General features: G+C 52.2%; 48 protein-coding genes and 1 tRNA gene (2 of these 49 cut by a window edge). 13 read left to right on the forward strand and 36 right to left on the reverse strand.

Going from position 1 to position 57,671, the window contains the following annotated elements:
• Both yghU and B6S08_RS06640 read left to right on the forward strand, forming a co-directional pair.
• On the forward strand, positions 1 to 550 hold the 3' portion of the coding sequence (yghU, locus tag B6S08_RS06635) for a glutathione-dependent disulfide-bond oxidoreductase (protein WP_211284165.1). The gene continues 293 nt to the left of window position 1, outside the view; the window shows 550 of its 843 coding nt (coding positions 294-843); its start codon lies off the left edge, out of view; its stop codon occupies positions 548 to 550.
• Between the two features lie 62 nt (positions 551 to 612).
• Positions 613 to 1,539: a LysR family transcriptional regulator gene (locus tag B6S08_RS06640; RefSeq protein ID WP_094199944.1), complete on the forward strand. Its 927-nt coding sequence runs from the start codon at positions 613 to 615 to the stop codon at positions 1,537 to 1,539.
• A gap of 6 nt (positions 1,540 to 1,545) precedes the next feature.
• On the opposite strand, the gene B6S08_RS06645 is transcribed toward B6S08_RS06640, so the two are convergent.
• From B6S08_RS06645 to B6S08_RS06655, 3 genes are all read right to left on the reverse strand, one after another.
• Positions 1,546 to 2,478 (reverse strand): DMT family transporter, encoded by a 933-nt coding sequence (locus tag B6S08_RS06645; RefSeq protein ID WP_094199945.1) that lies wholly within the window; start codon positions 2,476 to 2,478, stop codon positions 1,546 to 1,548.
• A gap of 101 nt (positions 2,479 to 2,579) precedes the next feature.
• Positions 2,580 to 3,287, reverse strand: a complete 708-nt coding sequence (locus B6S08_RS06650; RefSeq protein WP_094199946.1) for a helix-turn-helix domain-containing protein — start codon at positions 3,285 to 3,287, stop codon at positions 2,580 to 2,582.
• Between the two features lie 9 nt (positions 3,288 to 3,296).
• Positions 3,297 to 4,214 carry a LysR family transcriptional regulator gene (locus tag B6S08_RS06655; RefSeq protein WP_094199947.1) on the reverse strand — a complete coding sequence of 306 codons (918 nt, stop codon included), beginning with the start codon at positions 4,212 to 4,214 and terminating at the stop codon, positions 3,297 to 3,299.
• 120 nt (positions 4,215 to 4,334) lie between these two features.
• On the opposite strand from B6S08_RS06655, the gene B6S08_RS06660 reads away from it, so the two are divergent.
• A complete protein-coding gene (locus B6S08_RS06660) occupies positions 4,335 to 5,378 on the forward strand; it encodes a zinc-binding alcohol dehydrogenase family protein (RefSeq protein WP_094199948.1) in 1,044 nt (347 codons plus the stop codon).
• A 96-nt stretch (positions 5,379 to 5,474) separates the two neighbouring features.
• Here the strand turns inward: B6S08_RS06660 and B6S08_RS06665 are convergent, their stop codons facing one another.
• A complete protein-coding gene (locus tag B6S08_RS06665; RefSeq protein ID WP_094199949.1) occupies positions 5,475 to 6,578 on the reverse strand; it encodes an alcohol dehydrogenase family protein in 1,104 nt (367 codons plus the stop codon).
• A 152-nt stretch (positions 6,579 to 6,730) separates the two neighbouring features.
• Between B6S08_RS06665 and B6S08_RS06670 the strand changes: the two genes are divergently transcribed.
• Together B6S08_RS06670 and B6S08_RS06675 are read left to right on the forward strand one after the other, a co-directional pair.
• Positions 6,731 to 7,603 carry a LysR family transcriptional regulator gene (locus B6S08_RS06670; protein ID WP_094199950.1) on the forward strand — a complete coding sequence of 291 codons (873 nt, stop codon included), beginning with the start codon at positions 6,731 to 6,733 and terminating at the stop codon, positions 7,601 to 7,603.
• 136 nt (positions 7,604 to 7,739) lie between these two features.
• Positions 7,740 to 8,612, forward strand: a complete 873-nt coding sequence (locus B6S08_RS06675) for a LysR substrate-binding domain-containing protein (RefSeq protein ID WP_094199951.1) — start codon at positions 7,740 to 7,742, stop codon at positions 8,610 to 8,612.
• A gap of 119 nt (positions 8,613 to 8,731) precedes the next feature.
• On the opposite strand, the gene B6S08_RS06680 is transcribed toward B6S08_RS06675, so the two are convergent.
• The 12 genes from B6S08_RS06680 to B6S08_RS06735 all read right to left on the reverse strand — a co-directional run bounded on the left by B6S08_RS06680 (position 8,732) and on the right by B6S08_RS06735 (position 26,106).
• Positions 8,732 to 9,751 carry an aldo/keto reductase gene (locus B6S08_RS06680; RefSeq protein ID WP_094199952.1) on the reverse strand — a complete coding sequence of 340 codons (1,020 nt, stop codon included), beginning with the start codon at positions 9,749 to 9,751 and terminating at the stop codon, positions 8,732 to 8,734.
• Positions 9,752 to 9,818: 67 nt separating this feature from the next.
• A complete protein-coding gene (locus tag B6S08_RS06685) occupies positions 9,819 to 11,420 on the reverse strand; it encodes a BCCT family transporter (protein ID WP_094199953.1) in 1,602 nt (533 codons plus the stop codon).
• A gap of 321 nt (positions 11,421 to 11,741) precedes the next feature.
• Positions 11,742 to 12,761, reverse strand: coding sequence for an aldo/keto reductase (locus B6S08_RS06690; protein WP_094199954.1), 1,020 nt, complete (start codon positions 12,759 to 12,761; stop codon positions 11,742 to 11,744).
• Between the two features lie 214 nt (positions 12,762 to 12,975).
• Complete coding sequence (locus B6S08_RS06695) at positions 12,976 to 14,577, reverse strand: BCCT family transporter (protein ID WP_094199955.1); 1,602 nt, start codon at positions 14,575 to 14,577, stop codon at positions 12,976 to 12,978.
• 183 nt (positions 14,578 to 14,760) lie between these two features.
• Positions 14,761 to 16,110: a dimethylsulfonioproprionate lyase DddP gene (gene dddP, locus B6S08_RS06700; protein ID WP_211284166.1), complete on the reverse strand. Its 1,350-nt coding sequence runs from the start codon at positions 16,108 to 16,110 to the stop codon at positions 14,761 to 14,763.
• Positions 16,111 to 16,525: 415 nt separating this feature from the next.
• Positions 16,526 to 18,031: an aldehyde dehydrogenase family protein gene (locus B6S08_RS06705; protein WP_094199956.1), complete on the reverse strand. Its 1,506-nt coding sequence runs from the start codon at positions 18,029 to 18,031 to the stop codon at positions 16,526 to 16,528.
• 150 nt (positions 18,032 to 18,181) lie between these two features.
• Complete coding sequence (locus B6S08_RS06710) at positions 18,182 to 19,531, reverse strand: lyase family protein (protein WP_094199957.1); 1,350 nt, start codon at positions 19,529 to 19,531, stop codon at positions 18,182 to 18,184.
• Positions 19,532 to 19,854: 323 nt separating this feature from the next.
• A complete protein-coding gene (locus tag B6S08_RS06715; protein WP_141202179.1) occupies positions 19,855 to 20,883 on the reverse strand; it encodes a proline racemase family protein in 1,029 nt (342 codons plus the stop codon).
• Positions 20,884 to 20,999: 116 nt separating this feature from the next.
• Positions 21,000 to 22,490 (reverse strand): CoA-acylating methylmalonate-semialdehyde dehydrogenase, encoded by a 1,491-nt coding sequence (locus B6S08_RS06720; RefSeq protein ID WP_094199959.1) that lies wholly within the window; start codon positions 22,488 to 22,490, stop codon positions 21,000 to 21,002.
• A gap of 150 nt (positions 22,491 to 22,640) precedes the next feature.
• Positions 22,641 to 24,050 carry an NAD(P)/FAD-dependent oxidoreductase gene (locus B6S08_RS06725; RefSeq protein WP_094199960.1) on the reverse strand — a complete coding sequence of 470 codons (1,410 nt, stop codon included), beginning with the start codon at positions 24,048 to 24,050 and terminating at the stop codon, positions 22,641 to 22,643.
• A gap of 204 nt (positions 24,051 to 24,254) precedes the next feature.
• Positions 24,255 to 24,620 carry a cupin domain-containing protein gene (locus tag B6S08_RS06730; protein WP_094199961.1) on the reverse strand — a complete coding sequence of 122 codons (366 nt, stop codon included), beginning with the start codon at positions 24,618 to 24,620 and terminating at the stop codon, positions 24,255 to 24,257.
• Between the two features lie 511 nt (positions 24,621 to 25,131).
• Positions 25,132 to 26,106: a LysR substrate-binding domain-containing protein gene (locus B6S08_RS06735; RefSeq protein ID WP_169716369.1), complete on the reverse strand. Its 975-nt coding sequence runs from the start codon at positions 26,104 to 26,106 to the stop codon at positions 25,132 to 25,134.
• A gap of 375 nt (positions 26,107 to 26,481) precedes the next feature.
• Here B6S08_RS06735 and B6S08_RS06740 point away from each other — a divergent pair, with 375 nt between their 5' ends.
• Entirely contained in the window at positions 26,482 to 27,252 is a 771-nt protein-coding gene (locus B6S08_RS06740; protein ID WP_094199963.1) for an SDR family NAD(P)-dependent oxidoreductase, read from the forward strand.
• A 30-nt stretch (positions 27,253 to 27,282) separates the two neighbouring features.
• Positions 27,283 to 28,089 (forward strand): SDR family NAD(P)-dependent oxidoreductase, encoded by an 807-nt coding sequence (locus B6S08_RS06745; protein WP_094199964.1) that lies wholly within the window; start codon positions 27,283 to 27,285, stop codon positions 28,087 to 28,089.
• Positions 28,090 to 28,990: 901 nt separating this feature from the next.
• On the opposite strand, the gene B6S08_RS06750 is transcribed toward B6S08_RS06745, so the two are convergent.
• The 5 genes from B6S08_RS06750 to B6S08_RS06770 form a co-directional block, all read right to left on the reverse strand.
• Positions 28,991 to 30,025 (reverse strand): alcohol dehydrogenase catalytic domain-containing protein, encoded by a 1,035-nt coding sequence (locus tag B6S08_RS06750; protein WP_094199965.1) that lies wholly within the window; start codon positions 30,023 to 30,025, stop codon positions 28,991 to 28,993.
• Positions 30,026 to 30,034: 9 nt separating this feature from the next.
• Entirely contained in the window at positions 30,035 to 31,531 is a 1,497-nt protein-coding gene (locus B6S08_RS06755; protein WP_094200569.1) for an aldehyde dehydrogenase, read from the reverse strand.
• A gap of 17 nt (positions 31,532 to 31,548) precedes the next feature.
• Positions 31,549 to 32,280 carry a class II aldolase/adducin family protein gene (locus B6S08_RS06760; protein ID WP_094200570.1) on the reverse strand — a complete coding sequence of 244 codons (732 nt, stop codon included), beginning with the start codon at positions 32,278 to 32,280 and terminating at the stop codon, positions 31,549 to 31,551.
• Positions 32,281 to 32,394: 114 nt separating this feature from the next.
• Positions 32,395 to 33,270 carry a dihydrodipicolinate synthase family protein gene (locus B6S08_RS06765; protein ID WP_094199966.1) on the reverse strand — a complete coding sequence of 292 codons (876 nt, stop codon included), beginning with the start codon at positions 33,268 to 33,270 and terminating at the stop codon, positions 32,395 to 32,397.
• Positions 33,271 to 33,297: 27 nt separating this feature from the next.
• Positions 33,298 to 34,632: an NAD(P)/FAD-dependent oxidoreductase gene (locus tag B6S08_RS06770; protein ID WP_094199967.1), complete on the reverse strand. Its 1,335-nt coding sequence runs from the start codon at positions 34,630 to 34,632 to the stop codon at positions 33,298 to 33,300.
• Between the two features lie 99 nt (positions 34,633 to 34,731).
• On the opposite strand from B6S08_RS06770, the gene B6S08_RS06775 reads away from it, so the two are divergent.
• Entirely contained in the window at positions 34,732 to 35,691 is a 960-nt protein-coding gene (locus B6S08_RS06775) for a LysR substrate-binding domain-containing protein (RefSeq protein WP_094199968.1), read from the forward strand.
• Between the two features lie 243 nt (positions 35,692 to 35,934).
• Here B6S08_RS06775 and B6S08_RS06780 read toward each other — a convergent pair whose 3' ends face one another.
• From B6S08_RS06780 to B6S08_RS06795, 4 genes are all read right to left on the reverse strand, one after another.
• Positions 35,935 to 36,687: an SDR family NAD(P)-dependent oxidoreductase gene (locus B6S08_RS06780; protein ID WP_094199969.1), complete on the reverse strand. Its 753-nt coding sequence runs from the start codon at positions 36,685 to 36,687 to the stop codon at positions 35,935 to 35,937.
• A 313-nt stretch (positions 36,688 to 37,000) separates the two neighbouring features.
• Positions 37,001 to 38,488 carry an aldehyde dehydrogenase gene (locus B6S08_RS06785; protein WP_094199970.1) on the reverse strand — a complete coding sequence of 496 codons (1,488 nt, stop codon included), beginning with the start codon at positions 38,486 to 38,488 and terminating at the stop codon, positions 37,001 to 37,003.
• Between the two features lie 121 nt (positions 38,489 to 38,609).
• Positions 38,610 to 39,479: a dihydrodipicolinate synthase family protein gene (locus B6S08_RS06790; protein WP_094199971.1), complete on the reverse strand. Its 870-nt coding sequence runs from the start codon at positions 39,477 to 39,479 to the stop codon at positions 38,610 to 38,612.
• A gap of 41 nt (positions 39,480 to 39,520) precedes the next feature.
• Positions 39,521 to 40,843, reverse strand: coding sequence for an NAD(P)/FAD-dependent oxidoreductase (locus B6S08_RS06795; RefSeq protein WP_094199972.1), 1,323 nt, complete (start codon positions 40,841 to 40,843; stop codon positions 39,521 to 39,523).
• 108 nt (positions 40,844 to 40,951) lie between these two features.
• Here B6S08_RS06795 and B6S08_RS06800 point away from each other — a divergent pair, with 108 nt between their 5' ends.
• On the forward strand, positions 40,952 to 41,908 hold the full coding sequence (locus B6S08_RS06800; protein WP_094199973.1) for a LysR family transcriptional regulator: 957 nt from the start codon (positions 40,952 to 40,954) through the stop codon (positions 41,906 to 41,908).
• A 41-nt stretch (positions 41,909 to 41,949) separates the two neighbouring features.
• Here the strand turns inward: B6S08_RS06800 and B6S08_RS06805 are convergent, their stop codons facing one another.
• The 6 genes from B6S08_RS06805 to ttdA form a co-directional block, all read right to left on the reverse strand.
• Positions 41,950 to 43,248: a TRAP transporter large permease gene (locus B6S08_RS06805; RefSeq protein WP_094199974.1), complete on the reverse strand. Its 1,299-nt coding sequence runs from the start codon at positions 43,246 to 43,248 to the stop codon at positions 41,950 to 41,952.
• A gap of 10 nt (positions 43,249 to 43,258) precedes the next feature.
• Positions 43,259 to 43,801: a TRAP transporter small permease gene (locus B6S08_RS06810; RefSeq protein ID WP_094199975.1), complete on the reverse strand. Its 543-nt coding sequence runs from the start codon at positions 43,799 to 43,801 to the stop codon at positions 43,259 to 43,261.
• Between the two features lie 59 nt (positions 43,802 to 43,860).
• Positions 43,861 to 44,898: a TRAP transporter substrate-binding protein DctP gene (dctP, locus tag B6S08_RS06815; RefSeq protein WP_211284167.1), complete on the reverse strand. Its 1,038-nt coding sequence runs from the start codon at positions 44,896 to 44,898 to the stop codon at positions 43,861 to 43,863.
• A gap of 724 nt (positions 44,899 to 45,622) precedes the next feature.
• On the reverse strand, positions 45,623 to 46,546 hold the full coding sequence (locus B6S08_RS06820; RefSeq protein WP_094199976.1) for a LysR family transcriptional regulator: 924 nt from the start codon (positions 46,544 to 46,546) through the stop codon (positions 45,623 to 45,625).
• Positions 46,547 to 47,296: 750 nt separating this feature from the next.
• The gene (gene ttdB, locus B6S08_RS06825) at positions 47,297 to 47,905 is read right to left on the reverse strand and encodes a L(+)-tartrate dehydratase subunit beta (RefSeq protein ID WP_094038452.1); all 609 of its coding nucleotides are present in this window, start codon (positions 47,903 to 47,905) and stop codon (positions 47,297 to 47,299) included.
• Positions 47,902 to 48,807 (reverse strand): L(+)-tartrate dehydratase subunit alpha, encoded by a 906-nt coding sequence (gene ttdA / locus B6S08_RS06830; RefSeq protein WP_094199977.1) that lies wholly within the window; start codon positions 48,805 to 48,807, stop codon positions 47,902 to 47,904. Before ttdA ends, ttdB begins: the two co-directional genes overlap by 4 nt.
• A 247-nt stretch (positions 48,808 to 49,054) precedes the next feature.
• On the opposite strand from ttdA, the gene B6S08_RS06835 reads away from it, so the two are divergent.
• The gene (locus B6S08_RS06835; RefSeq protein ID WP_094199978.1) at positions 49,055 to 49,978 is read left to right on the forward strand and encodes a LysR family transcriptional regulator; all 924 of its coding nucleotides are present in this window, start codon (positions 49,055 to 49,057) and stop codon (positions 49,976 to 49,978) included.
• A gap of 61 nt (positions 49,979 to 50,039) precedes the next feature.
• Here B6S08_RS06835 and B6S08_RS06840 read toward each other — a convergent pair whose 3' ends face one another.
• The 4 genes from B6S08_RS06840 to dnaQ all read right to left on the reverse strand — a co-directional run bounded on the left by B6S08_RS06840 (position 50,040) and on the right by dnaQ (position 54,353).
• Positions 50,040 to 51,482, reverse strand: coding sequence for an SLC13 family permease (locus B6S08_RS06840; RefSeq protein ID WP_211284168.1), 1,443 nt, complete (start codon positions 51,480 to 51,482; stop codon positions 50,040 to 50,042).
• 808 nt (positions 51,483 to 52,290) lie between these two features.
• Positions 52,291 to 52,367, reverse strand: a tRNA-Asp gene (locus tag B6S08_RS06845).
• Positions 52,368 to 52,485: 118 nt separating this feature from the next.
• Positions 52,486 to 53,628: a choice-of-anchor X domain-containing protein gene (locus B6S08_RS06850; protein ID WP_094199980.1), complete on the reverse strand. Its 1,143-nt coding sequence runs from the start codon at positions 53,626 to 53,628 to the stop codon at positions 52,486 to 52,488.
• On the reverse strand, positions 53,616 to 54,353 hold the full coding sequence (gene dnaQ / locus B6S08_RS06855) for a DNA polymerase III subunit epsilon (protein WP_094199981.1): 738 nt from the start codon (positions 54,351 to 54,353) through the stop codon (positions 53,616 to 53,618). The genes B6S08_RS06850 and dnaQ overlap by 13 nt, the downstream gene beginning before the upstream one ends.
• Positions 54,354 to 54,486: 133 nt before the next feature.
• Between dnaQ and rnhA the strand changes: the two genes are divergently transcribed.
• Positions 54,487 to 54,948, forward strand: coding sequence for a ribonuclease HI (rnhA, locus tag B6S08_RS06860; RefSeq protein WP_094199982.1), 462 nt, complete (start codon positions 54,487 to 54,489; stop codon positions 54,946 to 54,948).
• Here the strand turns inward: rnhA and B6S08_RS06865 are convergent.
• Positions 54,936 to 55,643, reverse strand: coding sequence for a class I SAM-dependent methyltransferase (locus B6S08_RS06865; RefSeq protein ID WP_094199983.1), 708 nt, complete (start codon positions 55,641 to 55,643; stop codon positions 54,936 to 54,938). The two genes, rnhA and B6S08_RS06865, sit on opposite strands and share 13 nt — an antisense overlap.
• A gap of 75 nt (positions 55,644 to 55,718) precedes the next feature.
• On the opposite strand from B6S08_RS06865, the gene gloB reads away from it, so the two are divergent.
• Together gloB and B6S08_RS06875 are read left to right on the forward strand one after the other, a co-directional pair.
• Positions 55,719 to 56,486: a hydroxyacylglutathione hydrolase gene (gloB, locus tag B6S08_RS06870; protein ID WP_094199984.1), complete on the forward strand. Its 768-nt coding sequence runs from the start codon at positions 55,719 to 55,721 to the stop codon at positions 56,484 to 56,486.
• A gap of 213 nt (positions 56,487 to 56,699) precedes the next feature.
• A protein-coding gene (locus B6S08_RS06875; protein ID WP_245849822.1) for a LysM peptidoglycan-binding domain-containing protein crosses the window boundary here: on the forward strand, positions 56,700 to 57,671 show its 5' portion. It continues 270 nt past the right edge of the window; only the first 972 of its 1,242 coding nucleotides appear in the window; the start codon lies at positions 56,700 to 56,702; its stop codon lies off the right edge, out of view.

Consider the following 57,671-nt stretch of genomic DNA (forward strand, 5'->3'; position numbering starts at 1 on the left):
CAAGATTCCGGCACTGGTGGATAGCAGCACCGACCAGCCGGTACGCGTGTTTGAGTCCGGCTCCATTCTGCTTTACCTCGCCGAGAAGTTCGGCGCCCTGCTGCCCACAGATCCGGCGCAGAAAACAGAGGTCATGAACTGGCTGTTCTGGCAAATGGGCTCGGCCCCCTATCTGGGTGGCGGTTTTGGCCATTTTTATGCCTATGCACCGGAGAAACTGGAATATCCGATAAATCGCTTTAGCATGGAAACCAAGCGCCAGCTGGATGTGCTCGATCGCCAACTGGCCGACCGGCCCTATATTGCCGGTGACGACTACAGCATTGCCGATATTGCCATCTGGCCCTGGTATGGTGCCCTGGTGCGGGGTGATCTGTATAATGCGGCTGAGTTTCTTTCCGTCTCTGACTATAAAAACGTGCAACGCTGGGCCAACCGCATTGCCGAACGGCCGGCGGTGCAACGCGGTCGCCGGGTTAACCGGGTCTGGGGCGATGAGTCAGAGCAACTGGCCGAACGGCACGGTGCGGATGATTTCAACCCCGCCTGACATTCACCCTGGCGCCCTGCTTTTGGCGGGGCGCTGAATAACCGGAGAACACCCAGCCCGTCATGATCCCCAACCAGCTCAACATTTTTCTTGCCGTGGTCAAGAACGGTAACTTCTCTTCCGCGGCCCGGCACCTGGGGGTAACCTCGGCGGCCGTCAGCAAGGCCGTGGCCCAACTGGAAAAATCGCTGGAGTTGCGGTTGTTTCACCGCACCACGCACTCGCTCACCCTGACCGAAGATGGCCATGAACTGTACAAGAGAACCGAGCCCCTGGTTGAGCAGCTGGAAGATCAGATTCGGCGCAGCAAAGACAAGAAAAAGCAGCCTCACGGCCGCCTGAAGATCAACCTGCCCGACAGCTTCGGGCGCATGGTGGTGCTGCCCCTGCTGCCCGCCTTTATCGAAAAATACCCGGACATTGAACTGGATTTGCAATTCGATGACCGTATCGGCGATCTGGTCAAGGAAGGTGCCGACGTGGGCATTGGCGTCATGCTCAATCAGGACAGCCGCCTGATCGCCCGTGACTTCTACAAACTGCAGCCGGTACTGGTGGCCAACAGTGACTACATTGAGAAGTTTGGCGAGCCCAAAACACCGGATGATCTGTCTCAGCACAACTGCATTGCCTATCGCTCTTCCACTACCGGCCGTAAGAAGACCTGGGATTTTCGTGTGAATGGCGAGGTAATTCACCGGGAGCCTCAGGGCAACCTGACCGTCAACAGCCTGTCGGCCGCCATCAAGGCCGTGGAAATGGGGGTGGGTATTGCGGCCGTGGGCATTGGTCATGCCCAGACCTGTATCGAGCAGGGCTGCTTTCGCCGCGTGTTGCGTGAATACGAGGCCGATCCCATTCAGGTGAAAATTTACTATTCCTCTCGCAACTACCTGCCGGCGAAAACCCGGTTGTTTATCGATCACATGATGGAGCATGTGCACGATGAGCGAACGGCCGATCTGGACGCCATCGTGCACGAACTGTAAGGTTTCTCAGCCGGGCTGAAGCGCCCGGCGCCCGGGCAGGCGAAAAGGCCCCCGGCCCGTCTGCACCAGCATGGAGACAATAATCAGCCCCATGCCGAACCAGCCCAGCAGCAAAAATCGCTCCCCCACCACCACGACCGCCAGTAACATGGCCACCACCGGCTCCAGCAGGGTCAGCAGGGTTGCCTGGCTCACATCCACATGCCTGAGCCCGTAGCTGAAACAGAGATAACCGAGGAACATCGGCACCACCGCCATGTACAAGGCCACGCCGGTATTGGTGGCGGTGGCAAACAGATTACTGCCGGTAAAGGCCAGTGACGGCAACAACACCAGGGCGGCCACCCCAAACATGCCCGCCATGGCCGAGCTGGAGTGCACGCCCCTGGCGATCATGCCCCTGGCCACCCAGGAATAAGTGGCGTAGGTCAGCCCAGCCAGCAGCCCCAGGGCCATGCCCGCATACCGCGCCAGCTCACCGCCGGACGGCATCACTTCCTGCTGCTTGCCCAGGGCCAGCAGCAGCACCCCCACCATGCCAAAGACAAAGCTGAGGCACCATTGGGCGGATGGCTTTTTCCTGCCAATCAGGCACTCCATGATCACCGCAAACAGGGGGGCACTGGCAATGGAGATCACGGTGCCAATGGCAACCCCGGCCAGTTGCATGGCACTGTAAAACGCCAGCGGATACGCCGCCACCGACAGCCCCCCCAGGGCCAGTGCGCCCGGGCTGGCCCACAGTTTCGCCCGGTCTTTCCGCAGCGCCTTGCCGGCATTCAGCGCCAGCAATATGCCTCCCACTCCCATGGCAAAGGCCCCGGTGGCCAGTGCACTGACATTTTCGGCAAAACTGGCCACGGTGCCCGTGGTTCCCCACAGCACACTGGCCACCACTATGGTCAGTATGCCCATCATTACTTCCCGAGACTGTGCCATGACAATCCGCTCCCTCATCAAACAATGGCTGTCATGGTATGTCAGCAAACAAGGTTTGTTTGTGCCGAAAGGACGCTTTGCCATGCCGCAAAGACGGAAAGTTACTGCGAGAAACGAGTGGGCGTCATGCCAAAATGCTGGGAAAACCGCCGGCTGAAGGCCGACAGGTCGGTATATCCCACCAGCTCGGCAACCAGCTGAATGGAATAGTCGGTGTGCTGAATCAGCGCCCTGGCCTTGTCCATGCGCTTTTGCGTGACATATTGCATCACGGTGAGCCCCACTTGCTGGCGAAACAATTTTTTTAGCTGGGTCTCACTGAGGCAGGCCACCCCGGCCAGCCGCTGCAGGGTCATTTTCTCCGTCAGGTGGCGTTCAATATGCGAGAGCACCTGCCGAATACGCGCATCCAGGCGCGGGCTCAGCCGTTGCTCGGCCACCAATACCGCAAAGGTAGCCACCATGGCACGCTCGATGTCGGCATTCACCTGATGTTCCAGCTGCGCCTCGATAAATTCCAGGTAACGACTCAGGGGCGGGCTGACGGCAAATACCAGCCGTTCGCCGCCGAGCAGGTTGGGTGGCAGCGCATCCAGATCCGCCACCACAAACCGGGCCTCGGTGTCGGCGGTAAAATGATGCTGCTCACCCCGCCGTATTACCGCGCATTCTCCCGGGGCCACCTTGCCGCCAAAGCCCGCCATTTCAAGCTGGATCACTCCGCGCAAGGGCAGCACCAGCTGATGGAAGTCGTGGGCATGACTGCGGCGCTGACGAGTATAGGAACGAAGCGACAACTGGTTTGGCATGGGTCCTCCTTACAGCAGGCCGCGTTCATTGAGCCGGCTTAGCAGGGCGCCGCATTTTTCCTGCATAAAGTCTCGCAACAGCCGCATGGCCGGCGTAATGGAGTGACGGCTGGGGCACACCAGCCACAGCTCCGACACCCGCGCTCGATAGCCCGGCATCAGCGGCTGCACGCGCCCGGCCAGCAGATCCTCGGCCATGTCGAGGCAGGACTTGACCGCCACCCCCCGGCCCGCCACGCACCAGCGCCGCACCAGATCGCCGTCGTTGGAAGCCCGGTTGCCGCTCATTTTGACCCGGTGGCTCTGGCCGTCCCGAGTGAAGGTCCAGACATCGTGCAATATGTCGTGCAACTGATAAAACAGGCCGTTATGGGTGGCCAGCTCCTGCGGGTGCGCCGGGCTGCCGTGTTGTTGCAGATAAGGCTCGGCCGCGCACAGAATGCCCTGCACATCGCAGATTTTAAAGCCGTACAGGTTGGTCTCTTTGGGTGAGCCATAGCGCAGCGCCATGTCGACCTCGTCCCGGTAAAAGTCGATATTGCTGTCGCTGACATTGATCCGTAGCCGAATATCGGGGTGCTTGGCCATGAATTCATCCAGCCAGGGCAGCACCAGGTTGCGCCCCAGATCCGACGACACCGCCAACCGCAGCTCTCCGGTCAGTTGCTCGCTGTCGTGACGAATATTGGTTCGCGCCAGCTCCAGCAGCTGCAGTGCCTGCTCGCACTGGGGCAGAAAGCGCTCCCCGGCGCTCGACAGCCGCAATTTGCGGGTGGTGCGCACAAACAACTCGGCGCCCAGGGTGCTTTCCACCCGTTTTACCGCGGCACTGGCGGTGGCGGTGCGCATGTCCAGGCTGGCCGCCGCCGCCGTGATGCTGCGAAACTGGGCCACCTTGAGGATCACCTGCAAGTCTTCGATCTGCATATTTTCAAATAGTTTTTGAATATGTTTATCTGATTATGCTGTTTTTCCTGAAAGCTGCAATGCACACAATGATGATCAAGCCGATACCAAATCACGCTTTGACGCTTAAAGGAGTCTGTTATGAAAGCCATTGGATACCAACACCCCGCCCCCATCAGCGAAGCCAGTGCCCTGGTGGATATTGAACTGCCGCAACCGGTGGCCACCGGCCGTGATCTGCTGGTGAAGGTGCACGCCATTGCCGTGAACCCGGTGGATTACAAGGTGCGCCAGCGCGCGGCGGCCGAGCCCGGTCAGTACAAGGTGCTGGGCTGGGATGCCGTGGGCGAAGTGGTGGCCACCGGTGCAGAGGTTAGCCTGTTCCAGCCGGGAGACCGCGTGTATTACGCCGGCGATCTGACCCGTCCGGGCAGCAATGCCGAATATCAGCTGGTGGATGAACGCCTGGTGGGCCACAAGCCCAGCAGCCTGTCCGATGCCGAGGCGGCCGCGCTGCCGCTGACCAGCATTACCGCCTGGGAGCTGCTGTTTGAACACCTGCAGCTGGCCCGTACCGAGCCCAACGGCGGCCAAACGTCAAATGAAGTACTGCTGGTGGTGGGCGCCGCCGGTGGTGTGGGCTCCATTTTGCTGCAACTGGCCAGGGTGCTGACCGGCGCCACCATTATCGCCACGGCTTCTCGCGAGGCATCGCGCCATTGGGTAAACGAGCTGGGAGCCGATTATGTCGTGGATCACCGGCAACCGCTGAAGCCCCAGATTGATGCCCTGATAGCGCAGCACAACCTGGGTCCGGTCACCCATATTGCCAGCCTGAACGCCACCGAAGACTATTTCGAGACCTATGTCGACCTGCTGGCGCCCTTTGGCCGCATTGGCATGATTGACGATCCCGACACCCTGGATGTGATGAAGCTCAAGCCCAAAAGCCTGTCGCTGCACATTGAGTTCATGTTTGCCCGCTCCATGCACCAGGCTCGCGACATGGGCGCCCAGCATGAATTGCTGCAGCAGGTGGCGCAACTGATCGATCAGGGGCATATTCGCACCACCCTGGGCAAGCAGCTGGGCGTCATTAACGCCGCCAATCTCAGGGCCGCCCATGCCGAGCTGGAATCGGGCCGCGCCGTGGGCAAGCTGGTGCTTGAAGGGTTTGAGCCGTAATTCATTACCACACCCTGGCTTTACCAACGCCAGAAGTGAGTTTTGACAACACGGCAGCATAATGAAGGCCGGTGCCTTTCGGCACCGGCCTTGCCGTTATGACTCCGCTACCGTCAGCACCAGCTTGCCGGCCAGCTGCTTGGTCATAAAATCCTGCTGGGCCTGGTGTACTTCCGCCAACGCATAGGTTTTTGCCACCTGGGGCCGAATTTCTCCTCGCTCTATGTAGCGGATCAGGTTTTCGAACACATGTCTGGGCTGCCAGGTTGAGCCCAGCAGGCTCAGATCTTTCAAGTAGAGCGTGCGCACGTCCAGCTCCACCAAGGGCCCGGCAATGGCACCGGAAGCCACATAGCGCCCGCCCCGGCACAACAGCTCCGGCAGCTCGGGCCACTGCGGTCCAGCCACCAGATCCACCACCACCTGCACGCTGTCTGCCCCCACGACCTCAAGCAGCGAGGTGCCCCGGGCCACCAGCCGATCGGCCCCCAGGGCGCGCACGGCATCAAACTTATGCTCTCCGCATACCGCAATCACCTCCGCGCCCCGGCGCTTGGCAAGCTGCACCGCCGCCGAGCCGACACCACCGGAGGCGCCGGTGATCAGCACCCGCTCACCGGCCTTGAGTTCCGCCCGCTCCAGCATGCCTTCCGCCGTGGAATAGGCGCAGGGAAAAGACGCCAGCTCGGCATCGGTGAGCGAACTCTCTACGGCAAAGGTTTCGTGCGCCGGGGCCACGGCGTATTGCGCATAGCCGCCGTCACATTCGGAGCCAAAGGTCACCAGCTCGTAGGGCCTGGAGGTGGTCGAGGGTGCATGCATGGGCCGCACCAGCACCCGCTCTCCAATGCGCCCCTCGTCCACGCCCTGCCCCACTGCCACTATGGTGCCGCAACAATCCGCCCCCTGAATGCGGGGAAACGCAATGGGGCTGCCCGACCAGCTGGCGTCTTCATGCCGGGCCGATGCCAGTCCGCTGCTGGTGGCGGCATCGGTGCCCGTGGTCACTCCCTTGGAGTACCAGCCGATACGGGTGTTGATGTCGGTGTTGTTGATCGCCGTGGCGCCCACTTGCATCAACACCTCGCCGGCGCCGGGCCGGGGCACGGGAAGATCGTTTCGATACACCAGTTTGTCAGGCCCGCCATGCCCCGTGAGCACCACGCCTGCCATGGTCTTTGGAATCTTGTCTACCGTCATGCCTGCCACCTTTGCGTAGGGTTTAAAAGGATCACCACTCGGTGGTGATGTGGCTGTCAGCATAAAAAGCCGACTATAATTCAGTCAAACGAATAGATACAATGAAGTAATTAAGAAAAAGTGAACCACCGTTAACAAACAGGAGCCGCCCAATGAAACCCCTGCTGGACCTTGAGTTACTCAACACCTTCACGGTGGTCGTGGCCGAGGGGGGATTCAAGGACGCCGCCGCCAGGCTGTTTCGTTCTCAGGCGGCGGTGAGCATGCAGATAAAACGCCTTGAAGAGCAGGCCGGCGCCTGTCTGCTGCAACGAAGCAACCAGGGCATCTCCCTCACGACGGCGGGCAGCACCCTGCTGCGCTATGCCGAACAGTTCCAGCGACTGAACAACGAGGCCCTGAGCGCGCTGAGTGACAGCCCACTGCGGGGGCGGGTGCACTTTGGTGTGCCCACCGATTACGCCCAGGCGTTTTTGCAGCATTTTATTCCCCGGCTGCGCGTGTCGTTTCCCGAGCTTCAGCCCAGGGTGACCTGTGCCCGCAGCCGTGCCTTGCGGGACATGGTGAAGCGCTCCGAGCTGGATATTGCCATCGTGACCGGCGAGCCCCGCTTTCCGCAGGAAGAAGTGCTGTGGACGGAGCGGCTGCAGTGGTCGGCCGCCGCCGGCCTGGCCCCCGAGCCGGGCTCGCCGCTGCCGGTGGCGCTGTTTACCGGTGACTGCATTTTGCGGGAACTTAGCCTTAACGATCTGAAACAGGCCGGAATAAGTCATGATCCCGTGATGACCAGCACCGATCTGGAAAACATCTGCGCGGCGGTGAACAGCGGCCTGGCGGCCGCCCTGTTGCCCGAGTCCAGCCTGGTGGCCTGCACCACGCCCCTGCAGGGCGTTGACGGCCTGCCCCGGCATCATGTGTTCAGCATGAATCTGGTGTATGCCCCCACCCTGGAGAGCAGCTTTCACACGCCCCTGGCCAACTGCATGCGCGAAACCGCGCAATCGGTGATGAAGCTGGAAAACTGACCAAATCACTTTGCTCGGTTACCCTATTCGTTGCAAAGCCGGTAAAGATAAACACACCAGATCAGAAAAAACGATTTGCCGCGCATGCTTAGATATAATCCTGCTTCAAGACGGCTTTAATCCAAGAGTAACCTTTATGCGTTCATTACCGGCACTGACCTCTCTACGCGTGTTCGAAACCACAGGCAAGTGCCTGAGCTTTACGCAGGCGGCAACCCAGTTGCATGTCACCCAGAGCGCGGTCAGCCGGCAGATCAAGCAACTGGAAGACTACCTTGGGGTAGCGCTGTTCATTCGCCGCCATCACCACCTGGAGCTGACCGAGTCCGGAAAACAACTGCTTGCCAAGCTGGAACAGTCCTTCAACCTGATGGAAAGTGCGGTACAGGAGCTGCGGGATCCCAAACAACGGCAAAAATTGGCCCTGCTGGTGCCCCCTACCTTTGCCACCCGCTGGCTGGCGCCCCGGCTGGCGAGCCTGCACCGGCACTCGCCGGAGCTGGAGTTATCCATTCACAACAGCGATGTGGACAGCAAATTATTCGACTGCTGTATTCGCTTCGGGCGCACGGCCAAACCAAGCCATTACAGTGAGCTGATCATGCTGGAGCAGCACGTCGCCGTCTGCTCGCCGGAACTGCTTGAACAGGCACACGATCTGGAACACGCCGATGGCAGCCTGCTGCATATTCTGCACAAGGGTGAACGGCTGCCGGTGTGGCAAAACTGGCTGCAGGCCGCCGGCCTCACCGATCAGGTGGATGCCAGCCGCGGCATGGAGTTCAGCACCCTGGATCAGGTGACCAATGCCGCCATTAATGGCGCTGGCTTTGCCATCATTGACAAGCACATGATCAGCCGCGAACTGCAGTCTGGCGCCCTGGTTCCCTTCAGCGAGATTGAAGTCAGTGGCCCCTATGGCTACTGGCTAGATATCAACGCCGAACGCCAGGGGCTGGCCAAGGTCATTCGCTTTACTCAGTGGTTGCGTGAGATCAGCCCGGACTAAATCCCTGCAATTTGCACAGGCACCGCCTTCTCCAGCGAGATGCAATAAAAAAGCCCCGCCAAGCGGGGCAAAAGAGACCTGAAGCATAACAACGTACTACGAGTGCTGTCGGCCGGTTATCAGTCAATAAAGGGTGCCTGAGCGGGGCGCGCGCTGCGCGCAATACGCTTGCCGGCGGTATAGTCGTTGATCAGATCGCAGGGCGTGTAATTACGCTCAATCTCGTAAAGCTCTTCCGCGGTCAGCTGCATTTCAAGGGCGGCCAGCGCACTGTCAAACTGGGCCGGGCTGTCGGCACCCACCAGCATGGAAGACACTTCCGGCTTCTGCAGTACCCAGGCCTGGGCCACCTGTGCCGGCAGGCAACCGCGAGCGTCGGCCACCTTGGCCACGGAGTGTGCGATATCCCTGGAGGCCTGATCGTTATACATCTCGGCGGTAAAGAAGTCGGTCTGGTTACGGGTGGACTGCAGATCGCTGGTCAGAATGCCCCGGGCCAGCGGACTGAAGACCGACACGCCAATGCCCTGATCCATGCAGAAGGGAATCATCTCCCGCTCTTCTTCACGGTAGGCACAGTTCAGCTGCAGCTGCATGTTGATCGGGCGGGCCCAGCCATTCTTGTCACACACCTGCAGGATCTTCGCCAGCTGCCAGGTGTACATGGTAGATACCCCGATATAGCGGGCCTTGCCGGCCAGCACGATGTCGTTGAGGGCACCCATGGTCTCTTCCACCGGGGTTTCGGTATCGAAATAATGCAGCATGTAGATATCGACATAATCCATGCCCATGCGCTTGAGCGAGGCGTCGATGGCATCAAAGATATGCTTGCGCGAGTGCCCTTGCGCATTGATGTCATCGCTCATGGCATAGCCCACCTTGGTGGTGATAACCAGCTCATCGCGACGGGCAATGCGGCGCAGCACGTTGCACACTACCTCTTCACCGGCACCGGTGGAGTAAAAGTCTGCCAGATCGATGAAGTTGACTCCCATATCCAGGGCATGTGCGATAATGGGCTCACTTTCTTTTTCATTAAAGATCCAGGGTTTCCATTCCTTCGAGCCCATGTTCATGGTGCCGAGGCAGAGACGGGATACTTTCAGGCCGGACTGGCCAAGTCTTACGTATTGCATGTTAAATCCTCAAAGGTAATGGTGGAGCCGAGTCAGCCCGACTCCATGTGTTACAAGGTTGAATCGTTTATTTCTGTCCCAGTCCTGCCAGCGGACTAACACGCTCGGTTTCAGAGCCGGCTTCCATCTCGGCCAGTACGCTCGGCTTCAGCTCCACGGTCTGGCCGTTAACCTGGACCCGTTGCGCCAATTTCAGAAAGGCAAAGCCCGCTCCCAGCACAATCAACATGCCCGGTACGCCCGACAGGTTGAACAGCATCTTGATCGCATCGACCCCGATATAACTCGCGCTGATCCAGGCGACAAAGGCGATGGCACAACCCCAGGTGGCCTTGACCCACAAGGGTGATTTCAGGTTTTCGGCATCCACGCCCTTGATGCAAAGGCCACCGATGGCATCGGTATTGGAGTCGGCCGCGGTAATGAAGGTGATGAAACAGGCAAAGATGAACAATGCGCTGAGCAGGGTGCTGCCGGGCAGCTGCTCGAACAGCACATAAATGACCGAGGCAAAACCATGATCCTGATAGGCCTGGTACATGATGCCGCCGAGGGTGGTATCGAAATACAGCGAAGAGCCGCTGAAGATGCTGAACCACAGGAAACCGAACAGCGACGGCAGCAACAGGTTAACAATGATGAACTGACGCACCGTGTAGCCACGGGCAATCTTGCCGAGGAACAGGCAGCTAAGCGGTGCCCAGGCAAACCAGCTGGCAAAGAAGGCCACGGTCCACCAACCCGGCCACTGGTCGTTACCGGAGGCGCCGGTTACCAGGTTACGGGCGAAAAAGTCGGACAGATAAACCCCGAGTGACTCCACGCCCAAAGACAGGATGAACACGGTGGGCCCCACGATAAAGATGAACAAAGCACCGATGAAGTAGAGCCAGGTGTTGATGCGCGCCAGGGTCTGAATGCCGCGGTACAGGCCTGACGCGGCCGACATGATGGCGGAGCCGATAATGGCAATGGCGATAATCGCGTATCCGGCCACGCTTTTCTCGATGCCCAGTACCGACTCCATGCCATCGCCGATCACCAGCAGGCCGGAGGTCAGGGTGGCGGACATGCCCAGCACCACCGAAAACAGCGCCAGACCGTCAATGACCTGGCCGCCGGTGCCATCCACCCGGCGGCCCAGCAGCGGACGCAGCATGGAGCCGATGGAAAAGGGCAGCTTGAGGTTGTGGAATGCCAGCGCAAAGGCCAGGCCAGCAACGGTATAGATGCTGTATGGGGTAATGGTCCAGTGCACGAAGATGGTGGACATGGCAAAGCGCATTGACTCGGCGCTCTCGGGCATCACTCCCAGGTACTTGGGGGGTTCATGGTAGTGCAGCACCGGCTCGGCCACCGACCAGAACAGGATGCCCATGGCAATGACGGTGGTTAAGGAAACCGCAAACCAGCGGAACGGCGTTAGCATGGGAGCGGCCTTTTCGCCGCCAATGCGCACTCGACCGATAGGCGCGCAAAACGCATAGGCGGCGATAAACACCATCAACAAGGCACTGAGATTAAACAGCCAGGAGAGGTTGGCCATGATCACGCTATTCAGCGTTGAGGTACCGGCAATGAAGTTCTGCTTGTCGATGATGGTGTAGATAACCGTCAGGGCAAGGCAGGCAAATGCCGGCCAGAAGGTAATGGGTCTGATGTTTTTCATATAAATCCCTACGTAATGATTCACCTGTGTAGTGAATCTTCCTTCAACTATTCCAATCGCCGCTCAGCATGCTTCAGCGGAAAAGAAACTCAAAATGACATAAATGCGATCAACCATGAAAAAATGTCATAACAAAAAACAAACAAAAATCTGTTTTTCTACCAAGCACTTAGATTACAAAGGGGTGGATGCAGGTCAGCTAGACGAGCATGAGCCAGACGAGCCACATGTCGTGTTCCTTTATATCCGAACATAAAAAAGCCCCGACAAGCGGGGCAAAAGAGACCTAAAACAACGTGCTATGAAAATGCCAACAGGTGATCAGTCAATAAAGGGCGCCTGAGCGGGGCGCGCGCTGCGCGCAATACGCTTGCCGGCGGTATAGTCGTTGATCAGATCGCAGGGCGTGTAATTACGCTCAATCTCGTAAAGCTCTTCCGCGGTCAACTGCATTTCAAGGGCGGCCAGCGCACTGTCAAACTGGGCCGGGCTGTCGGCACCCACCAGCATGGAAGACACTTCCGGTTTCTGCAGTACCCAGGCCTGGGCCACCTGTGCCGGCAGGCAACCGCGAGCGTCGGCCACCTTGGCCACGGAGTGGGCGATATCCCTGGAGGCCTGATCGTTATACATCTCGGCGGTAAAGAAGTCGGTCTGGTTGCGGGTGGACTGCAGATCGCTGGTCAGAATGCCCCGGGCCAGCGGACTGAAGACCGACACGCCAATGCCCTGATCCATGCAGAAGGGAATCATCTCCCGCTCTTCTTCACGGTAGGCACAGTTCAGCTGCAGCTGCATGTTGATCGGGCGGGCCCAGCCATTCTTGTCACACACCTGCAGGATCTTCGCCAGCTGCCAGGTGTACATGGTAGATACCCCGATATAGCGGGCCTTGCCGGCCAGCACGATGTCGTTGAGGGCACCCATGGTCTCTTCCACCGGGGTTTCGGTATCGAAATAATGCAGCATGTAGATATCGACATAATCCATGCCCATGCGCTTGAGCGAGGCGTCGATGGCATCAAAGATATGCTTGCGTGAGTGCCCCTGCGCATTGATGTCATCGCTCATGGCGTAGCCCACCTTGGTGGTGATAACCAGCTCATCGCGACGGGCAATGCGGCGCAGCACGTTGCACACTACCTCTTCACCGGCACCGGTGGAGTAAAAGTCTGCCAAATCGATGAAGTTGACCCCCTTATCCAGGGCATGCGCGATAATGGGCTCACTTTCTTTTTCATCAAAGATCCAGGGTTTCCATTCTTTCGAGCCCATGTTCATGGTGCCGAGGCAGAGACGGGATACTTTCAGGCCGGACTGGCCAAGGCGTACATATTCCATGTTTCACTCCCAAATATTAAGACAGCATTTAAAACACAATAATGATCATCCCATAGTTAAAAGACGAAACGCCTATTAACCCAAGCGGAATAAAACTGACAAATTAATTAGATAACAAAGCACCATTCGCCCAGGCTGAGTGTCTTATAACGAAACAAATAAAAGACACTCAGCTTGGCTAACAAATCAAGTCTTAACACAATGACTTATTAACTTACCCAAGTTGGCTAAACCTAGGTACCTCTTGCTGGGGTTTGGTATCGAGACTGGGAGTATGGCTATTCGGCTCATCCACTTGACTTCCCAAGCTCCCCTTCTTTTCAGCATTAAGTTCTAAAGCTATGGACTTGACAAAACCAAAGCACATAATGGTCACCAAAAGTGCAAATGGAAAGCCAAGCACAACAAGAACTGATTGAATGGCACTCATCCCCCCAACAGCCAGCAATACGCCTGTAATACCCGACACGAGCACCACCCAGAATACGCGTTCTAATTTAGGTGCCTTGTCTTCATGACGAGAAGTTAGAATGTTTATTACCATGGTCCCCGAGTCAGCCGTGGTTATAAAAAATACAAATATGCACAACAACACTACATAACCAATGACAGTCCAGCCGGAAAACATGTCGAAAAACTTGAAGAGTGCGGTAGATGAGTCGGCCATAACAGCGGCACCCAGCTCACTCATACCTTGGTTATGAATCATATCCAACGCCGTATTACCAAAAATGGAAAACCAGGCAAAAGAGAAACCAACGGGGATGATCAACACACCAAGAATAAATTCGCGAATGGTTCTTCCTTTTGAAATCCTGGCAATAAACAGTCCTGTCGGGGCAGCAAACGCGATCCACCAGGCCCAGTAAAGCAGGGTCCATCCCTGAAACCACTGAGGGTTGGAAAGTGAATAGGTTTCAAATGTGAGGGGTATCAAATTTGCCAGGTAATCACCAACATTTTCAACAGTCGCGTTTAAAATGTAAGATGTTTCACCCACTACAAAAACAAACAACATCAGAGAGATAGCGATACAGATATTAAAAACAGACAGCCTTTTAATACCCTTTTCCAACCCCAAAATCAGAGATGCACATGTCACAAGGCTGATAAAAAGGATCAAAACCAGTTGGACCGACAGACTCTGCGGTACATCCATGACGTAGTTAAGGCCCGAGTTTATTTGCATCACACCAAAGCCAAGCGGTGTTACAATGCCTACCACGGTTGCCAACACGGCAAAAGTATCAACAAAATCCCCAATCCAGCCATCTACTCTGTTGCCAATTAAAGGATACAGAGCGGAACGCATTTCAATGGGCCTGCCTTTTCTATATGCCGCATAGGAGATCAGCAGAGCAACAATACAATAGATTGCCCAGGCATTGATTCCCCAGTGAAAGTACGAAATATTTATCGCCTTCCGCACGGCCTCATCTGTACCTCCTTCCAGCACAGGGGGAGAAAGGTAGTGCATAACGGGTTCAGCGACACCGAAAAACACCAGGCCAATCCCCATGCCGGTGCAAAACAGCATGGCGCCCCAGGCAAAAAAGTTATGCTCTGGTCGCTCGTTATCTTTCCCCAGCCTAAGGTTTCCGGCGCGTCCGAATCCGCAATAAGCAAGTATCAGCATGAAAAATGCCACACTTGACATATAAAACCATCCGAACTTCTCACCAATCCAACTTTGAAAGAATTTGAACAACTCTCCCGTCTTTTCAGGTAAGGCAAACAAAAAAGCAATGAAAATAGCCAATATCAATATTGACTTTATTGCAACTCTTTTCTTGTGGGCATTAAATGACTGTTCCATGTAAATCCACCTTCCTCGATATATTCAACAACAACTGGCAAACTCGCATCAACATTATTTACATTCAAACAAGCCTACTTATAAAATCACAAACAACCTTAGCATCGCTGTGAAATAGGCAAAGTCATACAAATTCAACTTTGCCTATCCAAACCCATTAAAAGTCAGACAACAAAACTAAACTCAATCACCCAACAAGCTGTCTTCAAATGGGTAATTAGTCAGGTTTTCAAAGCCTGTCTCTGTAATAATAACTTGATCTTCGAGCTTGACACCGTCTTTGCCACCGACTCGACCTACATAAGCCTCCACACACAGCGCCATGCCGGGCTCCAGCACCCCATCATAACCATGGCATTCAAGATCTTCGGGGTAACGAATTGATGGGTATTCATCACAAAGGCCCACACCATGCATCATTACACCATATCTCTGTGGACGGTATTCTTCGGGTAGCAGCAGGCCTGCCTCCGTTACCTCTCTGAATGTCATTCCCGGCTTTAAGATATTCATATTATGCTGGATATGATCATAGGCAACCCGATAAAGATGCTTCTGCTCAGCGGTTGGCTCCCGATCACCGATCATCCAGGTTCGAGATAAATCAGCGCAGATTCCATAGGGACCAATAAGATCAGTATCAAAAGCCAGTAGCTCGCCTTCTTGCACAACCCGAGGACCACACTCCTGGAACCAGGGGTTAGTTCTTGGGCCCGATGAAAGAATACGACACTCTATCCACTCGCCTCCGCGGCGAATATTTTCTGCATGGAGAACAGACCAGATATCGTTCTCGGTTACACCGGGCACAGTGGCCTCCTGCATTGCTTTCATTGCAATTTCGGTTGATGCAATGGAGCAACGCATGGCATTGATTTCGTCTTCATTCTTGACGGCCCGAGCAAGCTCCATGACTTCTTGACCATCAAAAATCTCTATTCCTAACTGCGTCAGTTTACTGAAACCTGCAATTTCGATTTTATCAATCGCCAGCCTTTTATTTTCTCCAGCATGCTCATGCAGAATGGACTTTATTTCCGAAGCAAATCGAGCCGCGTGCTCGTCAGTTCTATTTCCCGTTTCGAAATAAAAGAAGGAAGCACCACCCCTAACCTCTTTTACCAAGGGAAGGTGGGCAGACAAATGATCACAGTTGTGAAAATCCCACAGAATAATATGTCCGGAAGCAGATACGAAACAGGCTCTGGCATGATTGTGAGTGACCCAAACTTGCATGTTGGTTGAGTCGGTCGCATATCGAATGTTGAGCGGGTCAAACAACAGCACACCAGCGAGATCTCTTTTCTGCAACTCTTTTACAATTCTCTGAAGGCGATACTCTCGCATGCGAGCAAGGTTAGGAGGTGTTAACCCCAACTCTTCCCATTCTTGAAATGCAAGCTCTGTTGGTCCAATTTCAACACGATCATTGTCGTTGACAGAGCCATCTGCCTTGAACTGACCACCCCGCCGGCGAGAAGGATCTATCTTTCGATTCGAAGATGAAACTGAGAATGGATTCATGCTTTTCATTATTAAACCTTCCTGAAAGTAGTAATTGCGCCCAGTAACAATAAATACGGATAACGGGAGCCCTGCTCGAGTTGTTCCGGATATGTTACAGATTGTCACAAAAGCACAACAGGAGGAAGTGAGTTAAACTAGAGGGGCCATGAGATAAAGTCATGCTCTTTATATAACAGAGCACGACTAAATGGAGACTCATACATCCCCAATTACTCATGGTTATAAGTAGAGTTCACAGTGGTGTTGTTTCTCAAAACAGAGCCGGGACGGCCCGACCCGACTGGGTTTGAGACTCCGACTGCTCGGCCGACGAACAGAAATACCGGATAATGTTAATCACCGTCACGGCGCTACGCGCCAGGCATGGCGCATAACGTAAAAAGGGGGCCTGATGGCCCCCCTTGCATTTCTATTTCAGGTATCAGGCGTCGCCGTAATATACCCAGACGCCCTTGGTCTTGGTGTAGGAAGACAGGGAGTGAATTGCCATCTCCTTGCCCCAGCCACTCTGGCGGAAACCACCGAAGGGGGCGGCCAGGCCATAGCAACCGTAGCGGTTGATAAACAGCATGCCGGCGTCGATTTGTTCCGCTACCCGGTGGGCACGGGATACGTCTGCGGTATAAATGCCGGCCGCCAGGCCGTAGGCAGTGGCATTGGCCATTTGCACGGCTTCTTCGGTGGTGTGGAAACGGGTACAGCACAGCACGGGGCCAAAAATCTCTTCCTGGGCGATGCGGGCATTCTGGTCCACCTCGGAGAAGATGGTGGGGCGAATGAAATAGCCGTTGGCATTGTCACCCTCGGTATCGGCGCAGCCGCCGGCCACCAGTTTGGCCTCGCCCTTGCCGATTTCAATGTACTCCAGGATCTTGTTGAACTGGGCCTCGTTGCACTGGGGTCCCTGGTCGACGTTTTCATCAAAGGGATTGCCGCACTTCACCGCGTTGGCCTTGGCAATCAGCTTTTCAAGCACCTGATCGTAAATACTGTCGTGGATCAGGAAGCGGGTCGGCTCCGAGCACTTCTCCCCCTTGTGGGAGAACATTACGGTAAAGGCCCGATCGATGGCACCGTCCAGATCCGGCGTGTCTTCAAAGAAGATGCAGGGTGACTTGCCGCCCAGCTCCAGGGTGGCCGCCTTGAGGTTGGACAGGCCGGAGTTTTGCACTATTTTGCGCCCTACCCCGGTGCTGCCGGTAAAGGACACCTTGTGCACATTGTTGCTCAGGGTCAACTGGTTGGCCATCTCGCCGTTGGTCAACAGCATGTTGATCACGCCCTTCGGAAACTCGAGCTCGCTGTCGATCAGCTCCATCAGGTAGATGGTGGTCAGCGGCGTGTATTCCGACGGTTTGATGATCACGGTATTGCCCATGGCCAGCGCCGCCGCCACCTTGAGGCTGGTCTGGTACAGGGGGAAGTTCCAGGGGGCGATCAGCGCGCAGACCCCAATGGGCTCTTTCAGGGTGTAGTTCAGAAAGCCGTCTTCAACCGGCGAGGTTTCACCATAGAACTTGTCGGTCCAGCCGGCGTAGTATTCAAAAATATCAGCGCAGGTGGGAATGTCGTCGGCCATGGACTCGGCGAACAGCTTGCCATTGGGCAGAGATTCAAGCACCGCCAGCTCTTCGGTATGCTCACGGATCAGCCGGGCTACCTGACGCAGCATTTCTGCCCGCTGGGTGCGGCTGACCTTGGACCAGGCACCGGACTCGTGCCGCTGGTTGGCAATGTGAGCGGCGTATTCCACCTGCTCCGCATCGGCCATCACGAATTCGCACAGCGCTTCGCGATTGGCCGGGTTGGTCACTATCCACTTGTCCTGACCGGTGCCGTCTACCCACTGGCCATCGATATATTGCCGCTTGGGTTGCTGCAGCCAGTCATGGGCCCAGGACAGGGGAATGTTTTTTACAGAATCCATTTGATACTCCATTTCTCTTGCGACGACGGTGACATCCTGTGAGGACGTGTGCTGTAACGGTTGCTAACGAGAGTAGAAGGATGGCTTTTCGAGCACAATTGACATTAGGGTATGGCGCCGTGCAAAAAACTCATCCTTATTCCCTGATGCTTATTCCTTCAGGTAACGCCGAATTTGCTCCAGATCTCCGCCGCTTTCCTTGTAAACGCGGGCAGCGAACGAATAGCCGCGTTGCTGCTTAAGCCGAATTAATGTGGGAATCAGCGTATTAACGTTATGGGCATTTCGCGCCAGATCGGGCTCCATACCGGCCAGGCAGTGCTGCCTAAATGCCTCCATGCCGCTGGTCAAAACCGAGATGGCGTCGAGCAGATTGCTGATCACCACAGACTGCCAGGGGGTGTAGTCGAGCTCACCATGATCCTGGGTCATCTGCACCGAGTAACAGCGCCCGCAGGCCTGCATGCAGCACTGGATCAGGTATTCGGGAATGGTCGGGTTGACCTTGCCCGGCATGGCCGAGGAGCCGGGTTGCACCGCGGGCAGGCGAATTTCGCCAAGCCCGGTTTCAGGCCCCGACGCCATCAGGCGAAAGTCCTTGGCAATGCGCAGCAGGGCCCTCGCCAGCTGGTCCAGTCCGGCAGCCACTCGGGCAAGATCGTCATGACTCTGGGACGCATCAAACAGGTTGTCGCTGTGCGCGAACCGCTTCTCTCCCGTCATTTGATTCAGCCCATCGATAACCTGATTGAAGAAGGCCTCGGAGCAATCCCCCTTGCGCCCGATGATATTGCCCCCCAGGTTGACCCGGTACAGCTCATCGGTGTCTCTCTCCAAGCGTTCCCGGTGACGTTCAAGCTGTGAAGCATAACCACCAAACAGATCGGCAAAACTGATCTCGACTGCGTCCTGCAGGCAGGTGCGGGAAATTTTCAGCACATGCCGCCATCGCTGCCCCTGCTCATCGAAGGTACCGAGCAAGGCCGCCAGCTCGCCGTCCAATTGCTTCATCTTGTCAATCACCGCCAGGTGGCAGGCGGTGTTCAACGCATCACTGGTCGAGTTGTTCAGGTTGACGTGATCATTGGGGTGCACCGGCTGGTAGCTTCCCAGCGGACGCTCAAAGGCATGGTGGTTGGCCAGGTTGGCCACCACCTCATTAACGTTCATGTTGCTGGAGATCCCTCCGCCGCCATGAAAGGCATGCACCGGAAAAGCATCGGCAGGCATTTCTGCAAGCAGCAGGTCCACCGCCGACACTATGGCCTGCCCAACCTCGGGCTCAAGTTCTCCAGTATTGAGATTGGTCTGGGCCGCCAGCTTTTTAACCAGCAACAAGCCACGCAGCAACTCTGGATAGGCCGACAGGGGTTTCTCGCCATTGAGCGGATACAAGTCGATTGCCCTTTGCGTTTGCACTCCAAAAAGCGCCTGTGCCGGCACCTCCAGTTCGCCTATCAAGTCCTCTTCAATACGGTATTGCCGCTGTGTTGTGGCCATGGATTTCTCTCTCCCTGTACTAAACGCTGAGAGTTATCAGAACCAAATACCTGAGCAAGCGCCAGTGATACTTTCACACAGAGGAATACGAAAAACTCATGGTAGCCGCTGCTTCAAGAAGGCCGCCTCACTCAGTGACAAGGGGTGAGTGAAAAATGGGAAAGGATGAGAATTAGAAAAGCAAAAAAACCCGACTCGTAATAAGTCAGGGCTTTTTTAAATGTGGCGGAGCGGACGGGACTCGAACCCGCGACCACAGATATGTTGTAAGGTCAGGACTAGTACAACTTACAAACGGCGCGGCCGCACACACCGGTGAGGAGTCAGTTTAAAATTTCCTCCAGGCCCTCTTGTGGTGTAAGAGGGTCACTAAAGTCGACCACAATCTGTGATTTGCTTGTGATCCAACCGCTGCCTGTCACCATGGCCTCAAAGCCGTCTTTTCCGTGATAGTCGAGTTTTCTGGTGATGTTAGCTTGCAAGCTTGTTCCAAAGATCGACACCGTCCTTACACATTCACCAAGATCCAAAAGCCCCTTGTTGACTAAGTTCACCAGCACCGACGTACTCGGTACGCCAGCAGGTGCCCGGCAAACGCTGTTACGAGGTGACTCATAGCAACAGACGCGGCAACTGCTGCTATCGTCTTCACCTGTCTGAAGTTCCCCAGCATAAACGACGAAGGAAATGGGGCCTTCCTCGCCAAAAACAGGATGAACTGGGCGCGGCAACTGATTGACAGCCTCAATGAAAGACTTGGAGAAACTCACGATGTCCTCCTCCTCTTCCCTGATTAAATCGAAACCAACGTCTGCAGCCCGAATAACGGGATAGAATGCTCCAGACCACACTATGTCATAGCGCACAACTCCCCTTGACGGCATATCGACCACGAGGTCAGATGCCGCTACAAAAGTAGGGGTATTAGCCTTGTAGGTAACCGACGTCACTTTTCCGTTTTCGCATTCAGCCGTGACGTCGATCAACCCGCCCGGCGCCTCCAGCACAACCTGGTTTGTGCCTTCGGTCATCGTAAGTCGGCCGGTCTCAAGTAAAGCTATTACCGTACTCATGGTGTTAGTGCCGGAGATCAATGGATAGCCCATCAACTCCATGATAATGAACCCGGCATCTGCTCCTGGTGTTCCTGGCTGAACCACCAGATCAGCAAATAACGAGGGATGTCCGCCACGAGGTTCATGCAACAGAATTCTCCGTAGGCCATCCGCATGAGCCCGGAGGTAACTCATTTTTTCCAGAACGGAAGAGCCTGGCAGTTCTGCTATCCCGCCCAGGACGATGCGATGCAAATCGCCTCCCACATGTACATCCACCACTTCGATATGTTTCATGAACAGCAATCTCTTACTTTGAGTTATCAGCCGAGCGGCATGAGCTTCAGAATGGTGCCCCGCCAGCTAACGGGCGGAGCAATCAAGGGCTCGCCTTGTCTCCGCCCTTGCCGTGTTCAGGACGGGAAGGCGAACTGCACTCCTTCACGCACCCCGGCCGAAGGCCAGCGCTGAGTGACCGTCTTACGCCGGGTATAGAAGCGCACCGCATCAGGACCGTAGGCGGCCAGATCGCCGAACAAGGAGCGCTTCCAGCCGCCGAAGCTGTGGTAGGCCACCGGGACCGGCAGTGGCACGTTAATGCCGACCATACCCACCTGGATGTTGTCGCTGAAGTAACGGGCCGCCTCGCCATCGCGGGTGAAGATGCAGGTGCCATTGCCGTATTCGTGGGCGTCGATCAGATCCATCGCCTGTTGCATAGTTTCCACTCGCACCACCAGCAGTACCGGGCCAAAAATTTCTTCCTGGTAGCAGAGCATATCCGGAGTAGCCCGGTCGATCAGGGTGCCACCCACGAAGAAGCCACTTTCATAGCCGGGGACGTTCGGGTTGCGGCCGTCCACCACTATCTCGGCGCCCTGCTCTTCTGCGCTGTTAATGTAGCCCACTACCTTTTCCATGTGCGCCCGAGTGATCACAGGCCCGAAGTCGTTCTGCCGCTCGCTGAAGGCACCGACCTTGAGGCTTTGCATCTGCGCCTGCATCTTGCTGATCAGTGCCTCGGCGGCTTCATCACCGACGGCCACCGCCACCGACAGCGCCATGCAACGCTCGCCGGAAGAGCCGAAGGCCGCGCCGGTCAAGGCATTGACGGCGTTGTCCATATCGGCATCGGGCATCACGATGGCATGGTTCTTGGCTCCGCCCAGCGCCTGGCAACGCTTGCCGTTGGCACTGGCCTTGCTGTAGATGTATTCGGCGATCGGGGTTGAGCCGACGAAACTCACCGCCTGCACCCGCGGGTCTTCAAGCAGGGTATCGACCGCTTCCTTGTCGCCGTTAACCACGTTGATGACCCCTGCTGGCAGGCCCGCATCCATTAGCAACTGGGCGATAAACAGGGTCGAGCTCGGGTCACGCTCTGAAGGTTTCAGGATGAAGCAGTTGCCACAGGCGATGGCCATGGGATACATCCACAGCGGCACCATGGCGGGGAAGTTAAACGGCGTGATGCCAGCCACCACGCCCAAAGGCTGAAACTCGCTCCAGGAGTCGATGGCAGGGCCCACATTCTTGCTGTGCTCACCCTTGAGCAGCTCGGGCACGCCACAGGCGTATTCGACGTTTTCGATACCGCGCAGCAGTTCACCCATGGCGTCGTGCGCTATCTTGCCGTGCTCTTCGCCGATCAGCCGGCAGATTTCCTCGGCGTTTTCTTCCAGCAGTTGCTTGAAGCGATACATGACCCGCGCCCGCTTCAGCGGCGGCGTGTTGCGCCAGGCGGGAAAGGCGGCCTGGGCGGCGGCGATGGCTTCCTCGACGGTGGCCTTGCTGGCCAGGGCCACCTGCTTGGCGACCTCGCCGGTGGAGGGGTTGTAAACGTCCTGGGTGCGGGTGCCGTCGGAGACGATAGCGCCGTTGATCAAGTGGCCGATGGTTTTCATGCTTCTACCTCTTCTTTTTTTGAAACATCATTCAGCAACCCCGTCGGGCGTTGCTGGCGATATATAATCAATACCGCAGCCAAGCAACGTCAGCGTCGCCCGGAACTGCAGATTGGCATGGTTATCGATTCCGATAACCATACGGCTTCGTCAACGCATAAGTCGCGACAGTGCGTTACTGACGTTATTCGCTACGGATTTGCTAAAAGCCGACCCTTTTATCTTCAGGTACAGGTTTTCTTCCCAGGTAAATGCCTTGACGATAGTCTTTGAGGTCAGCCATCGGAAAGGCTCCGGTTCCCACTTCCGCAGCGCTTGGTGGTGAGACGCGTTGTTGAAAACCCAGGGCATCCGGGTGAGTTCGGTTTCGCGGCCAAGAATCATATCCGCCAGAGTTCTTCCAAATAAGTGGGAAGGGCCGACGCCTTGGCCGCCATATCCGCCCGCGGTCGCGATTCCCGCTTCCAGGTCGAAGATGGCATGGGGAGCGAAATTGCGCGGCATGCCCAGCGATCCGCCCCAGCCGTGTGTAATCTTCACGCCTCTCAACATGGGGAAGAGGTCGTACATCAGTTCTTCCCGGACGCGGAATTCGTCATTGGCCAATGAGAAGTGGCTTCGTGGTTTGCCTCCGTAGACATAACCGCCCCTCGCACCAAAGATCATTCGGCCATCAGCCGACTTCTGGCCGTAGCTCACCATCCGGCTGCCATCGCAGAAAGCCTCGCGGCCTTCCAAGCCAATTTCTTTCCAGAGCGATTCCGATAACGGTTCAGTTGCAACGATCAGGCTCTGCACCGGGATGATATAGCGGCCGAAGCCGCCGACACTGGATGAATATCCTTCCAGCGCTGGAACGACAACAGGAGCACGAACGACACCATGCTCGGTAGTAACTTCCCCGGACCGGAAAGAGGTAACCCGTGTTTTTTCGTATATCCTAACGCCTTTCTTTTCGACGGCTGCAGCCAATCCTCTGGCCATTCGGGCAGGGTTAACAGTGGCACAGTGACTCTTGTAAACCGCGCCGAGACCATTACGCAGCCGTACTTTTTCCGCCAGCTCGCGGGCATTAAGCCACCGGCAGTCCTCTTCGGTGTGTCCGGCCTCATAAAGTTGCGCCAACATTTTCCGTTGCATGGCTTCCTGTTCGGGGTAGCGAGCCGCAGCATACAGCACCCCTCCTTTATGGAAGTGTGCATCGATACCCTCTGCTTCGAGCCTACTGCCAATGTTGTCAACATTCTCGAACAGGATGCGGCAGCACTCTCTGCGTTTCTCCATGGGTAATGGAGCAACATACTTATCCAGACCTGCAATGTAGCCCGCCACCCAGCCACCGTTACGTCCAGATGCACCATATCCGGCGATATCGGCTTCCAACACGACCACATTAAGGGCCGGATCCTGTTCCTTTAGATAGTAGGCGGTCCATAAACCGGTATACCCGGCACCGATGATCGCTACGTCAGCGTCGATATTGCCTGGTAAAGAGGGGCGTACGGTAGGTTTATGATCCATAGTATTGAACCAAAAACTCGTATCATTGTAGTTGCTCATCGCTGCGTCCAATATGACAATGGGCTTCTGCCATGGTATGAGAGAAGATCATAGGCGCCGAGACTGGCAATGGCTGAGTAACTAGAACTCTCAAAAGCTGACAGACTTCCACAGAAGGAACCTCTTATGTAGAAGTCGTTTGATTACTCTGTCCACTCTTTCATTGCCATAGTCGTACGGGCTTGTGAAACACCTCTCGCTAGATTAACGGCATTTAGCAATCACGAAATATTTACGAACCGGGATAACTGATTCCCAAATGCCATCGAAGCCGGGCTCGACCACGAAGGATTCACCTGCCGAAAATTCACTACTGTTGCCATTTTTGTCGGTTAGTTTGACCTTGCCCTCAATCAGATAGCAGAACTCCATTTCATCGGGGTGAGATTTTTTCTTGCTGAATGGCTCAGACATCCAAATACCACTGATGACTGTGGCATCGGAAGATTTAAAGGGAATGCTGGCAAGCGTATCACCATTCCCACTAAGGAGAATATCTTCAGGTGTTGAGCTTGTAATGCCGGGGTAATCTGCAGTGATTTCAATTGGTCTAATAAATTGAGCAGCCATGAAAAGTCTCCTGTATGGGCAAGGGGCATAGGACGAAAATATTTTTTCAGCCCTGGTAACAGCCAGTCTGTTACAGGAGGTATGATACTTAAATCCAATTATCCAAATGTTTGCGTAAACAAAAGGTTACCAAAACAAAACATATGAACTTTTACTTACATTTCAGTCAGTTATGCTTAACCACCAACCGTTATCAATATTCGACAGATGGTCATGTAGTGAGCTCTACCTGGATTCATAAGCTTCACGATTGAGCCCTAAACTTGCTCTCGTTACGTACATCAACTCCGGTACCTCTCACTTTTTCGAAGTGAGTCAGAACAAAACTAAAGCAATACAACAGAGCTGCCTGTCCCAATTGCTCTACCATTAGTTCATGGTTGGCCGTGGCCTGATTAAAGAACTGGCTTGGTGTGTAAGCAACTAAGCTCTAATACCTATAGGTGCCTACCACCAAGCTCAAGCCGAGAATCGCTCAAATTGACTATCCGGTATAAGTTGACCAGAATACTCACTCCTGCTGATTAGGAAACTGCTCCAATAACCAAGTTATAAAATCCTGCACCTTGGCGCTAACCTCAAGTCCCTCGCAATACGTCATATAGTGCTTTCTATCTTCCAGTATAATATCGCCATCGCAGACAGGTCGAACCAACTTGCCGCTACTTTCAAGATCCTTGACTAAGTGATTCCATCCCAAAGCGATACCTTGGCCATCCAGAGCCATCTGGATCAATAATTGATAACTATTTGCCGTCAGATCATGGTCTCGCTCATAAAGTGCCTTATCAAGCTCAACACCTTTAAATTCAAACCATAAATCCCAGTCGAAAATCTCTAGAGTATGGGATCGAAACATTGGGTTAAGGTGTAGAAGCTGTGCAGAAAGTAAATCCGATGATCGCTTGAGGTCTGGGTGCTTCTCTAGATATGCAGGAGAGCAGACTGGATATGCTTTTTCCACAAATAAAGGTGTAGATTTACAGCCATTTTTTTTGATAGCGCCAGGAGTAATGTAAATATCGATATTGATCATTTCATCGATATCCTGGAAATTATCGGTAGTAATCAGGCAAACATCGATATCAGGGTATTTGGTTCTAAAATCGGCAAGTCGCGCAGCCATCCACAGCAGAGAGAATGCGGATGTCATACAGATCGAAAGCTGCGAACTATGCTCTCGTGCAACGGCTGTCTTAATGCGATTCAATGTATGAGCAATATTGGAGAATGACACACTTACTGAGTCATAAAGAATTCGGCCAAAGTTCGTCAGTTCAACCCGTCGACCAGTGCGGTTGAACAGCTCACAACCAAGATGAGCCTCTAACTCTCTCACCTGCCGGCTAACTGCCGACTGGGTGACACACAATGCATCTGCCGCACGAGTAAAGTTCTGATACTTGGCTGCAGCCAGAAAAAATTTGAGTCCTGTCAACGGTGGCGTTCTCGTCAGAACCCTGTCCGTAAGGGGGGCGGTAGTCACTAACCAACCTCTATAACTATGACTAAATGACATCATTAGATCATGATATTTATCGTTTTTACAAGCCTGATAAGCCACTTACCATAACTTCATGTAAGGCTGCGCCTACAAATCAGTTGACCTGCTTGGCATTCAGCTCGACTGAGCGGTGCTTTTATTCGTCTTACTGCTAAATAGCTGTTCCGAATAGCAGATCACTGCCGACAGCGAACGGAGACTGATAACAGCCCCTTCGCGCCAGTGATGGCGCGCCGGAGTCCTTAGGGGTAGATTCTGCGTTCGGAGCCAGGCCCATTTAGCACTATTTAGGGAAGATATTTAGATATTCAACTGTAATGATTGTATTCACCATCAAACAACGACAGGAAACCCTATATGAAAGATTTCTCCCTTAAGGGCAAAACCATCTTTATAACCGGCTCAACGCGAGGACTAGGTTGGGCTATGGCCCAAGCATGCACAACGGCAGGTGCCAATGTGATACTTCACGGACGCTCTGAAAGATCCTTACGGGCAAGGGTCGATGAACTTAAAAGTAAAGGAGGTAATGCGGATTATTTAGCCTTTGATGTTCGTGATCGCGAGAAGGTTGAAAGCGCCATTGCCACCATAGAGGAAAAACACGGCGCCATCTGGGGGCTAATCAATAATGCAGGCCTATTGAATCACGGATTCGTTACAGACCAAACTGCGGAAGATTATGAAGGGATTCTGGACGTTCATTTGGTATCACCCTTCATCCTCACTCGCGAGGCAGCTAAAAGAATGATGAACAACGAAGGTCCAGATCGAGGTCGCATCCTCAATATTGCTTCTATTGCCGTCAACAACCCTCGCCCCGGTATCGGTAATTACACTACGGCAAAAAGCGCCATCATCGGATTTACCCGCTCCATGAGTGCAGATCTGGGAGAATACGGTATACGCTGCAATGCTATCGCCCCCGGCTACTTCCTGACGGATATCAACAAAGAACGGCTTAATGATCAGAGCTTCGTCGACAAGATCAACAGTCGCACACCGGCCAAGCGATGGGGTGAGCCGGAAGAGTTGGGAGGTCCAGCTGTATTCCTAATGTCTTCAGCCTCTTCCTATGTCAATGGGCAGACCCTGTTCGTGGACGGTGGCATGAGTCACTTTTCCTAATTCATTTATCAACATAATAGGTACGCAATTATGGCACGACTGGACGGCAAAGTAGCAATCGTATCGGGTGCAGGATCAATGGGTCCTGGATGGGGCAACGGCAAAGCGACGGCGGTACTTTTTGCACGTGAAGGCGCGAAGGTTTTTGCGCTTGACAGAAATAGGGCTGCTGCAGAGGAGACCTGTGCCATTATCCGGGAAGAAGGAGGCATCGCAGAACCCTATGTGGTGGATGTCACCCAAGAAGAGCAAGTGAAGCTGGCGGTGTCCGCTTGTATCGAGGCCTTTGGTCGCGTCGACATTCTGCATAATAATGTTGGTATTCTCAAACCAGGCGGTGCAGAAGATACTCTCGTCGAGGATTGGGATCTTTTGATCGAAGTCAATATGAAAAGCGTTTTCCTAACCTGTAAGCATGTGCTTCCCCATATGGTTGCTCAGGGTGAAGGGAGCATCATTAATGTTTCTTCTATCTCCGGCTTTCGTAATCTGGGTGCAGCCTATCTTGGCTACAACACCTCAAAGGGCTCTATTGTCTCCTTCACCCGTAATCTCGCGGCGGAATACGCAGACCGAAATATTCGCGCTAACAGCATTCTGCCAGGCATCATCGAAACCCCGATGGCAAAAGATGCTGTTATCCAAACTTCGGGGCAATCCGAAACCGATCTGGACTTTGATGCCATAGCCAAACAGCGAGCCGCCCGTATCCCCATGAAGCGGGTAGGTACTGCTTGGGACATCGCAAAGTCCGCCCTGTTTTTTGCCAGCGACGGTTCAGCTTATGTAACCGGTACCGAGATGATCGTTGACGGCGGCTTAACTGTGGTCGGATAGCATCTCAATTCTTGCAAGAATTGAGGAGAGGGGGAGTCGGCAAGACTCCCTTTGTTTTTTCTCAGACCAATGGAATAGTTCCTCCTTCCAAACCGATACCCCGAGTCGGCTTAAGCTTCATATTATTTCCCTTAACTAGAAGGAGAGTGTATAACATTCCCAATAATGAATGGAAAGCCGAACATTGCCTATTCGCTTTCAACGGGGGGCGTCATTCGAACAAACCAAGTGATGTTGATATAACGCATCCAATCAGTGCCATCTAAAGTAAATTGGTCACAGAGCTATCATCTTGACTAACACAGCGATTTATAAAATTGTACCTCGCAAAAGTAAACGCTGCAGTCAGAGCGAGTAACACTTCACTTTTAAACACGCCAACCCCAGGGAAAAGAATTATAAAAGCACCAATAAAACCGACTCAAAAAAATAAGCTACACCAGCATCTTTTCATCAACCAAAGGATAAGAAAAAGATATTACCAGCAAAAAAAAAGCACCATCGAAAAATAAATTACTTAAAGGATCACATATCGAAAAAACCGATAACACACTAGTCTACGTAGTTATTTTTTGAAGGCGGAATGATGCTAATTTTCACGAATATATACAACAAAAAATAATTAACATCCAATATCACACTATGGTAAGTTGATATTCATCAAGATTCATAATTAATATTTTTGGCGCAACATCATGAATGGAAAATCTAGCATTGATAACTAGAGAGCAGAACACCACTATTAAAGAAATTGCTCTTTGCTTTAAAAAGGTCACATTATCAGTTACTTTTACAAACAGGGATATGCGTGTGAATATTTCCTAGAATAGGCTAAGACACATAAAAAAGCGGACCTGCAAGAATCACTTTGAAACACCAAGCCCGCAAAAAAATTATCAAATCAACTGGTTAACGCAATATGAAACAAGCCTCCAGAATTTTCCACACTGGCTTTCACCGCATCCTCGATCTCATCAATGCTGTATGTTTCAACCCGAAGCAAAGACAGATCTAGCACTCCAGTTGCAACTAGAGAAAGTACCCTGGCGGCTGTCTCTCGAGGGAACCAGAATGAGCCGATAAGCGAATTTCCATTACGCATCAATATACTGGCATCGATGCTCAATGGAGCAGTCAGTGCTCCGATAAATACCGCATTACCAAAACGTCGAAGGCGTCCAATTAATTGCTCCGTGAGTGCTGTGTTATCCCCACCGGCACAGTCAATCAAAAGATCTATTGGACGAGAATCTTCGCACTTTCCGATCTTGCATCGGGGTGAGATTGATTGAATCTCCTCAAGCACTGGCTCGCGTCGCCCAAAAAGTTGAACTTCCCCGGCACCAAGCGCGAGTGCCATCATCGCCGCGCTCGTCCCCAGTAGTCCAGATGCACCATTGACCGCAACCGTCATTCCTGGTTTAAAGCCTCCCCGTTCAAGCCCAGCGTAAGCCGTTCCAAACCACCCAAGGCGGCAAAGCACTTCAGGAGTGGCCTGAACCTCTTCGGGAACCGGAGTAAAACACTCGGTAGGTGCGCAGATATATTCACCGAAACTGCCGTCAGGCCACTCGGCCAAGTGTTTAGCCGCGCCTTCTGCAACACCAAAGCAACCAATAAAGCCATGATCTGCTTCGTTTTTCGCACCGTGTGACTCGATATACATGTCACAATACACGCGCTGCCCAACTTTCAGTTGAGATGCGCGATCATCAACAGCTTCAACAACGCCTATTGCGCATTGCCCCGGGGTAAAGGGACGGGGCGGTGTCGGCCACCCCCCCCCCGGTAGATGCTCCATATATGGAGGCAGAAAGGCTGCCTCCATCCGTACCAGCGCCGAATTAGCCTTCAGCTTCGGTTTCTCAATTGAGCATATCTCAAAGTGGTTTACATCTTCACATACACGCACTGTTCTCACAAACTTATCCTCCAAAAATTCAATTCATACGGTTAAGTCAATCCAAATTGTTTTCAGTTCGGTATATTGATCGTGGGCATGAATTCCGTTATCACGGCCACCAAAGCCAGATTGCTTGAAGCCACCAAAAGGAGTGGACCTATCACCTTCACCGTAGCAGTTAATAGTGACAGTGCCGGCATTAAGCTGACGTGAAATCTTATGAGCCTTACTGATATCCGAGGTGTGTAGGGAAGCAGTAAGACCATACTCACTGTCATTGGCGATGCGGATGGCTTCCTCTTCATCCGTAAAAGAAATTACGGCTAAAACCGGTCCAAAGATCTCTTCTTTGGCAATGGTCATATCAGGAGTCACATCGTCAAACACGGTCGGCTGAATGAAGTACCCTTTACCTTCGATACGGTTTCCGCCGCAACGTAGCGTGGCACCTTCAGCTTTCCCTTTCTCGATGTATTCCCAGATGCTGTCATAATGCGTACGGCCAATCGTTGCCCCAAGCTGGGTGTCGCTCTCCAGTGGGTTACCCAATTTCCAAGAGTTACAACGTTCTACAATTTTAGCCACCAGCTTATCTTTCACAGATTCATGAACGATTAAGCGACTATTTGATGCACAGTTCTGCCCCATATTAGTCATTATGCTGAATGCCTGATGGTCTGCGACAACATCCAGGTTACGGGCATCTTCAAGCACAACACATGGATTCTTACCACCGCATTCGAGAATAATCCGTTTCATATTACTTCGGCCGGAATATTCAAGAAACTTCTTGCCCACCTCGGTTGATCCCGTGAATGTCACAACATTTACATCTGGGTGTAGACCAATAGCCTCTCCCAAACAACTACCGCGGCCGGTTACGACATTGAACACACCATCTGGAAGACCTGCTTCAGTTGCGAGCTGTGCCAAACGAATGACGGACATACTCGTCAGCATCGAAGGCTTCACGATAACAGAGTTACCGGTAGCCAATACCGGCCCCAGTTTCCAGGCTGCCATCAGCAATGGAAAGTTCCATGGTAATACAGCGGCTACAACACCCAGAGGCTCACGAACAATCATGCTAACAGTATCACTGCCGGTAGGAGCGACCTGATCGTATAATTTATCCTGCGCTTCTGCATGCCATGCAATAACAGCGGCAGACTCTTCAACATCTACAGCCAGACAATCAGAGATAGGCTTGCCGGAGTCAAGGCTTTCCAGCAATGCCAACTCCACTGAATTGTCACGAATCAACTGCGCAAAATTTAGCAAAACAGCTTTACGTTCGGAAGGGTGTATGCGTGACCAGACTCCACGGTTAAAAGCCTCACGTGCACTTCTAACAGCATTATCCAAATCTGCCGGACCACCCTCGGCAACCTCGGCAATAACTTCACCAGTTGCAGGATTTTCTGTTTTGAATACATGACCACTGACCGAGGGCGTGGATTTACCATTGATCCAAAGCTCGGTTGGCAAATTTAAACTGCTGACCATTTCGACAGCTTCGTTATAACTTAAATCGTTCATGTTCAAGCCCGCCAATATTAAACCTTGTAGTCTGGCTCATCTTCATCAAGAATGGCCATCAACGCATTAAAGTGTCCATCGGAGAAGCCCGGGAACTCATCCCATTGCTGCTTGGTAATGGCGGCGACATCATCTGTTAACCTACGCACGGGTTTCCCTGTACTGTATGCCAGCATCAGGTTCATTGCTGCACGTTCAAGGTGATATAGTGTATCGAAAACATACGCTATGCTCGGTCCCACAACCATTGCACCATGGCCACCGAGTAACATCACATCCTTGTCACCCAGCAGAGACACAACCCGTTTAGGCTCATCTTCACTGAGAAACATTCCACCGTATTCTTTGTCGTAAGCTATGTTGTTGTAGAAACGTGCCGAGTTCTGACAAACCGGTACCAGTGTTGGATCTTCCAGGGTTGATAACGCAGTGGCATAGGGCATATGAGTATGCATAATACAGCGCGCGCGGGGCACATTGGCATGGATATAGGAATGCAGACTCCAAGCCGTCGGGTCTGGCGCTCCTGGCTGCGATAGTGTATCTCTATCATCTGCATCCAGCAGTACCAGATCGCTGGCTTTAATCTTAGAGAAATGGGCCATGAACGGATTCATCAGAAACGTCTTGCCACTTTCGTCTACGGCAACAGAATGATGATTCGCGGTAGATTCATGAAGATTAAGTCGTGCAGTCCAGCGAAATGCCGCTGCCAGCTCTTTACGTAGCGTTTTTTCGTCTTTATACATACTTATCCTCAAAATTTCTAAAATTTTGGTTTCGAGTGTGATGACGAGTGTTACGTGAAGTCCAGTAATTACCAGATCTCCACGCATCTATTTGTGATATTACTAATAAAAACCTTAGTTCTTCAGGAAAGAAAGTGCTGCTTTCAGCTTTTCTTTTTCTTGATCATTAATTTCACAAACTGGTGCGCGAACTGGGCCACCATCAAATCCAGTCATACGAGCACCAGCCTTTACCGCAGGAATATAATCATTGTTCCAGATATACTCAATTGCCGGGAACATTTTTTCCCAAAGCTTGAGAGCGTTATCATAGTGGCCAAGCTTAACAAGTTCGTACAATTCAACCGCTTCACGAGGCATGAAGTTTGCCCCGCCCCAGATTGAACCTACCGCACCAGCCATAAAGGCATATGGCGCCAGTGGATCTGCACCATTCAGCACTTTACCGCCAGAAACCTTCAATAGAGCCTGGGTTTTACAGAAGTCACCTGAGCTGTCTTTAATGTAGTTAACATTACCCAGCTGGATCAAACGGGAAAATAGCGCAGGAGATATCTCAATTCCGGTAGCACTGGGAATGCTGTATGCAATAACATCAATGTCTACGGATTTTCCGATAAGTTCATAGAACGCAAATACGCCATCATCATGTTTAGGCCCTTCGAAAAATGGAGGTAATACCATCAGCGCTTGAGCACCTAAATCCTGCGCTGTTTTCGCTCGACGTACGGCCTCATCCAGGTTCAGTGCTGAACTTTGTGCGATGATATTAGCTCGACCATTAATTCGTTTAGCACCTATTTCAAAAAGCTTGTTACACTCGTCTTCGGTCAAGTATGCATGCTGACCTGTACCTGAACTCAGAACGAAGCCATGTATACCTGCGTCAAGATACATTTCTATAAGTTCTTCAAAACGAGCATAATTTACTTTCCCTTCACTATCAAAAGGGGTTTGCATAGCAAGATTGATTCCATTTAACTCACTCATGTTTACTCTCCTTTTACATATGTTTTATCAGACTTCTTTACCTGCCATTAGCAGGCGATAACTTGTATTCATATTTACTCCCGGCTCTAGAATAACTCTAGGTAATGAACGGCCAGGTTTGGCTCGGGAAGATAGAATGCTGATAGCTTTTGATGATTGACCAGAAGCTAACTCTGCAATGGCTTTACCATAAATTGCACCACGGGATACGCCTGTTCCATTCAGGAATGCAGCCCCATAAACACGCTCGGAAATTTCACCGAATACCGTTCCTCCATTCATAGACAAACTACAACCTCCGCCCCATGAATGTTCAAATCCTATATTTGAAATTTCAGAAAAACGTACATCAAATGATTTTTGATGCCGCGCTCTGGCCTTTTCAATCATGCTTAATGAAGTTTGACAATTATGAGCGTATTTATAGATATTTCTAATAAATAAGCGGTTATCCACAGTACGGCGCACTGTAGTACCAAATGGATCTGCAGGGATCAACCCAAATGTATTTTGCCCACCTATTTCCTTCTGTTCCGGTTTAGTCAGAGGCCTGGTTAGGCTGCCATAGGTATAAACCTGGATGTTTCTTCCTTCGAAGAAACCGAAATAGGAGATAAACCCATTATTGGCCATTACGATTTTGTGGGCACTAATTTCGCCTTCCGGAGTAATGCACTTATGCATGGGACTGCCGTAAGTAATCTCAATAACCGGGCTGTTTTCATAAACAACCGCATTTTCTGGAAGCTTTTCTGCAATCCCCCGGAGCATAGCAGCAGGTTGCAGTAAAACAGTTCCAGGAGCGAATAAGCCTCTTCTATAATATGATGTGCCAACAATTTCTTTTAACTTATCAAACTCATACCACTCATAGGGTTCATTAATGCGATCCATGGCACGGGCAAATTCTTTGAGACAATTATCACCACGATCACTGCAAGAGACATGTATCTTTCCCTGAGGACTCCAGTCACAGTCGACACCGAGCTCATCAACAGCGCTTTTCAGATAGGCAATACCCTCTCTGTTGATATACGACTCCTGAATATTATCCTGTTCGCTTTCGGCAAAGTTTTTTTTGCGCGGATTGTGTGCCAAATCAATAGCATAACCCGCACAACGACCGCCGGTACTATTACCTATCCGACCAGCATCAAGAAGCGCCACCTTTTTATCAGGATTAAGCTCTGCCAATCGTCTCGCGGCGTTAACACCTACCCAGCCTGCGCCAATGACAAGAAAATCAACATTTACTGATTTTTTCAGGATATTAGGCTCGCTTACCTTATCAAGGGTTGCAAACCAACCACTATCAGTGACCTCCCTAGGAAGGACATCAATTTTTTTAGTTACCGACTTCATAAAAACCTTCGTTTAACAGGGAAAAGTTCAGACTTAATGCTATAATCCATATAATAATTTGAAAAGAAACCTTTTCTGTCATCAGAACAACCTGAAGTTATGAAAAATATGATTGGTCCAGATAGAACTTTGGTACAAATGCCATCTCTTACTGCCTTAAAGGCTTTTTCGGCGGCGGCAAAGTACAGTAGCTTTACGCGTGCGGCTGAAGCATTATGTGTCAGCCAAGCAGCAATAAGTCGTCAAGTTAGAGATCTTGAAGAGAACCTTAATACTCAGTTATTTAATCGGCTTGGGAAAGCACTAGAACTTACTATTGACGGCGAAATTCTTTACAAAACCGTCGAATATGCCTTCAATTCAATTTCATATACAAGCAATCAAATAAAGTCAAAAAATTCAAAAAAGAATACAAATCAATTGGTTATATGCACGACACCATCTTTCTCGACACTCTGGATGGCAAACAACTTGCCGGACTTTAGAAGCAGGCATCCAGATGTCGATATATGTTTAATTTCCATTGATGACTTCAACTCAATTGACGAGAGTGTGTATGTCGATGCTTTCATTTCCCCAGGAATGATTAATAACCCTGACTTTAATAATATCGCGCTTTTTTACGACACTATTTACCCTGTTTGCAGCCCAGAATATATCGAAGAACATCCTGGTATAAATACACTGTCTGATTTATGTAGTCATCCACTGATTCATCTCAACTCTATCTATAGAGTTCACGCCATGGAAGAGTTTGACTGGAGTTCCTGGTTTAAATATTTCGATGTGAACTTTTTACAGAATGACTTAGGCAGAGCAAATGATCTCACCAGCAACAGCTATCAGTTTGTTATCCAGATGGCATTAGATTCACACGGCATTGCACTTGGCTGGAAACATCTCACAGAAAACCTTGAAAGTCGAGGCAAGCTAATCAGGCCATTAAACAATGAAATTATTTTTCCAGAGCGAAAGCATTACTTAAGTTACTCGTCGAAGAGCTTGCCCTCTCAAGCACTGAAAAAGTTTGAAGATTGGGTTTTAGATAAATTTTATTAGTTGTGGTGATAAACCATCCGCAACCCGCTCTTTGCGCCCATGCTCGCTACTCTCGACTGCACCGACACCGCTCAATATGTTCAGGTAAATGGCCGTTGCGCACTACAGCTTGACGGTCATCGGGGCGCCGGTGCCGAAGGCGGATCCAGAGGCACCCGAAGCTCGGCCTCTATGGCTTAAGCGATCCGTTCGTGGGCCCCTGATCTGTGGCTAACTGCCTGTTCCCCCCGGGTGTCAACGAGCTCAGCGCACGTAGTCTGCACCGGTGATATCGATTGTGGATCCTGTGGCATGTCGACAGAGACCGCTGGCAAGAAAAGTGGCCATAGCGGCGACATCCGAGGGCGGCGTTACTTCACGTAGCGGCAAGTGCTCGGCGACCTTATCTTCTCCTACGGCCGCGATATGGTCTTCGGCCATGGCAGTTCGGACCCAACCCGGCGCGAGCACATAGGCGAGAACCCCCTGGTGCCCATAACCACGTGCGATGCCTTTCGTCAGTGCCATCAGGCCGCCCTTGGCTGCGCCGTAGGCAAGGTGGTCAGGCCCGTCACCTCGATGCGACGAACGGCTAGCCATATTGACAATAATCCCTCCGCCGTTATTCTCGAAATGCTTGATAGCATGTCGGCAAAGGTCGGCCGGCGCACGTAGATTGACCTGAAGGTTGGTCTCCCAGCCGGATTGCCACTTGTCGGTTTTGTCGAGTGGGGTCTCTACATAGATTCCGGCATTGTTGACTAGCACATCCACCTTGCCGATCAAGTTAAGGGTTTCTGCCCATAGCCTGTCTGCCCCGTCGGATTTCGCCAGATCTTGCCGGATCAGGTAGAGTCGCTTGGGATATTCTGCGAGCAATGCATCTGCACTGGCTTTGTCATTGCCGTAATGTCCCACGATAGAGGCACCCGCAGCATGAAGTGACCTGACGATCTCAGCCCCGATGCCTTTTGTAGCACCAGTAACCAGGATTGTTTTTCCTGTAAGGTCGATCATTTTCTTTCCATCCCGATAAATAGCTATTAGCTGATGATAAAGTGAAACAACTGCTCCTGATTGCGGTAACGCCTCCGCAGCTAAGCACTTTGTACCTCTTGGCGTGGAGGGGCAGTTTAGCCGTCCCCCCGCTGTCTTGATTGATCTACTATTTGGAACAGCTGTTTAGTAATATTCGGTTAGTAAAATACGTCCATGATTCGTCCGCTTGCAATGCCCTATATTTCTTGTGTTACATAATATCCCTAAGAGGAATAGACAGTATTGAACAGCATGAACAAATATACTTTTACTGATGCTCCACTGATGAAAATTAGGAAGAGAGATCGATCCAGATAGTCTTTTTCTCTGAATATTGATCATGAGCATCAACGCCGTTGTCTTTGCCACCAAAACCTGACAATTTATAGCCACCAAAAGGAGTGGATATATCCCCTTCACTATAACAGTTGACTGATACGGTACCGGCCTGAATTTTCCGCGACAACCGGTGGGTGCGAGTAAGGTCATTAGTAAATAGTGATGCGGCCAAGCCATACTCTGTATCATTAGCCAGTGAAATGGCTTGCTCTTCAGTGTCAAATGACAGCACCGATAAAACCGGACCAAAAATCTCCTCGCGGGATACGGTCATGTTGCTATTCACATTATCGAAAATAATCGGTGACAAGAAGTACCCAGTATCCACGGCAAGGTCTCCGCCAAAGATTACCTCGGCACCCTCATCCCTTCCTTTTTGGATAAGGCTGGTAACCTTTGAAAGGTGCTCTTTGCTGACCAGTGGCCCCAAACGTGTCTGTGGATCAAGGGGATCACCAATTTTCCACTTGTCACATTCTACTTTCAGTCGGGATAGTAGAGCCTCTTTACAGGAATTGTGCACTATCAGACGTGTGTTGGCGGTACAGGTTTGCCCCATATTACCCAGGAAACTACAGGCCAGGTGCTCCGCGACACGATCCAGATCGGCATCTTCAAATACAACACAAGGGCTTTTACCCCCAGTTTCCAGCACAACGCGTTTCATATTGCTTTGAGCTGAATACTCAAGAAATCGGCGGCCGGTTGCTGTTGAGCCAGTGAAGGAGATTGCATCAACATCATGGTGCAGACCCAGTGCGCTCCCCACGGCAGCCCCGGTTCCGGTCACCACATTGAATACGCCAGGGGGAATGCCTGCTTCCAACGCCAGCTCAGCCAGCCTCAGCGTTGAGAGGCTAGTCATTTCTGATGGTTTAACTACCACAGAGTTTCCGGTTGCAAGTGCTGGGCCTAATTTCCAGGCCGTCATTAGTAGCGGAAAGTTCCAAGGTAAGACGGCACCAACAACACCAATCGGTTCTCTAACAATCATCCCCAGAGCATCGTTCCCAGAGGGGGAGATCTGATCGTATAATTTATCCTGTGCCTCGCCATGCCAGGCGATACAGTTGGCGGTTTCAGGTACATCAACATTCAAGCAGTCAGCAATAGGCTTACCACTGTCAAGACTCTCCAATACGGCCAGCTCTTCCAGGTTCTCTCGGATTAGGTGGGAGAAGTGTAACAGTATGGACTTTCTCTTGGATGGATGGAGTTCGGACCACACACCACTATTAAATACTTCGCGAGCATTGGCGACGGCTGCATTTACATCGAACTCGTTGCTTGCAGCAATCGTCGTGAGGACCTTATTAGTAGCAGGATTGATCGTTGCCAGTGTCTCTCCTGACTGTGCAGACATGTAGGAACCATTTATAAAGTTTCCTGCAGGATATTTTAATTTTTTGGTAAGGATGTGATAATATTCTCTATCTTTCATCTTTTAGCTCCCTCATTAATCTTTTAATCCCTTAAGGTTTCCTTAGGATATAGACAGCTCAATTAAATTAACCAATATAAACAAAGTGGTCTGATATCTAGCTTTCAGACCACTGGGTTTTTTATTTCAAGTGAGCCAGTGCTTGTATTAAGGAAGCTTCGGACTCTTTAGATATTTCGGTCAAAGGTGCTCGAACAGTACCGCCATCAAAGCCCATATTCCGGCATGCTGCCTTGACTGCGGGAATATAGTCGTTATCCCAGATGTAAGCCAGCGAAGGGAACATCTTCGCCCAGAGCGTCATCGCTTTTTGATACTCATTGGCTTTGACCAAATCATATAACTCGACACATTCTCTAGGCATGAAATTTGCCCCACCCCAGATTGCACCAACAGCACCGGCCATAAATGCAAACGGAGCTATGGTGTCAGCCCCATTAAGCACTCGCCCACCTACCGCTATCAATTGCTGGGTTTTTGCTAGGTCACCACCACTATCCTTGATATAGTTGAAATTCTCGAGCTCCAACAATTGTCTATAAAGTGAAGGTGATACTTCTACTTGAGTTGCCGCGGGAATATTGTAACCAATAATATCGATACTGACAGCTTTATCAATTGTCTCATAAAACTTCAGAATGCCTGCATCGTGACTGGGACCCTCGAAGAAAGGTGGCAGAATCATCAACGCCTCAGCGCCAAGACTCTGTGCAGCAACAGATCGCCGAATCACTTCGTCTTGATTAAGGGCTGAAGTCTGCATGATGACAGAGGCCCTGCCATCTATTCTTTTCACAGCAATAGCAAGTAGTTTATTACATTCATCCTCAGTCAGATAAGGGTGCTGTCCAGACCCTGAGCTGACGACCATTCCATGCACACCTGCCTCAATATAACCATCGATAAGCTCGGCAAATCGATCATAGTTGATACTACCGTTATTATTGAACGGGGTCTGCAGTGCCAAGCATACGCCATGTAAGTTCGCCATATTTAAGTTCTCCATGCAATTACGTTGCTAAGTTAATTAGACTAGGCTTCTGGGCCAGCCTTATGAAAACGGTACGCTGTATTGATACGCACGCCTGCTTCAAGAATAAAACGAGGCAGGGTTGGGCCTGGTTTTACTCTAGAGTTAAGAATGTCAATTGTTCTTGAGCTCTTTCCGGATGCCAACTCCGCTATTGCTTTTCCGTATATAGCACCTTTAGCCAGTCCAGTGCCATTACAGAAACCTGCGCCGAACACGCCTGAGGCCAACTCGCCGAAAACAGTACCACCACTGTTCTGTGAAAGGCAAAGAGCACCACCCCATGTGTATTGAAAACCAATATTTGATATTGCGGGAAAACGCGCATCAAAAGATATTTGGTGTCTTTCCTTTGCTCCTGCGACATCACTCTCTGTGGTTATAAAATCACGAACATACCTGTAAACATTTCGTATAAAAAGTCGGTTGTCAGCAGTTTTTCTCACAGTTGTGCCAAAGGGATCTGCAGGGATGAGACCGAAGGTTTTACGTCCACCTAGCCGTGATAACTCCTCAGCAGTCAGCTGACGTGTCATGCTTGCGTAAGTGTATATAGGAATAGCCCGGCCAGTAAAAAAGCCAAAGTACGAAAGCCAGCCATTGTTGGCTAAAATTACTTTTTTAGTTTTTATCTTTCCAGACTTCGTAAGGCAAACATGCGAGTCTTTACCATAATTTACTTCTATTATCGGTGTATTCTCATAAACGGTGACATTTTCTGGCAGGTTGTCCTGTAAGCCACGAAGCAAAGCAGCCGGCTGCATGAGAATGGTTCCAGGTGCAAAAAGACCTAAATGATAGTGATGGCTGCCGGTTATTTCCTGCATCTTCGCAGCGTTATACCACTCGTAGGATTCTCCGATACGATCCAGAGCGTTTGCAAAACTTTTCAGGCAAGCTTCGCCATGGGATGTCGCTGCTGAATGGATTTTACCCTCAGGACTCCAGTCACACTCAATATTATATTCTTCAACAGCATCTGTAAGGTAGCGTATTCCTTCCCGATTTACCAAGCTTTCTTCGATATTGCCTTTTTCATTGTCTGCAAAGTTTTTGGCTCGTGGATTATGCGCTAAATCTATCGCAAAGCCAGCGCAACGTCCTGCGGCATTATTACCAATTCGGCCAGCGTCCACTAAAACAACGCGGTCCTCATGGTTTAACTCTGCCAGTCGGCGAGCAGCACTAATACCGACCCATCCACCGCCAATAACAAGCCATTCTGTTTCTATATCAGTATTGAGGACACGCGGTTCTGGTACTTTATTAAGTGTTGCAAACCATCCGCCGTCTGATATTTCTTTGGGGGTGACGTTAACTTTCATAGTTGGGATCCGTGGTTAAAGGTTTCATCATGTAGTAACATGGAGCATACATCGGCATAACAGATTGCACTAGCGACAAAATATCATTAAAAAGAGGGACTTTAAGTAATGAAAAGTGACATTAAACCCGACCCATTTTTCAATGGTTTACCTTCGCTAACTGCCCTGAAAGCCTTTGCGGCCTCGGCACACTATAAAAGCTTTACTGATGCCTCTAAAGCCTTATGTGTGACACAGTCAGCAGTTAGCCGCCAAGTAAGAGAGTTGGAAGAACATCTGAATGTCAGTTTGTTTGCTCGTGTTGGCCGATCAATTGAGTTAACGGAGGAGGGCAGAAAGTTATATGAAACTGCTTACATATGCTTTTCTCATATATATCAGACCGTCGAAGAAATTAGCGAATGTCGAAAAAATAATAACACCACTCATCGTAAAAAATTAACAATTGCCATGACTCACGCTTTTTCGGTGCTGTGGATGGCTAAAAAAATGAGCAACTTTATAAAAGAATTTCCTGATATAGACCTAACCATATACTCAATAGATGACAGCAAGTCGATGGCTGACGATACCAGTATTGACGGATACATTAGCCTGGAACCATCACGTTGTGATGATTATGTATCAACGGCTCTTTTTTGTGATAAGGTTTTCCCCGTATGTAGCCCTAAATATTTAAGTGAACATCCTGAAATTACTGATGTTAACCACCTGAAAGACGCGGATCTTCTTCATCTTCAGGGCTCTCAAGCCAACCAAGGTTTCGGATGGAAGCAGTGGCTTGAGTTTTGCGGTATTGATAACAATCAAGATAACCATAAGGGTGAGAAGCTACTGACCGCAAGTAGCTATCAGTTCTTGATTCAGATGGCTCTTGATCATCAGGGCATTGCACTAGGCTGGGCTCATCTGATTGAAGATCTATTAAAACGCGGAGAATTAGTGAGGCCAGTGAGCAAATCTGTAACACTGGGTAACTATGTTCATTACTTTACGCATAAGAAACATTCAGATAAAGAGTACGAGCTATTGAAACTGAAAGGCTGGCTTCTAACGCACCTTTAGTTTAAAGACTTCGACCCTTAGGGTCGAAGTCTTATTTTCATTTACTGCAAGTATCCCAACAATTTGGGCAGGTACAACGCAAGAGGTGACCAATAGGTTGTGATCAACATCACCGGGAGAGCTGTGAATACCATCAAGCTCAGCGCCGGGCGCAATACTTGTGACATACCCACATTGCCCACTCTGCAGGACATAAAAAGAATGGGGGCCATAGGCGGGCTATTACAGCCAATTACCACACTTGTACCAATAATTGCGGCAAAGTGAACCGGATGGATTCCCATCTCCACCATCACCGGCAACAGCAGCGGGCTGGCGATGGCAATCACGCTTATATCGTCCATGATCATGCCGAGTAAGATAAGAAAAATATTAATAACCAGCAATATCATAAGTTTGTTATCGAATAGATCGATAAGAAGATCCGTTAACTGCTCAGGAACGCCCTCAAAGGTCAAAATGCGGCTTGATACAAAGGAGAAGATCAGTATGACTAGAATAACGCCGGTAGTTGCAGCCGCTTCAATCAGGCAGCGAAATATCTTCTTGTAGTCTAGTTCACGATAGATAAACAGTCCCACCGGAATCGCATAGGCAACTGCAACCGCAGCAGCTTCGGTTGGTGTGAAGATACCACCGTAGATACCACCAAGAATAATGATTGGTAGGAAAAGTGCCGGCAGAGCTTTCCAGCCACTGTTACCCAATTCCTGCAAGCGTTCATTAACAGTCATTTTTTCCGGGCTGGGATCCAGATGCAGGCGCATACGAATCTTATTATAGACGCAAAGAAAAAATATTAGCAGAATGCCAGGACCTAACGTAGCCAAGAAACAGGCGGCAACGGATTGACGGGTTACCACTGCGTATAAAATCATCGTAATACTAGGCGGGATCAATAACCCCAGCAACGAGGAGATACCTAGAAGCGAGCTAGTATAAGGGCGATCATACCCGTGCTTCTCCATTGGGCCAATCATGATCGAACCGATGGATGCCACTGCAGCAGATGCGGTGCCTGAGATAGCACCGAAGATACCGCAGGCAACAACCATTGAAGAGCCCATGCCGGATCTTGAACGTCCTACCAGTATTTCTACAAAATGAACCAATCTTGCTGCCATACCTCCAGCCTGCATCAGGTAACCAGTCATGATAAACAATGGCAGCGCTATTAGAATAATGGAATTGATTGACCAAAATCCCGTAGTCATCAATGTTGATACTTCAATATCATAAATAATCGAAAGTGCAACCGTCATCCCAATGAATGAGAACACGACTGGCACACCAATTGTCATCAGTAAGATGACAATGCCAATGGCTATTAAAGCGCCCATATCTATTTCCTTAAAAATTACCGTTTTTACAAACAGACACCTGGGTTGTTGATTTCTTTCTAATAGCTAGAAAATTTTTTATATCAGCAAAAAGATCCCTGAGAAGGTATAACACCATTAGCGATGAAGCAACCAGAAGGCTTGCCTGAGAGACATACCAAGGAATGGAAAACACCGGCGTTGATTGTTTCTTCACCACCCCCCATTCAACAAGATCATAGCTCCAATTGACGAACAAGAAAGCCATCACAATAGAAATAATGGTGGATAAAATCTGGAAAGAACATATGACGATTTCACTTTTAAATATAATGGGAATAAAATCCGCCTGAAGGTGAGATCGCTCCTGAGATGCAATGGATGCTCCCAGCATGTAGAACCAAATTACTGACAATAGAATCAGTTCTTCCAGCCCGAAAAGACCTTCACCAAATAGGGCTCTGGATACGATACCTATGACAAAGGAAACAGCGATAAAAAGTCCAATCAACACAACAAGTGGTTTAAACAAGATATCAATAAGTTTATCAGTAAACCTAAATAACCAATCCATGATCTTGTACTCCTGTAATAAAGACCAGAGCCGCTTCTCAGCGACTCCCTTAAATTCACTTATTGACTATCTGGTGCATTATCTCGAATGCGTTGCATGAGTTGAGTTCCAAACTCTTTCTCTGCCTCACGCCAAACTATCTCACGAACAGGTTCCATCCAGCTCTTCAGCTCTTCGGCAGATGGCTCGAAATACTCCATGCCATCGTTCTGAGCTTTTTCGATCCACATTTCGTCTTCAGCCTTGGCATCTTTAAACTGCTTGGCGATAACTTCCTGCGCAGCAGAGGCTATGATCTGCTGATCCTCCTCATCCAGCATGTCCCAAGTATCCTTGTTCATCATAAGAGATGAGAAGGAAAATAAGTGCTTTGTATGAACGAAGTAATCGAGCTGATCGCCGAAGTACTCATAATCCCAGTAGATGATATTACCGGAGTCACCATCTACCACTCCCGTCTGAATCGAGGTATAGACTTCGTTCCAGTCCAGCGGTACGGAGTGGAAGCCCATGGCCTGGACAGTTTGTGGATTTGGGAACGTTGGAATTGTACGCACCTTCAGGTTCATTTCCTGAGCCTGCTCATAGTTGCGGGCATACCGACCCTTAGTGGCAACACCGCCAAAACCAAAGGGATAGGGACCAAAGTGTTTGATTCCTATATCAGCAAAGAGAGGATCCACAATTTTCGTCATCCATCCATCTTTCTCAAAAGCGTCTGCAGCCTGCTCCAAATTAGAAAACAGATAGGGTAGGCTCATCACCCCGACACGCTTATCATATGACGTAAGGGGCTGAGATAGGATCATGTCCACATTACCCTTGATCATGTGGTCAAAAACTTCTCCAATGCTTCCCAGCTGACCTTGGTGGTAAACCTTTGTTTTCATACGACCATTTGATTTTTTTTTCAGAAGTTCAGCCCAGAGCTGGACAGACTTTCCAACAGGGGAATCTTCATTACCGTCAGTGTTAACGATTTTAAAGCGAAAACTCTCGTTGCTTGCCATAGAGGTCGAGGGAATGGTCAAGGCAATCATACAAGTGGCGATAATACTCTTAACAAACTTTTTTGTTTTTAATGATAATGAAATCATATTAACTCTCCTTTTTTAATATAGATTTTTACTCGAAGTGAGTATGAATTTTTTGGCATATCCTTATTGGAGGCCTGTTCGATTTGACCTCAGCCATATATTTTACAACTGGAAAAACAGTCCCCATTTGAACCTTACTTTGTGAGCAGACCATATTTTTAATAACCCATACTCTTCTCTTTCGTAAGGTAACTAAGAATGGCTTTCCGTTTATCCACCACCAATAATGTAAACATATATAAAACACTTATTTAACACAAGCGACGATATGTTTCGATAATCCATGAGTTTATGTTGCAAAACCGTATCAATCCTCGTCCTGACCTACCGCTTGATACTTGCGATTCCAGCAACAAGAGCCTTCAAGGGGGTCAAGCCAATCCAATAAGTATCGCAACAAAAGGAAGGCTGGGAGCAGGATGAACAGCTACCCAGATTTGGTAAGATATGATGACGAGTTGAGGATGTGCTCAAAAACGTGGATATATTCTGCTCTCTCAAGCTAACCAAAGCGAAATCCGCATGTTTGCATGTTTGGTTAGCTCTTGAGCTCAGTAGTGCCGTTACAAGGCTTCAGGACACTCTTCCTAAGAACAAACAGAGGCTGTATTAGCGGAACATCCTACCGTATAAACGTTAGTCCGTAACTCACGAGCCTACTCGTGCTTCGGAGGCTTGGGTGCCACCCCGCCATGCACAATAATTAGTGCTCCACGACAACCATTTAATACTCGGTGCCATGCAATGCGGTCAGGTAACTATTAAGTACAAGGTCGCTATGATTCCCGCTCTTGGTGATAGCTGTATACTTAATTGAATAATCGAACTCCCTGGGAAGCAGTCGGCGAAATGAGTTTTCCCTAACCCAATTTTCTGCATAATGAGTTGGAAGATAGCCAATAAAACAACCGGTCATCAACAAAAAAGCAGCACCTTCCCTATCACTCACTGTGGCTGCTATTTTATGCTTACGATAAATGTGTTGCATGTACTCTGGCTGAGCATAGGCTGGGACTATAGTATCATGTTCAAGAATCGATTTTGGTGTGAGTTCAATTTCAGGGGTGTTGAATAGAGGATGCTGCTCACCGCAGTACAGCCCCAGCTTTTCATCGTACATAGGAATGTATTCCAGTCCAGCATGCTCACGCGCCGTCGGGACAATCCCTATATGAAAGAAACCATTGAGCACGCCTTTTTCAATCTCATTCGGCGGCATCATCCTGATATTTATCTTCACATCCGGAGCTTCTCGCTTAAGACGTTGCAGCGAATTCACAATTCGCATTTGACGAACAGTGATTAGGTTATCAGTAATACCGATACTTAAATCTCCTTTCAATGATGAATGAATAGCATTGACCTGATCACGAAAGGTATCAAGCGAATCCAGCAACTGTTGCATGTTTTCATAAATTTGCCGACCAGCATCGGTCAGGGAAAACCCCGAACGTCCACGCTCACAGAGTTTGAAGCCCAGCCTGTGTTCCAAGTCCAGCATACTGGCACTAACGGCTGATCTGCTGACATTCAACTCGACGCCAGCAGCAGTAAAACTATTTGACTCCACCACAACCTTGAAAACCCTAAGGAGGCGTAGATCAAAATCACTTATTTGACCGGTAAAGTGCATTTTGGACGTAGCCATCAGTCTAACGCTCCCTCAAACATTTCAGTCCCTAATATCGATACGCGAATGTTGCAACTTTCTTAAACTTCCTAAAACTGGATTGTGCCATTAGATGGCATAAATTGTAAGTTGCTTGCAGAGCTGCCAAGTGGTGGTTTCTCTCCGCTGCGGTTGTCGTGCGTTAATGAGCCCAGGTACTTGCTCAAGCAGCTATAGTAAGAGCACGGCGGCATCGAACCTGTCGACAAGGTACTCCCCCCGGAGCAGCTGCGGAGGAGGCCCGCATCAACTGGCTGGAGCCAGAGAATAACATACTAAAAGAGGCCACCGCTGACGAACTCAAACGTACGCGCAGATAGACCAGTTGAGGGGGCAGGAATCGGTCGAGCTTTGGCTGTTCAAAGCCTGATAGTCACGAATCAAAAAACATCAGCTGTCGGGCTAGGGCTGAATTACTACAACGAAGTCAAGGAGCTAGCTGTTTTCTTTACATTCCGCCTATCAACAGGCAATCATGATTGAGAACACCCCAGTATTTTCGTTAATGAGCAACAGCCGCTAATTCAAATTATTGGTGGGACCCCATATCCTTCAGACACTAGTTTAGTAGCAGAACCGAGCCTACAGGAGCAAAGACGAACGGACTGCTAGGGCAGACATACCAAGCCCCCGCTAAAGTATTCCTGTCAATTCAGTCCGCTTACGACCATTACTTCCCGTCATCCCGGCCCATCCCTCCAGATACCAGGCCCCATGTTATGTTGCGGCTTACTTGATGAAGCGGACCTGCTCGTAAATTTTTTCCAATACCGGTTTTTTCTTCTCGTTGAAGCGGGCCTTGTTCTGCTCAAAGATGTTGTTGCCCTTGGTGTCGATGGAGATGATCAGCGGGCCGAATTCCTTGACGCGATTGACCCACAGCGTTTCCGGCATACCCAGATCCTGCCATTCGGCACGCTCAATGGCCTCGACCTTAGTGGCCGCCACCACGGCACAGCCACCAGGGAACACCGCATGCACCGCCTTGTGCTCAAGGCAACCCTGGGCCGTCTCCTCACCCATGCCACCCTTGCCGACAATCAGCTTAACGCCGGTCTGCTCGATAAAGGCCTTCTCGAACTTCTCCATGCGCATGCTGGTGGTGGGGCCAATGGACACCATTTCGAAGCCGCCGTCTTCTTTTTCTCGGACAATGGGGCCGGCATGGAAAATGGCGCCGCCCTTCAGATCGACCGGCAGTTCGCGCTTGAGCTCGATCAGCCGCCGGTGCGCCACATCACGGCAGGTGACCAACTGCCCGGTCAGGTACACCACGTCACCCACGTTGAGGGACTCGAGATCTTCGTCTCTGATGGGGGTAGTCAGTACTTTTTTCATAACACAACTCCTTGATGTGACAAGACTTCATACGACAGATCGGCATTAAAGCGGATGGTGCCGCGGCGGTGCGCCCAGCAGCCGGTGGACACCGCCACCCCGATGGTGGAAGGATGGCGAGCGGAGGACTCGATATTGACCCCCATGACGCTGGTGTTGCCGGTCAGGCCCTGGGGACCGATGCCGATCTCGTTGAGGCCATCGGTCAGCAGCTCTTCCATCAGGGCGGCGTTGTCGTTGGCATTCTTGCTGCCCACCGGGCGCAGTATGGCCTTCTTGGACAAACGTGCCGCCGTTTCCACCGAGGTGGAAACCCCAACACCGACCAGCAAGGGCGGGCAGGCATTGATGCCGCGGGAGGTGATCACATCGAACACAAACTCGGCCACGCCTTCATATCCCTGGCCGGGCATCAATACCTTGGCAGAGCCGGGAAGGGTACAACCACCGCCGGCCATATAAACCTCGATGGTGGCGCAATCGTCGCCGGGGACGATATCCCAGTCCAGCCACGGGATCTTGGAGCCTGCGTTGGTGCCGGTATTCTTTTCGTCGAAGGTTTCCACCGCGTTGTGCCGCAGGGGGCCGATACGGGTGGCTTCAATGGTGGCATTGCGCAGTATTTCTTCCAGCTCACCCAAATAGGGAAACTGGGCGCCGACGGTAAGAAAATATTGAATCACACCGGTATCCTGACAACTGGGTCTATTCAGCTTGTCGGCGGAATCTTGGTTCTCCGCCATGGTATCGAAAATAGCGATGGCCAGCGGGTTGGTTTCTTTTTTTCTCAGCTCGGCCTGTTTTTCTTTGACATCCGTCGGCAGTCGCTTACCGATATAACTGGTAAATTTGGCAATAACATCGGTCAATTTACCTACGGCTTCGTCATGATTTAAGCTCATTACAGCTATCCTCTTCTTGTTCAGAAATCGGAATTCCCTGTCGACTTGTCTAAAATAAAGACAAGAGGCACGTTATTTGAATTGGTTCCAGGTTAAAACCCGATGCCCTATTGCTGCATCCATCCAATATCCATGTGATTAACCCCTTTTTTGGAAGGGATATTTATATGGTACAATTGCATTGTAAGCTGTTAATCAAATGTTGAGGTTGATTAGGGCTCACTTCATTCTTTCCTTGAGGTTAATAATGAACCAAGTTTCCGAGCTGGGCTTCTTCGTCCTGCTGGCCAAGGTCGGCAGCCTGGCCGCCGCCGCCCGGGAGATGAACGTTACTCCCTCCGCCGTAACCAAGCGTCTGTCGAGCCTCGAAGACCGGCTGGGAGTGCGGCTGCTGAACCGGACCACCCGCAGGATCAGCCTGACCAACGAAGGTGAGATCTATCTGCACCACGCCCAGCGGATACTGACGGATATCGCGGACATGGAAGGGTTGATCACCAACAGCCGCACCACCCCCAAAGGCTTGCTGCGCATCAATGCCCCGCTCGGCTTCGGCCGCTCCTATATCGCCCCAGTGGCGTCCGAATTCATGCAGCTTTATCCCGAGGTGGAAATACAGCTGACACTGACCGACAGGCCCATCAGCCTGCCCGACGAGGCCATCGACATTGCCATCCGCTTCGGCGAGATCCCCGACTCCCGGCTGTTCGCCAGGAAAATCGCCGCCAACCGTCGCTTGCTGTGCGCCGCCCCCGGCTACCTCAAGCGACACGGCCGGCCGGCCACGGCCGCCGAGCTGTCCGGACACCAGTGCATCGTGCTCCGACAGAACGACGCCACCTACGGCCTGTGGCGCCTGTCTAAGGATGGCAAGACCGAAAACATACGGGTCAGCGGCAAGGCCAGCACCAACGATGGCGAAGTGGCGCTCAAGTGGGCCCTGGACGGCCACGGGATCCTGATGAGGGCGGAATGGGATCTCGCCTGCTACCTGCGCAGCGGTAGGCTGGAGCTGGTACTGGAGGACTACGCCACCCCGCCGGCGGACATTTACGCGGTTTACTTGGAAAAACTGAACATCTCGGCCAAGGTCGTGGCCTTTCTTGATTATTTGCAGGAATCTTTCTTGTCGGAAAGGCAACAGCGGGATGACAGTCCTTCCATCTGGTAGACAATGAAAAAAGGCGGCATCCCTTGCCGCCCTTCATCATTTCATGTCCCCGCCCCTAGGCTCAGAGCATACCGCCGAAGATAAGCGGCACCAGGTACGAGATGATGATTACCGAGAACACCACGCCGAGCAGGTTCAGCCATATCCCGGCCCTGACCATGGTACTGATCTTCAAATAACCGGTCGCGAACACAATGGCGTTAGGCGGCGCGGCAACCGGCGACATAAAGGCGAAGGTCGCCCCCATGCAGGCCGCCACCATCAGGATGATGGGATCCATGCTCAGGGCGGCCGCCCCGGCGGCCACGATGGGATACACCATGGTGGCGGTGGCGGTGTTGGAGGTGAACTCAGTGAGCAAGGTGATCACGCCCACGATCAGTGCTATGGTCAGCCACAGCGGCACCTCAGTGAAGTTGACCAGTTGCCCGCCTATCCACTGATCCAGGCCGGAGCTGGTGATACCGCCGGCAATGGCCAGGCCGCCGCCGAACAGCCACAGTATTCCCCAAGGCAACTTCTTCACCGTGTCCCAGTCCAGGATAGTGCCGGCAGCATTCCTGGCCGGCAGGATAAACAGCACGGAGGCGCCACACAGGGCAATGATGGTGTCGTCGATGCCGGGGATCAGGGCCTTGAGCACGAAGCTGCGGGTTATCCATGCCAGGGCGACCAGCGAGAACACCGCCAGCACCACGGCTTCCTCGAAGCTCATTTTGCCTAGTTCCTGCTTCTCCTTTTTAATCACCTCCACACCACCGGGGAGATGGCTGACTTTCATCGGAAAGGCAATTTTGACCAGGTATAGCCAGATCAGCGGGATCAGAATGGCCACCAGCGGAATGCCGAACAGCAGCCACTGGGCAAAGGAGATCTCGACGTCATATAACTTCTTGACGGTGGCCGCCAGTATGGTGTTGGCGGGGGCGCCGATCAGGGAACCGAAGCCGCCCAGGGTGGCGGCATAGGCGGTGCCCAGCATCATCGCCGTGCCGAAGGGAAAGCTGCCGGGCGCAGTGTCCACTCCGGGGTGGTGTTTATGGATGGCGTCGGCAATGTGTTTGGTGACCGCCAGGCTCATCGGCACCATCATCATGGTGGTCGCGGTGTTGGAAATCCACATCGATAGAAAGGCGGTGGCCGTCATGAACCCGAGAATAATCATGTTCGGGTTGGTGCCGATGAAGGAAATGATGCCGAGTGCGACCCGGCGGTGCAAGTTCCATTTTTCCATGGCCAGCGCCATCATGAAGCTGCCCACGAACAGAAAGATCAAGGGATCACCGTAGGAGGCGGACACCTCGCCCGTCTTCATCACGCCCATCAGCGGGAACAGGATCAGCGGCAATAGGGAAGTGAGCGGAATGGGAATGGCTTCCGTGATCCACCAGGTCGCCACCCAGGCCACGATGGCCAATACCGCCACCGCCTCGGCCGACATGCCTGCCGGCGCGAAAAAGGAATTGAGAATAAAGAACAGGGCCGGCCCCATCAGCAGCCCCATATATTGCGCGTTACTGTAACTCCTCGATTTTTTATTATCCGAGATCGAATCCTGATTACCCGGACTCAACCCCAGTGTAAGAATAAACCTCAGCGTTTTTTTCGCTTGGCCGTTCCAAGCCCACATTTGATTCCAGAATATCCTGACGGATGACATGGCCGATAACTCCCTTTTCTGTTTGGGCCGGTAAAAGCCCTTTCAGCTATTTCCATTGGCATATAAATAGGGGCGCATCTGTTTATTACATCCGGGATGGATGCAATCATAATCCTTATATACCCTGTCTGGCGTTAACCTCAGGACTCAATCGCCACAATACGTTAACGCCTTGTTAATATAACTCCCTGCAAGATGTAATGGATTAACGTGTATTCACTTCATTATTGAAATTAATTCAACAATTCATACCTGGTAGTACTTCATTTTCAGAGCAGGAATTTTATGAAGTGAATTCATTATTCTGAAGGGCTGACCGTGCCGCTCGGAGGACGACGGGCTCGAATAAGACCAGAATATAATAATCCCCTTGACCAGCTTTAACTGAAGGATCATGGGCATAAGTGCGATGCGGGAGCCGAAAGGCAGCATTAGTTTAAAGGTAATGGGGAGGTGCCGGTGGCAAAGAACATGCCTGTAGCTACCTGACACTACGACCCTGTAAGCTTACGATTTAACCTCCGGTCAAAGCAGGGCTCGGGTCACAGAATGGTCACGAAGGATGACTTGACGGGTTAAGTGAGGATGATTCTACTGAGGACAGAAAAGCAAAAAGCCCTTATCTATCAACTAGCTAAGGGCTTCTTAAATGTGGCGGAGCGGACGGGACTCGAACCCGCGACCCCCGGCGTGACAGGCCGGTATTCTAACCAACTGAACTACCGCTCCGGCGCTTGGCTTTCGCTGCAAGCGGGGCGAATATTAGGGGCACCGGGCGCGGGCGTCAAGCAGAAAAATGGCAACTTTAATGCGTTAGGTCGTTTTTTAAACTTAACGCTTCAAAAGTTTATTTTTCATTCACGTTGGCGGCGTTGATACGCTTTCTTCGCCACCACCAGAATCCGCCCCCCGCCGGCAGCAGGGTCAGGCCGGCCACGCCGGCCCACAATGGCCAGCCCTGCCACCAGGGCGGTGGTGGCGCGGCCTTGGGAGCTTCCCTGACCAGCGGCGGCGCCACCCGCACCAGTTGCTCTTTCATGTTCAGCTGAATTTCCCGGCCATCCACCGTGGTGGCAAACACTCGCCCCTGCCAGTGGTAATTGCCGGGCTGGCGCGCCGGGGGTAATTCAATCTGCCGCCCCTGACCGGATATTGGCAGGCGCTGCTCCAGCGGTGTCAGCAACTGCCCGGTCACCACCAGGCTGTCGTCGAGAATGTCACTGTCGGTTTCCAGCTCTATGCGCCACTGCCGCTGAGAGTCGGGCGTGGTAACACGGGCATGGACCGGCATGGGATAAAGGGTGATTTCCTGCTCGGCGTAACGGGCCAGTACGCCATTGGAGACTTCGGCCTGAAACAGGTAATTGCCGGGCGCGGCATCAAACACCACCTCTGCCGTCAATTGGCCGTCTTCGGCCACGGCATCCAGTCCGGTGCCGTCGTCCACAAACTCGGCCAGCCGCAGGGGTGGTTGCGGATAAGCCTGGTCGTTTTCTTCGTCGCCGCGGGAATACAACTGCGCCAGCAGCCTCAACCCCTCAAGGTAATAATTGGCGTCGAGCCGGGTGTCACCGTGCATCAGCTGGCCATTGAGCCGAATCACTTCGTTCTGATAGACACGGGCAGGCAACTCGTCGATGCTCAGCCGAAACACGCTGAGCAGGGTAATGCCATGCTCACCGGCCAGCTTGCCGGTGGCTTGCCAGGGCCCCGGCTCCGGCCGCCACAGGGTAATTACATCGCGGGTGTCGGTAGAGGCCCAATTAATATGATCCGGGTGACGCTGATAGTAATACTTGCTGCCATCGGGCTTTATCAGCACCACCGGCGTCGAGGGTGAGGTCCGCTCGATGATCAGGGTCAGTTCTTCGATTGAAGGGTCAATGCGAAAGGTATTGCCCAGCCAGCGCGAACGCTGCTCTTCGCCCTGAGCACTCAGCGCCGCCAGCCCCAGCAGCAGCCCCAGCGCACGCACCATCAGGGGCGCCACAGGCAACTGCCGCCCTTCTGTTCAATAATATTGAGCCGGTTTTCATGGGCCTGCAGCTCGTCGCTGCCGGCCCGAATCACCCGCAACGGCGCTCGCCCGGCCGGCAGCCGGCGAATTTCTCCGCCATTGCTGTCGCCTTGCTGGCCGGCATCGCTATACAGGTTCAGCTTGGTTTGCCCGCCGGTCATCAGCAGGTAGACGTCGGCGAGTATCTCGGCATCCAGCAAGGCCCCGTGCAGGGTACGGTGACTGTTGTCGATGCCGTAACGATCGCAGAGCACGTCCAGGTTGTTGCGCTTGCCCGGGTAGAGCTGCCGGGCCAGGGCCAGGGTATCGGTTACCTTGCACAGCTCGGCCATGCGTTCGGGCCGCCCCAGTAACTCCATTTCATAGTCGAGAAAGCCCACGTCAAAGGGCGCATTGTGGGCGACCATCTCGGCGCCGCGAATAAAGTCGAGAAATTCGTCAACCTTGCTGGAAAACTCGGGCTTGTCGGCGAGAAAGTCATCGGTAATGCCGTGAACGCGAATCGCTTCTTCGTCCACCTGACGATCCGGCTTCAGATACAGGTGCAGGTGACGGCCGGTCAGCCGACGGTTCACCACCTCAACACAGCCGATCTCAATCACCCGGTGCCCGATGTAGTGAGGGCCGGTGTCCATGTTCATACCGGTGGTTTCGGTATCGAGCACCACTTGCCGTTGGTAGCCAGATTCGATGATCACTGTGTTCTCCTTCGCAAATTCAGCACCAAGTATATAGCGACAGCGTCGTCATGATAAAGGCCGCCATGCTGGCCCGGCCTTGGCCCCTGTGGCAGACTGCGTGCTTTTATCCTAGTTATTCACGGGCAATACCATGAAACAGGTTCAGCTTTTTACCGATGGCTCCTGCCTCGGCAATCCGGGCCCCGGCGGTTACGGCGCCGTGCTGATCTACAAGCAGCACCGCAAGGAGCTCAGCGGCGGCTATCGCCTGACGACCAATAACCGCATGGAGCTGCTGGCCGCCATCAAGGGGCTGGAAACCCTCAGCAGCCCCTGCGCCGTGGATCTGACCACCGACAGCCAGTATGTGCGTCAGGGCATCACCCAGTGGATTCATGGCTGGAAGCGCAATAACTGGCGCACCGCCGCCAAAACCCCGGTTAAAAACGCCGACCTGTGGCAGCGGCTCGACGAACTCTGCCAGCACCACCAGGTGGAGTGGCACTGGGTACGTGGCCACACCGGTCATCCGGAAAACGAACGCTGCGACGATCTGGCGCGGGAGGCCGCGCTGAACGACGCCGAACGCGACGACGAAGGCTACTCCCGCTGACGGGCCATCTCCGGCCGCCCCACCGGCGCCGGCGCCGGCCGGCGCTCGCGCACCGGCGTGAGCGGAAAACGCCGCTTGCGCGCCAGCAAAATGTATACCGCCGCCGGTGACGGCAGCACCGCCGGGCAATAACGCTGCTGCCAGCGGTCGAGCCAGGGCATAAACCCGGTAAAACCGATATAGTCCCGCTCAATCACGTCAAATCCCAACAACTTCAGCCAGTCTTCCACTCGGGCCGGCGCCAGCATACGCCGCCAGGGCGGCAGGCGCTGGCGCCAGCCCGGCAGCAGCCGGGCCAGGCCGGCGCTGCCATAGGGGTTAAAGCCGGTCAGTACCAGCCAGCCGTCGTCCCGTAATACCACCTCGGTTTCCCGCAGAATGGCATGGGGATGTTCACTGTAGTCGAGCACATGGGCCAGCAGGCAGGCATCCAGGCTGCCCGGAGCAAAGGGCATGGCGGTGGCATCCCCCAGCAGATCCATGCCGTCCAGCTCCTGCTGGGCCATGACCACATCCTGGCGCAAGCGGCTGCGAGACAATGACAGCGCCGTGCTCAGGGCATCCACCTTGAGCAGGCTGAAGCCATACAGGCCCGGTGCCCAGGCATCGAGTCGTTGCTGCAATTGGTCGGCGAGGTAGGCTCCCCGGGGCAGATCGCGCCAGTGTTGCGGCGCCGGCTGGCTGGCTGTGGTCATGATCCCTCTGGTAAGCTTTGGCATTATATCGGGTCGGCCTGCCGCCCCTCTCTGTTTTCAGCTCAAGGATGTCAAATGAACGTAACACCGCTTCATGCCTTTAACGATAACTATATCTGGCTGATTGGCAATGGTCGCCAGGCCGTTGTGGTCGATCCGGGCGATGCGGCTCCGGTGCAGGCCGCACTGGCCGAGCGCCACCTTGAGCTGGCCGCCATTCTCATTACCCATCACCACCATGATCACACCGGCGGCGTATCCGCCCTGTTGGCCGACTGGCCCGACGCCCCGGTCTATGCGCCTGCCGGCGAGCGCCTGCCCTGCCCCGGCGCCATTGCCGTGACGGACGGCGACAACGTGGCGCTGCCCATAGTGGGTCTGGAGCTTGAAGTCATCGCCGTGCCCGGCCATACCCTGGGCCACATTGCCTATTACGGCCAGGAATTGCTGTTTTGCGGTGACACCCTGTTTTCCGGCGGCTGTGGCCGACTATTTGAAGGCACACCGGAGCAGATGCATCACTCACTGCAGCGACTGGCCGCCCTGCCCGAACACACCAGGGTGTATTGCGCCCACGAATACACCCAGTCCAACCTGGCCTTCTGCCATGCGGTAGAGCCCGGCAATGCCGCCCTGCTGGGCTACATGAAAGAAGTGGCCAAGTTGCGCCAGCAGGGCGTGCCCACCCTGCCGTCCAGCATCGGCCGTGAAAAGGCCATCAATGTGTTTCTGCGCACCGCCGAGCCTGCGGTCCGGGCCGCCGCCCAAGTGCACGCCATGGCGGAGTTAAATGAAGACTGTCAAGTGTTCGCCGCACTTCGCCGCTGGAAAGACCATTTTTAACGAACTTGATTAAGTTGCTCACAAAGCATACACTGGCCGCCGTTTTTTTGAGACGCAGACACCATGATAAGACTTTGCATTTTATCCAGTGCCTTGCTCCTGGCCGGCTGCCAGATGGCGGCGACCGATTCGGCGCGCCAGCCTCATGGCCACCAGGATACCGCTGGAGAGCGAGCAAACGCGCCGCTCTACCCCAAAGCATCGGAACATACCGTGCTGAAAAGTACACGGAACGACGGCAAAAACAGCCGGCATTCCTCGGATGAACGCCCGACCCGGCAGCAGCAGCAGGATGTGCAGCAAACGGATCTGTGGCAGGCCATCGCCGACGACATGACGCTGGACATTCCGGCTCATCATCCGCGCGTGGTGGCCCAGCGTAACTGGTACCTGAAACAACCGGCATACATGCGCTCCGTTTCCGAGCGCGCCAGACCGTTTCTCTATCTCATCAAGGAAGAGATAGAGAAACGGAACATGCCGATGGAGCTGGCGCTGCTGCCGGTGGTGGAGAGCACCTTTAATCCCAAGGCCTATTCCCACGGTCATGCCGCCGGCCTGTGGCAAATGCTGCAGGGCACCGGCAAGAACTTTGGCCTGCATTACGACAGCTGGTACGACGGCCGCTATGACATCATGGCCTCGACCCGGGCGGCGCTCGATTATCTGGAGTATCTGCACAACTTCTTTGACGGCAACTGGACTCACGCCCTGGCCGCCTACAACTCGGGTGAAGGCCGGGTTCAGCGCGCCATTCGCGCCAACCGCCGCCAGGGCAAGCCCACCGACTACTGGTCGCTGTCGCTGCCCAAGGAAACCCAGAACTATGTGCCCAAGCTGATGGCCCTGGCCGATATTCTCAAGCAGCCGGGTCACTACGGCATGGAGATCCCGGACATTCCCAACCGACCCCAGGTTACCGCCGTGGCGGTGGAAGGCCAGGTGGATCTGAACATGGCGGCGGATCTGGCCGGCGTTAGCCGTAGCCAGCTCAAGGCCCTGAACCCGGCCTACAAGCACACCGCCACCTCGCCGCTGATCGACGCCGAAATTTTGGTGCCGGTGCGCCATGCCGAAACCTTTGAACTGGCCATGGCCGATCTGCCCGCCGAAGAGCGCATGCATTACCAGCGCTACCGGGTCAAGGGCGGCGACAGCCTGGGCGTAATCGCCCGCCGCTACGGC

Source organism: Oceanimonas doudoroffii (assembly GCF_002242685.1).
GTDB classification, from domain to species: Bacteria; Pseudomonadota; Gammaproteobacteria; order Enterobacterales; family Aeromonadaceae; genus Oceanimonas; species Oceanimonas doudoroffii.

Coding starts and splice junctions, on each gene's coding strand:
- B6S08_RS06640 (WP_094199944.1), top strand. CDS start 613: ATGATCCCCAACCAGCTCAACATTTTTCTTGCCGTGGTCAAGAACGGT.
- B6S08_RS06645 (WP_094199945.1), bottom strand. CDS start 2,478: ATGGCACAGTCTCGGGAAGTAATGATGGGCATACTGACCATAGTGGTG.
- B6S08_RS06650 (WP_094199946.1), bottom strand. CDS start 3,287: ATGCCAAACCAGTTGTCGCTTCGTTCCTATACTCGTCAGCGCCGCAGT.
- B6S08_RS06655 (WP_094199947.1), bottom strand. CDS start 4,214: ATGCAGATCGAAGACTTGCAGGTGATCCTCAAGGTGGCCCAGTTTCGC.
- B6S08_RS06660 (WP_094199948.1), top strand. CDS start 4,335: ATGAAAGCCATTGGATACCAACACCCCGCCCCCATCAGCGAAGCCAGT.
- B6S08_RS06665 (WP_094199949.1), bottom strand. CDS start 6,578: ATGACGGTAGACAAGATTCCAAAGACCATGGCAGGCGTGGTGCTCACG.
- B6S08_RS06670 (WP_094199950.1), top strand. CDS start 6,731: ATGAAACCCCTGCTGGACCTTGAGTTACTCAACACCTTCACGGTGGTC.
- B6S08_RS06675 (WP_094199951.1), top strand. CDS start 7,740: ATGCGTTCATTACCGGCACTGACCTCTCTACGCGTGTTCGAAACCACA.
- B6S08_RS06680 (WP_094199952.1), bottom strand. CDS start 9,751: ATGCAATACGTAAGACTTGGCCAGTCCGGCCTGAAAGTATCCCGTCTC.
- B6S08_RS06685 (WP_094199953.1), bottom strand. CDS start 11,420: ATGAAAAACATCAGACCCATTACCTTCTGGCCGGCATTTGCCTGCCTT.
- B6S08_RS06690 (WP_094199954.1), bottom strand. CDS start 12,761: ATGGAATATGTACGCCTTGGCCAGTCCGGCCTGAAAGTATCCCGTCTC.
- B6S08_RS06695 (WP_094199955.1), bottom strand. CDS start 14,577: ATGGAACAGTCATTTAATGCCCACAAGAAAAGAGTTGCAATAAAGTCA.
- dddP (WP_211284166.1), bottom strand. CDS start 16,110: ATGAAAAGCATGAATCCATTCTCAGTTTCATCTTCGAATCGAAAGATA.
- B6S08_RS06705 (WP_094199956.1), bottom strand. CDS start 18,031: ATGGATTCTGTAAAAAACATTCCCCTGTCCTGGGCCCATGACTGGCTG.
- B6S08_RS06710 (WP_094199957.1), bottom strand. CDS start 19,531: ATGGCCACAACACAGCGGCAATACCGTATTGAAGAGGACTTGATAGGC.
- B6S08_RS06715 (WP_141202179.1), bottom strand. CDS start 20,883: ATGAAACATATCGAAGTGGTGGATGTACATGTGGGAGGCGATTTGCAT.
- B6S08_RS06720 (WP_094199959.1), bottom strand. CDS start 22,490: ATGAAAACCATCGGCCACTTGATCAACGGCGCTATCGTCTCCGACGGC.
- B6S08_RS06725 (WP_094199960.1), bottom strand. CDS start 24,050: ATGAGCAACTACAATGATACGAGTTTTTGGTTCAATACTATGGATCAT.
- B6S08_RS06730 (WP_094199961.1), bottom strand. CDS start 24,620: ATGGCTGCTCAATTTATTAGACCAATTGAAATCACTGCAGATTACCCC.
- B6S08_RS06740 (WP_094199963.1), top strand. CDS start 26,482: ATGAAAGATTTCTCCCTTAAGGGCAAAACCATCTTTATAACCGGCTCA.
- B6S08_RS06745 (WP_094199964.1), top strand. CDS start 27,283: ATGGCACGACTGGACGGCAAAGTAGCAATCGTATCGGGTGCAGGATCA.
- B6S08_RS06755 (WP_094200569.1), bottom strand. CDS start 31,531: ATGAACGATTTAAGTTATAACGAAGCTGTCGAAATGGTCAGCAGTTTA.
- B6S08_RS06760 (WP_094200570.1), bottom strand. CDS start 32,280: ATGTATAAAGACGAAAAAACGCTACGTAAAGAGCTGGCAGCGGCATTT.
- B6S08_RS06765 (WP_094199966.1), bottom strand. CDS start 33,270: ATGAGTGAGTTAAATGGAATCAATCTTGCTATGCAAACCCCTTTTGAT.
- B6S08_RS06770 (WP_094199967.1), bottom strand. CDS start 34,632: ATGAAGTCGGTAACTAAAAAAATTGATGTCCTTCCTAGGGAGGTCACT.
- B6S08_RS06775 (WP_094199968.1), top strand. CDS start 34,732: ATGAAAAATATGATTGGTCCAGATAGAACTTTGGTACAAATGCCATCT.
- B6S08_RS06780 (WP_094199969.1), bottom strand. CDS start 36,687: ATGATCGACCTTACAGGAAAAACAATCCTGGTTACTGGTGCTACAAAA.
- B6S08_RS06785 (WP_094199970.1), bottom strand. CDS start 38,488: ATGAAAGATAGAGAATATTATCACATCCTTACCAAAAAATTAAAATAT.
- B6S08_RS06790 (WP_094199971.1), bottom strand. CDS start 39,479: ATGGCGAACTTACATGGCGTATGCTTGGCACTGCAGACCCCGTTCAAT.
- B6S08_RS06795 (WP_094199972.1), bottom strand. CDS start 40,843: ATGAAAGTTAACGTCACCCCCAAAGAAATATCAGACGGCGGATGGTTT.
- B6S08_RS06800 (WP_094199973.1), top strand. CDS start 40,952: ATGAAAAGTGACATTAAACCCGACCCATTTTTCAATGGTTTACCTTCG.
- B6S08_RS06805 (WP_094199974.1), bottom strand. CDS start 43,248: ATGGGCGCTTTAATAGCCATTGGCATTGTCATCTTACTGATGACAATT.
- B6S08_RS06810 (WP_094199975.1), bottom strand. CDS start 43,801: ATGGATTGGTTATTTAGGTTTACTGATAAACTTATTGATATCTTGTTT.
- dctP (WP_211284167.1), bottom strand. CDS start 44,898: ATGATTTCATTATCATTAAAAACAAAAAAGTTTGTTAAGAGTATTATC.
- B6S08_RS06820 (WP_094199976.1), bottom strand. CDS start 46,546: ATGGCTACGTCCAAAATGCACTTTACCGGTCAAATAAGTGATTTTGAT.
- ttdB (WP_094038452.1), bottom strand. CDS start 47,905: ATGAAAAAAGTACTGACTACCCCCATCAGAGACGAAGATCTCGAGTCC.
- ttdA (WP_094199977.1), bottom strand. CDS start 48,807: ATGAGCTTAAATCATGACGAAGCCGTAGGTAAATTGACCGATGTTATT.
- B6S08_RS06835 (WP_094199978.1), top strand. CDS start 49,055: ATGAACCAAGTTTCCGAGCTGGGCTTCTTCGTCCTGCTGGCCAAGGTC.
- B6S08_RS06840 (WP_211284168.1), bottom strand. CDS start 51,482: ATGGGGCTGCTGATGGGGCCGGCCCTGTTCTTTATTCTCAATTCCTTT.
- rnhA (WP_094199982.1), top strand. CDS start 54,487: ATGAAACAGGTTCAGCTTTTTACCGATGGCTCCTGCCTCGGCAATCCG.
- B6S08_RS06865 (WP_094199983.1), bottom strand. CDS start 55,643: ATGACCACAGCCAGCCAGCCGGCGCCGCAACACTGGCGCGATCTGCCC.
- gloB (WP_094199984.1), top strand. CDS start 55,719: ATGAACGTAACACCGCTTCATGCCTTTAACGATAACTATATCTGGCTG.